The organism is Pseudomonas sp. AP42 (assembly GCF_001728935.1).
GTDB lineage: Bacteria > Pseudomonadota > Gammaproteobacteria > Pseudomonadales > Pseudomonadaceae > Aquipseudomonas > Aquipseudomonas lactis.
Genome location: NZ_LYSO01000022.1, coordinates 1 through 56,436 on the forward strand (window position 1 = coordinate 1; position 56,436 = coordinate 56,436).

General features: G+C 53.8%; 58 protein-coding genes, 4 tRNA genes and 1 pseudogene (1 of these 63 only partly in view). 39 read left to right on the forward strand and 24 right to left on the reverse strand.

What is annotated here, in order from left to right; genetic code table 11:
- The 3 genes from A7K61_RS11000 to A7K61_RS31210 form a co-directional block, all read right to left on the reverse strand.
- On the reverse strand, positions 1–1,284 hold a 1,284-nt coding region (locus A7K61_RS11000), incomplete at its 3' end, for an IS66 family transposase (protein WP_069557552.1).
- A 61-nt stretch (positions 1,285–1,345) separates the two neighbouring features.
- Positions 1,346–1,681: an IS66 family insertion sequence element accessory protein TnpB gene (gene tnpB / locus A7K61_RS11005; protein WP_024073357.1), complete on the reverse strand. Its 336-nt coding sequence runs from the start codon at positions 1,679–1,681 to the stop codon at positions 1,346–1,348.
- On the reverse strand, positions 1,678–1,983 hold the full coding sequence (locus tag A7K61_RS31210; protein WP_093235877.1) for a transposase: 306 nt from the start codon (positions 1,981–1,983) through the stop codon (positions 1,678–1,680). Before A7K61_RS31210 ends, tnpB begins: the two co-directional genes overlap by 4 nt.
- 191 nt (positions 1,984–2,174) lie before the next feature.
- Here A7K61_RS31210 and A7K61_RS34200 point away from each other — a divergent pair.
- From A7K61_RS34200 to A7K61_RS11100, 22 genes and pseudogenes are all read left to right on the forward strand, one after another.
- Positions 2,175–2,406, forward strand: a pseudogene (locus A7K61_RS34200) (DEAD/DEAH box helicase); the annotation flags it as partial.
- Between the two features lie 159 nt (positions 2,407–2,565).
- Entirely contained in the window at positions 2,566–3,282 is a 717-nt protein-coding gene (locus A7K61_RS31220; protein WP_024073356.1) for a hypothetical protein, read from the forward strand.
- Positions 3,283–3,322: 40 nt separating this feature from the next.
- Positions 3,323–4,075, forward strand: a complete 753-nt coding sequence (locus tag A7K61_RS31225; RefSeq protein ID WP_024073355.1) for a TIGR03759 family integrating conjugative element protein — start codon at positions 3,323–3,325, stop codon at positions 4,073–4,075.
- Complete coding sequence (locus A7K61_RS11020) at positions 4,060–4,617, forward strand: lytic transglycosylase (RefSeq protein ID WP_008437382.1); 558 nt, start codon at positions 4,060–4,062, stop codon at positions 4,615–4,617. Before A7K61_RS31225 ends, A7K61_RS11020 begins: the two co-directional genes overlap by 16 nt.
- Positions 4,614–5,117, forward strand: a complete 504-nt coding sequence (locus A7K61_RS11025; RefSeq protein ID WP_008437383.1) for an integrating conjugative element protein — start codon at positions 4,614–4,616, stop codon at positions 5,115–5,117. The genes A7K61_RS11020 and A7K61_RS11025 overlap by 4 nt, the downstream gene beginning before the upstream one ends.
- A 7-nt stretch (positions 5,118–5,124) precedes the next feature.
- The gene (locus A7K61_RS32370) at positions 5,125–5,409 is read left to right on the forward strand and encodes a hypothetical protein (protein WP_024073354.1); all 285 of its coding nucleotides are present in this window, start codon (positions 5,125–5,127) and stop codon (positions 5,407–5,409) included.
- Positions 5,369–5,779: a hypothetical protein gene (locus A7K61_RS11030; RefSeq protein WP_008437384.1), complete on the forward strand. Its 411-nt coding sequence runs from the start codon at positions 5,369–5,371 to the stop codon at positions 5,777–5,779. Before A7K61_RS32370 ends, A7K61_RS11030 begins: the two co-directional genes overlap by 41 nt.
- Before the next feature lie 3 nt (positions 5,780–5,782).
- On the forward strand, positions 5,783–7,999 hold the full coding sequence (gene traD, locus A7K61_RS11035; protein WP_024073353.1) for a type IV conjugative transfer system coupling protein TraD: 2,217 nt from the start codon (positions 5,783–5,785) through the stop codon (positions 7,997–7,999).
- 18 nt (positions 8,000–8,017) lie between these two features.
- Positions 8,018–8,773: a TIGR03747 family integrating conjugative element membrane protein gene (locus A7K61_RS11040; RefSeq protein ID WP_008437388.1), complete on the forward strand. Its 756-nt coding sequence runs from the start codon at positions 8,018–8,020 to the stop codon at positions 8,771–8,773.
- Positions 8,774–8,782: 9 nt separating this feature from the next.
- Positions 8,783–10,261, forward strand: a complete 1,479-nt coding sequence (locus A7K61_RS11045) for a UvrD-helicase domain-containing protein (RefSeq protein WP_008437391.1) — start codon at positions 8,783–8,785, stop codon at positions 10,259–10,261.
- 75 nt (positions 10,262–10,336) lie between these two features.
- Positions 10,337–10,648, forward strand: coding sequence for a hypothetical protein (locus A7K61_RS11050; RefSeq protein WP_008437393.1), 312 nt, complete (start codon positions 10,337–10,339; stop codon positions 10,646–10,648).
- Between the two features lie 157 nt (positions 10,649–10,805).
- A complete protein-coding gene (locus tag A7K61_RS31230) occupies positions 10,806–11,114 on the forward strand; it encodes an RAQPRD family integrative conjugative element protein (RefSeq protein WP_256557770.1) in 309 nt (102 codons plus the stop codon).
- Entirely contained in the window at positions 11,111–11,350 is a 240-nt protein-coding gene (locus tag A7K61_RS11055) for a TIGR03758 family integrating conjugative element protein (RefSeq protein WP_008437400.1), read from the forward strand. The genes A7K61_RS31230 and A7K61_RS11055 overlap by 4 nt, the downstream gene beginning before the upstream one ends.
- 18 nt (positions 11,351–11,368) lie before the next feature.
- Complete coding sequence (locus A7K61_RS11060) at positions 11,369–11,707, forward strand: TIGR03745 family integrating conjugative element membrane protein (protein WP_008437401.1); 339 nt, start codon at positions 11,369–11,371, stop codon at positions 11,705–11,707.
- A gap of 13 nt (positions 11,708–11,720) precedes the next feature.
- Positions 11,721–12,101 carry a TIGR03750 family conjugal transfer protein gene (locus tag A7K61_RS11065; protein WP_008437403.1) on the forward strand — a complete coding sequence of 127 codons (381 nt, stop codon included), beginning with the start codon at positions 11,721–11,723 and terminating at the stop codon, positions 12,099–12,101.
- The gene (locus A7K61_RS11070; protein ID WP_020302977.1) at positions 12,098–12,751 is read left to right on the forward strand and encodes a PFL_4703 family integrating conjugative element protein; all 654 of its coding nucleotides are present in this window, start codon (positions 12,098–12,100) and stop codon (positions 12,749–12,751) included. Before A7K61_RS11065 ends, A7K61_RS11070 begins: the two co-directional genes overlap by 4 nt.
- Entirely contained in the window at positions 12,751–13,653 is a 903-nt protein-coding gene (locus A7K61_RS11075) for a TIGR03749 family integrating conjugative element protein (protein WP_008437410.1), read from the forward strand. The genes A7K61_RS11070 and A7K61_RS11075 overlap by 1 nt, the downstream gene beginning before the upstream one ends.
- A complete protein-coding gene (locus A7K61_RS11080; RefSeq protein ID WP_024073352.1) occupies positions 13,643–15,133 on the forward strand; it encodes a TIGR03752 family integrating conjugative element protein in 1,491 nt (496 codons plus the stop codon). The genes A7K61_RS11075 and A7K61_RS11080 overlap by 11 nt, the downstream gene beginning before the upstream one ends.
- Positions 15,111–15,539, forward strand: a complete 429-nt coding sequence (locus tag A7K61_RS11085) for a TIGR03751 family conjugal transfer lipoprotein (protein ID WP_008437412.1) — start codon at positions 15,111–15,113, stop codon at positions 15,537–15,539. Before A7K61_RS11080 ends, A7K61_RS11085 begins: the two co-directional genes overlap by 23 nt.
- Positions 15,539–18,502 carry a conjugative transfer ATPase gene (locus A7K61_RS11090; RefSeq protein WP_024073351.1) on the forward strand — a complete coding sequence of 988 codons (2,964 nt, stop codon included), beginning with the start codon at positions 15,539–15,541 and terminating at the stop codon, positions 18,500–18,502. The genes A7K61_RS11085 and A7K61_RS11090 overlap by 1 nt, the downstream gene beginning before the upstream one ends.
- Positions 18,499–18,795 carry a hypothetical protein gene (locus A7K61_RS11095; RefSeq protein WP_008437414.1) on the forward strand — a complete coding sequence of 99 codons (297 nt, stop codon included), beginning with the start codon at positions 18,499–18,501 and terminating at the stop codon, positions 18,793–18,795. Before A7K61_RS11090 ends, A7K61_RS11095 begins: the two co-directional genes overlap by 4 nt.
- The gene (locus tag A7K61_RS11100; RefSeq protein ID WP_008437415.1) at positions 18,792–19,475 is read left to right on the forward strand and encodes a DsbA family protein; all 684 of its coding nucleotides are present in this window, start codon (positions 18,792–18,794) and stop codon (positions 19,473–19,475) included. The genes A7K61_RS11095 and A7K61_RS11100 overlap by 4 nt, the downstream gene beginning before the upstream one ends.
- A 105-nt stretch (positions 19,476–19,580) precedes the next feature.
- Here the strand turns inward: A7K61_RS11100 and A7K61_RS11105 are convergent, their stop codons facing one another.
- The 8 genes from A7K61_RS11105 to A7K61_RS11135 form a co-directional block, all read right to left on the reverse strand.
- Positions 19,581–22,739: an efflux RND transporter permease subunit gene (locus tag A7K61_RS11105; protein ID WP_008437418.1), complete on the reverse strand. Its 3,159-nt coding sequence runs from the start codon at positions 22,737–22,739 to the stop codon at positions 19,581–19,583.
- The gene (locus A7K61_RS11110; RefSeq protein WP_008437420.1) at positions 22,736–24,220 is read right to left on the reverse strand and encodes an efflux RND transporter periplasmic adaptor subunit; all 1,485 of its coding nucleotides are present in this window, start codon (positions 24,218–24,220) and stop codon (positions 22,736–22,738) included. The genes A7K61_RS11105 and A7K61_RS11110 overlap by 4 nt, the downstream gene beginning before the upstream one ends.
- Positions 24,217–25,473 (reverse strand): TolC family protein, encoded by a 1,257-nt coding sequence (locus A7K61_RS11115; protein WP_008437421.1) that lies wholly within the window; start codon positions 25,471–25,473, stop codon positions 24,217–24,219. The genes A7K61_RS11110 and A7K61_RS11115 overlap by 4 nt, the downstream gene beginning before the upstream one ends.
- Before the next feature lie 99 nt (positions 25,474–25,572).
- Entirely contained in the window at positions 25,573–25,914 is a 342-nt protein-coding gene (locus tag A7K61_RS33665) for a hypothetical protein (protein ID WP_073844967.1), read from the reverse strand.
- A gap of 74 nt (positions 25,915–25,988) precedes the next feature.
- Positions 25,989–26,927: a copper homeostasis membrane protein CopD gene (gene copD / locus A7K61_RS11120; protein WP_008437423.1), complete on the reverse strand. Its 939-nt coding sequence runs from the start codon at positions 26,925–26,927 to the stop codon at positions 25,989–25,991.
- Between the two features lie 3 nt (positions 26,928–26,930).
- Complete coding sequence (gene copC, locus A7K61_RS11125; RefSeq protein WP_008437424.1) at positions 26,931–27,314, reverse strand: copper homeostasis periplasmic binding protein CopC; 384 nt, start codon at positions 27,312–27,314, stop codon at positions 26,931–26,933.
- Between the two features lie 359 nt (positions 27,315–27,673).
- Positions 27,674–29,062: a copper resistance membrane spanning protein CopS gene (copS, locus tag A7K61_RS11130; protein ID WP_008437425.1), complete on the reverse strand. Its 1,389-nt coding sequence runs from the start codon at positions 29,060–29,062 to the stop codon at positions 27,674–27,676.
- A complete protein-coding gene (locus A7K61_RS11135; protein WP_008437429.1) occupies positions 29,059–29,754 on the reverse strand; it encodes a heavy metal response regulator transcription factor in 696 nt (231 codons plus the stop codon). The genes copS and A7K61_RS11135 overlap by 4 nt, the downstream gene beginning before the upstream one ends.
- 205 nt (positions 29,755–29,959) lie before the next feature.
- On the opposite strand from A7K61_RS11135, the gene A7K61_RS11140 reads away from it, so the two are divergent.
- The 5 genes from A7K61_RS11140 to A7K61_RS11155 all read left to right on the forward strand — a co-directional run bounded on the left by A7K61_RS11140 (position 29,960) and on the right by A7K61_RS11155 (position 34,027).
- Positions 29,960–30,313: a co-regulatory protein PtrA N-terminal domain-containing protein gene (locus A7K61_RS11140; RefSeq protein ID WP_008437430.1), complete on the forward strand. Its 354-nt coding sequence runs from the start codon at positions 29,960–29,962 to the stop codon at positions 30,311–30,313.
- A 165-nt stretch (positions 30,314–30,478) separates the two neighbouring features.
- Positions 30,479–31,015: a plastocyanin/azurin family copper-binding protein gene (locus tag A7K61_RS11145; protein ID WP_008437431.1), complete on the forward strand. Its 537-nt coding sequence runs from the start codon at positions 30,479–30,481 to the stop codon at positions 31,013–31,015.
- 94 nt (positions 31,016–31,109) lie between these two features.
- Entirely contained in the window at positions 31,110–31,355 is a 246-nt protein-coding gene (locus A7K61_RS31240; RefSeq protein ID WP_032899631.1) for a DUF2933 domain-containing protein, read from the forward strand.
- Between the two features lie 2 nt (positions 31,356–31,357).
- Entirely contained in the window at positions 31,358–33,715 is a 2,358-nt protein-coding gene (locus tag A7K61_RS11150) for a heavy metal translocating P-type ATPase (RefSeq protein WP_024073349.1), read from the forward strand.
- 111 nt (positions 33,716–33,826) lie between these two features.
- Positions 33,827–34,027 carry a heavy-metal-associated domain-containing protein gene (locus A7K61_RS11155; protein ID WP_008437435.1) on the forward strand — a complete coding sequence of 67 codons (201 nt, stop codon included), beginning with the start codon at positions 33,827–33,829 and terminating at the stop codon, positions 34,025–34,027.
- Positions 34,028–34,057: 30 nt separating this feature from the next.
- Here A7K61_RS11155 and flgB read toward each other — a convergent pair whose 3' ends face one another.
- Positions 34,058–34,471, reverse strand: a complete 414-nt coding sequence (gene flgB, locus A7K61_RS31245) for a flagellar basal body rod protein FlgB (protein ID WP_008437437.1) — start codon at positions 34,469–34,471, stop codon at positions 34,058–34,060.
- A gap of 386 nt (positions 34,472–34,857) precedes the next feature.
- On the opposite strand from flgB, the gene A7K61_RS11160 reads away from it, so the two are divergent.
- From A7K61_RS11160 to A7K61_RS11175, 5 genes are all read left to right on the forward strand, one after another.
- Complete coding sequence (locus A7K61_RS11160) at positions 34,858–35,064, forward strand: co-regulatory protein PtrA N-terminal domain-containing protein (protein WP_019821302.1); 207 nt, start codon at positions 34,858–34,860, stop codon at positions 35,062–35,064.
- A 177-nt stretch (positions 35,065–35,241) separates the two neighbouring features.
- Positions 35,242–37,146, forward strand: coding sequence for a copper resistance system multicopper oxidase (locus A7K61_RS11165; RefSeq protein WP_008437439.1), 1,905 nt, complete (start codon positions 35,242–35,244; stop codon positions 37,144–37,146).
- A gap of 12 nt (positions 37,147–37,158) precedes the next feature.
- Positions 37,159–37,404, forward strand: a complete 246-nt coding sequence (locus tag A7K61_RS32380) for a hypothetical protein (RefSeq protein ID WP_024073347.1) — start codon at positions 37,159–37,161, stop codon at positions 37,402–37,404.
- Entirely contained in the window at positions 37,376–38,428 is a 1,053-nt protein-coding gene (locus A7K61_RS11170; RefSeq protein ID WP_008437443.1) for a copper resistance protein B, read from the forward strand. The genes A7K61_RS32380 and A7K61_RS11170 overlap by 29 nt, the downstream gene beginning before the upstream one ends.
- 162 nt (positions 38,429–38,590) lie before the next feature.
- Positions 38,591–39,058 carry a DUF411 domain-containing protein gene (locus A7K61_RS11175; RefSeq protein WP_008437448.1) on the forward strand — a complete coding sequence of 156 codons (468 nt, stop codon included), beginning with the start codon at positions 38,591–38,593 and terminating at the stop codon, positions 39,056–39,058.
- Positions 39,059–39,361: 303 nt separating this feature from the next.
- Here the strand turns inward: A7K61_RS11175 and A7K61_RS11180 are convergent, their stop codons facing one another.
- The 5 genes from A7K61_RS11180 to A7K61_RS11200 form a co-directional block, all read right to left on the reverse strand.
- Positions 39,362–39,559 (reverse strand): DUF1289 domain-containing protein, encoded by a 198-nt coding sequence (locus A7K61_RS11180; RefSeq protein ID WP_008437450.1) that lies wholly within the window; start codon positions 39,557–39,559, stop codon positions 39,362–39,364.
- A 43-nt stretch (positions 39,560–39,602) separates the two neighbouring features.
- Complete coding sequence (dmeF, locus tag A7K61_RS11185; RefSeq protein WP_008437453.1) at positions 39,603–40,568, reverse strand: CDF family Co(II)/Ni(II) efflux transporter DmeF; 966 nt, start codon at positions 40,566–40,568, stop codon at positions 39,603–39,605.
- 11 nt (positions 40,569–40,579) lie between these two features.
- A complete protein-coding gene (locus A7K61_RS11190) occupies positions 40,580–40,855 on the reverse strand; it encodes a metal/formaldehyde-sensitive transcriptional repressor (protein WP_024073346.1) in 276 nt (91 codons plus the stop codon).
- Positions 40,856–41,074: 219 nt separating this feature from the next.
- A complete protein-coding gene (locus A7K61_RS11195; RefSeq protein WP_008432871.1) occupies positions 41,075–42,400 on the reverse strand; it encodes an OprD family porin in 1,326 nt (441 codons plus the stop codon).
- A gap of 217 nt (positions 42,401–42,617) precedes the next feature.
- Positions 42,618–42,950, reverse strand: coding sequence for a DUF2790 domain-containing protein (locus A7K61_RS11200; RefSeq protein WP_008432869.1), 333 nt, complete (start codon positions 42,948–42,950; stop codon positions 42,618–42,620).
- Positions 42,951–43,898: 948 nt separating this feature from the next.
- Between A7K61_RS11200 and A7K61_RS11210 the strand changes: the two genes are divergently transcribed.
- Genes A7K61_RS11210 through A7K61_RS11230 form a run of 5 tightly spaced genes read left to right on the forward strand, consistent with a single transcriptional unit; the run spans position 43,899 to position 48,547 of the window.
- Positions 43,899–44,327, forward strand: a complete 429-nt coding sequence (locus tag A7K61_RS11210) for a TIGR03757 family integrating conjugative element protein (RefSeq protein WP_008432865.1) — start codon at positions 43,899–43,901, stop codon at positions 44,325–44,327.
- Positions 44,324–45,265 carry a TIGR03756 family integrating conjugative element protein gene (locus tag A7K61_RS11215; protein ID WP_008432863.1) on the forward strand — a complete coding sequence of 314 codons (942 nt, stop codon included), beginning with the start codon at positions 44,324–44,326 and terminating at the stop codon, positions 45,263–45,265. Before A7K61_RS11210 ends, A7K61_RS11215 begins: the two co-directional genes overlap by 4 nt.
- Positions 45,266–45,285: 20 nt before the next feature.
- On the forward strand, positions 45,286–46,647 hold the full coding sequence (locus A7K61_RS11220) for an integrating conjugative element protein (protein ID WP_024073345.1): 1,362 nt from the start codon (positions 45,286–45,288) through the stop codon (positions 46,645–46,647).
- A gap of 8 nt (positions 46,648–46,655) precedes the next feature.
- Complete coding sequence (locus A7K61_RS11225; RefSeq protein WP_008432858.1) at positions 46,656–47,036, forward strand: hypothetical protein; 381 nt, start codon at positions 46,656–46,658, stop codon at positions 47,034–47,036.
- Positions 47,033–48,547 carry a conjugal transfer protein TraG N-terminal domain-containing protein gene (locus A7K61_RS11230; protein ID WP_008432856.1) on the forward strand — a complete coding sequence of 505 codons (1,515 nt, stop codon included), beginning with the start codon at positions 47,033–47,035 and terminating at the stop codon, positions 48,545–48,547. The genes A7K61_RS11225 and A7K61_RS11230 overlap by 4 nt, the downstream gene beginning before the upstream one ends.
- A gap of 32 nt (positions 48,548–48,579) precedes the next feature.
- On the opposite strand, the gene A7K61_RS11235 is transcribed toward A7K61_RS11230, so the two are convergent.
- Together A7K61_RS11235 and A7K61_RS11240 are read right to left on the reverse strand one after the other, a co-directional pair.
- Positions 48,580–48,903 carry a hypothetical protein gene (locus tag A7K61_RS11235; RefSeq protein WP_008432855.1) on the reverse strand — a complete coding sequence of 108 codons (324 nt, stop codon included), beginning with the start codon at positions 48,901–48,903 and terminating at the stop codon, positions 48,580–48,582.
- 235 nt (positions 48,904–49,138) lie between these two features.
- A complete protein-coding gene (locus A7K61_RS11240) occupies positions 49,139–49,627 on the reverse strand; it encodes a hypothetical protein (RefSeq protein ID WP_019821334.1) in 489 nt (162 codons plus the stop codon).
- 205 nt (positions 49,628–49,832) lie between these two features.
- Here A7K61_RS11240 and mobH point away from each other — a divergent pair, with 205 nt between their 5' ends.
- Positions 49,833–51,719 carry a MobH family relaxase gene (gene mobH, locus A7K61_RS11245; protein ID WP_008432854.1) on the forward strand — a complete coding sequence of 629 codons (1,887 nt, stop codon included), beginning with the start codon at positions 49,833–49,835 and terminating at the stop codon, positions 51,717–51,719.
- Positions 51,716–53,035, forward strand: coding sequence for a tyrosine recombinase XerC (gene xerC / locus A7K61_RS11250; RefSeq protein WP_008432853.1), 1,320 nt, complete (start codon positions 51,716–51,718; stop codon positions 53,033–53,035). Before mobH ends, xerC begins: the two co-directional genes overlap by 4 nt.
- 169 nt (positions 53,036–53,204) lie before the next feature.
- On the opposite strand, the gene A7K61_RS11255 is transcribed toward xerC, so the two are convergent.
- The 5 genes from A7K61_RS11255 to clpB all read right to left on the reverse strand — a co-directional run.
- Positions 53,205–53,281 (reverse strand) — tRNA-Pro (locus tag A7K61_RS11255).
- A 188-nt stretch (positions 53,282–53,469) separates the two neighbouring features.
- Positions 53,470–53,545, reverse strand: a tRNA-Lys gene (locus A7K61_RS11260).
- Between the two features lie 5 nt (positions 53,546–53,550).
- A tRNA-Pro gene (locus tag A7K61_RS11265) sits at positions 53,551–53,627 on the reverse strand.
- A 9-nt stretch (positions 53,628–53,636) separates the two neighbouring features.
- Positions 53,637–53,712, reverse strand: a tRNA-Asn gene (locus tag A7K61_RS11270).
- 295 nt (positions 53,713–54,007) lie between these two features.
- Positions 54,008–56,436, reverse strand: the 3' portion of a protein-coding gene (gene clpB / locus A7K61_RS11275; protein WP_003188426.1) for an ATP-dependent chaperone ClpB. Its footprint extends 136 nt past the window's final position; the window shows 2,429 of its 2,565 coding nt (coding positions 137–2,565); the start codon falls outside the window, past its right edge — the gene reads right to left on this strand; the stop codon is at positions 54,008–54,010.

Below are 56,436 nucleotides of genomic sequence, written 5' to 3' on the forward strand. Positions count from 1 at the left end.
AACCGCCCCGTCATCGAGGTAGCGCGACAGCGCTGCCCAGCGTTTGAGGCTGTAATCAAATGCTCTGCTGATGGCTGAACCTTCGGGCACAAGATCACGCTGGGCGATCATCCAGGCATGCAGCCTATCCATCACTGGCGCGGCTTTTTCTTGCCGTATTCGGCGCCGTAATTCCGACTCCAGGTCACGCACTTCGCTCTCGATTTCGTACAACAACTGGATGTAACGCAGGGCCTGCTCGGCGAGCTGGCTCTTGTTGGTGGCATGCAATTCGAAAAACTTGCGCCGGGCGTGGGCCATGCAGCCGATCTCGGTCACGCCGAGTTCGAAGCTGGCCTTGTAACCGCCAAAATCATCGCAGACCAACTTGCCTTTCCAGCCTTGCAGGAAGTTGCGAGCATGCTCACCGGCGCGGCTGGGGCTGAAGTCGTAGACGACAGCGGCTGTTTCGCAGAACTGGCTGGTGGCGTAAGCCCAAACATAAGAGCGGTGGGTTTTCTTCGTGCCCGGAGCGAGCATCTGTACGGGTGTTTCATCCGCGTGCACGACCTGCTGCCCGATCACTACGTCACGCAGGGCATCGACCAGTGGCTGCAACTGCACGCCCGTAACGCCGACCCATTGAGCCAAAGTGGAGCGTGGAATCGACAAGCCAGCTCGACCAAAAATCGATTCCTGACGGTAAAGCGGAAGATGATCAGCGAACTTCGCGATCATGACGTGGGCAAGTAATCCGGCAGTCGGGATGCCCTTGTCGATAACTTGCGCAGGTACCGGCGCCTGGATCAGCGTTTCACAGTCATCACAAATCCACTTGCCACGAACATGGCGCTCAACGGTAAACACGCCCGGCGTGTAGTCCAGCTTTTCGCTGACATCTTCACCGATGCGTTTAAGCGCACAGCCGCATGGGCAGTGAGTGTTGTCCGGTTCGTGATGGATCAACGTTCGCGGAAATTCTGCCGGCAATGCCGTGCGCTTGGGCCTTAGCTTTTCCTCGGTCGCCTCTGGTGCTATTTGCAACGCCTGAAGCTCGGCCTCAATCGCCGCGATATCAGTATCGATCAGGTCATCTAGCAGGCTGGCCTGTTCAGGATTCATCTGCTCGCTGCGCTTGGCAAACTTCAAACGCTTGAGCTGGGCGATCTCGTGGGTCTGTTTCTCAATGACTGTTTGATCACGGTTGATTTTCTTGCCCATAGTGTCGACTTGCGAGAGCAACTGCGCTGCGAGGACGCGCAGTTGATTGGGAGACAGTTGGTCGAGATTGGGCGAAGAAGTCATACGCCGGACTTTGCCAGAGCGGGCGTTTCGCGACGATAGACCGATAGGCTAATGGCTGCCGTTAAAGCAGTGTGATCGAGCCTCCAGAACCTGCGCGTTGCCATGGCAGCCCCAGCAACAACGTTTGAAGTTGCTCGGCATCCAGTTCCATCTCAGGACCATGGCGGATGCCAGGCCAGTGGAACTTGCCTTGGTTTAACCGGCGCGCCGCCAGCCATATTCCGAAGCCGTCATGCACCAGCACTTTCATGCGATTGGCGCGGCGGTTGGCGAACAGATAAGCGCAGTGCGGCTGCGCCGCACCGAACACCGCGATCACCTTGGCTAGCGCCGTTTCGGTGCCTGCGCGCATGGCCATCGGTTCGGTGGCGAGCCAGATGGAGTCGATGTGAATCATCGCAGAATATCTCGAAGAAAAGTCGCGCAGGCGGCAGCACTTTCAGTGGGCCAGTCCACTTTGATGATGGCGCGCGGGTGCTGTATTTCAACGCAGATATTCGATGATGCTGGATGGGAGTTCGCCCCCGCAGGTGGGTGTGCCGGAATTTTCTGCGTTTGCAGCCGAATCCATTTGTGGACGAGGTTTGCGTTGAGGCTATGGCCGAGCGCGACGCTGGCAATCGAAGCGCCTGGTTGGGCGCACTCTTGAATGATCTGGGCTTTGAAGGATTTGGAATAGGAACGGCGTGTTGGCTGCATGAAATACCCGCTTGAAAGGCTAGAATTGGTGTCCACTTAATTTAAATGCACACCATGTCTTCGCTTTGCAGAGCTGGGTAGATGACCTGGCCGGACGGTTACCCACTTTATTCTGACTCCGCAGATCATTATCACGGGTTTTTAAGACTTTACTCCGCGCAGTGGGGCTACGGTATATGGCTTTACCCAACACCTTGCAACAGGCATTTCGACGGTGATGGCGGATTGGGCAAAAGCAGCCAGTGAGGGTGTTTTTTTGGCTATGCCGGCAGCTCTCAGATTACTTGCCTGCAGTTGATGGCCAAGAAAATCGCCGTGATTCAAAGCACGTCGGGAGATGTGCCAGATTCTGGTCTCGACTCGCTGAACCAAGATGGTGATTCAGTTGAAATGACACTTGCAAGGCAGCTCATTGCTTCATAGTTTGACGGCCACCTTCGGGTGGCCATTTTTTTATAACGATCCCAATTTACCAGCGGCCAACTCGACACTTCAAAAACCATGCGTCCTGGAAAACCTATTTCCTGATGCACCTAAGAGACTGGTTTGAGAGGGTGTATTCGCTTTTGCGCGAGGACGCCCATGAACCTACCACGCCCTACTCGAACCACAGCGATACTCAGTCTGTGCCTTGCATTATTGGCAGGCATTCTGTGTTATGAGCATCATCAACTCTCCCAACTCCGCACCAGCTTGGCTGCGACTGCAGACAAAGAGTCGCTCGATGCGTTGTTGACGCGGCTTGGCAAAGTCGATGAGCGACTGGGCACGGTAGCCGGCAACCACCTGGTGACCAACGAGGACTTCCGAGCCGGGCAGCAGGCTTTATCGAATCGAATTGATGCCGCACAAGCGTATGCAAAGCAAGCGACGGAGTCAGCGCAAGAAATCTCTCAAAATGCTGCGTCTGCTGGTGAATTGCTAGTCCTCAAAGCCAGCGTCGAAACACTCGATAGCCGTCTTCAAGAACTCAGTCAGTCACGCATCAAACAAACCACTGCTGTGCCCCTCAAGCCCAAGCCTAAGCCCGTTGCCCGCCAACCAAAGCGGCCAAAACCGCCCGCTACCGCCACTGTCACACCGCAAACACCCCCTTTTACCGTTGTCGGTATCGAGTATCGCGGCGGTGAACGCTTTTTGTCCGTAGCACCGCCTGGCAGCACGCAGTTGAATCAAATTTACCTTATCCGACCTGGTGACGCTGTGGCGGGCACCGCCTGGCGACTCAACGCGCTGGACGGAAGATCCGCACGCTTTGACGTGGCCGGAACACCTCAAACCGTAACCGTCGCGCAATAGGACCTCCTTTATGCACTCCCCTACCACTTCCTCGAAAACAATGAAGCCCAGGAACATTTTGGGTTTCATTGCAGGCTTGGCCACCTTCGCGTTTGCATACGGCTGTCATGCGGCTTCGGGGCAATCAACGTCGATCTCGAACACTCAGAACAGTGAAGTTCACAACTCTTCTCAAGGAGCAAGTCAGACAGAACTCGCCCGCGAGTGGGGATTGACCCCCCAAGAATGGTCCCGTTTTCAAACTGTGATGGAGGGTCCTCGCGGAATCTATTCGCCAGGCCTGGATCCTCTGACAGCACTTGGCATCGAAGCGAAGTCGGAGGAGGAGCGGCGACGCTATGCAGAGCTGCAGGTGCGAGCCGAGCGACAGCGTATCGATAAGGAACTGGCGTACCAAAGGGCCTATGACCAAGCCTTCGCACGTCTTTACCCCAATGAAAAAGTCATCCAACTATCGTCCAACCCTGCATCTGCTCCTGGCTCGGGAGCGTTAACTGCTGTGAAAGGCACTGGACGACTAGCCGTTTTTGTTCAAGACAGTTGCAACGCATGTATTGACCGCGTCAAAGACTTACAAAACCAGAAACAGTCCTTTGATCTGTACTTCGTTGGTAGTCAAGGTGATGACGAAATAATTCGCCGCTGGGCCATCTTGGCTGGAGTCGAACCGGCCAGCGTGAGAAGCCGACAGATCACATTGAATCACGATGCCGGTCGATGGCTTGGCCTTGGACTCGGCGGTGAGCTGCCGGCCGTGGTACGCGAGGTGAATGGACAATGGCAGCGTCTGTAATTCGCGCGGCTTTAACGGGGGGGCTACTGCTCACCGCGGCATTTGCTAACGGTGCCGAGGTTCCGCCACCGGCCTATCAGTTGATTGCCCTGCCTGCCGGCGTTCCGTCCGAGGTGCTGTACTCCGTTGCACTGCAAGAGAGTGGCACCCGACTTCGCGGCCAGATCGTCCCCTGGCCCTGGACGTTGAATGTCGCCGGCGCCGGATATCGCTTTGCGACACGCAGCGATGCTTGCAGAGCGTTGATGATCGCCCTTCAGACCGCAGGCCCAAATAGAGTCGACGTCGGGCTTGGACAAACCAACATCGGTGCCAACGGCCACCGTTATAGCTATCCCTGCGAAGGGCTGGATCCGTACAAAAACCTCTCGGTTACGGCCCAGATCCTGGCTGAGCAAAAAGCCAAAGGAGGCGACTGGATCACCGCTGCTGGTCGGTACCACCGCCCTGCCGGAGGCGAACCCGCTGCCCGATACCGACGAGCTTTTGCCAAACACCTCAGCCGGGTCACCGGTATCAACCTGATGGCGAATAATCCATGAATAGATTGCTGCATCTGCCTGTTTTGCTGTCTTTGGCCTCCCCCATGGCAGTGCATGCCACCTCGCTGATTGTTGTTGAAGACCGAGGGGGTGTTTCCGCTCTGCCCTACTACCAGTACTTGGCTCCAGAACCTACTGAGCAGTCAGCACAGTCAGAGAATATTGGTGTGCGTGGGCAAGGCTCGTTTCCAGTGCGCTCTGACCAACTGACACCCGGGCAGGTACAGGGCCGGGTAATCAATGCACCTGGCCTGCAACCATTGTTTCTTGTAGGCGACGATGAAAGCTCCAGAAAGTGGTTATCACAGCGCCGCGATCAGTTACAGCAACTGCAGGCAGTGGGCCTTGTGGTTAACGTGGCCAGCGCCGAGCGGTTTGCCGAAATCCAACGATGGGCAGGAAATCTACAGTTGGTCCCGGCTCCATCAAATGATCTGGCACAGCGCTTGGGAGTCCAGCATTACCCGCTGTTGATCACTGCCACAACGATCCAGCAGTAACCAGGGTATGGCCTCTCTTACGCACATCACCTTGGTCATCAAGCAACCAGATGACCCACGAGCAGGCCAACTGCTTTTTGAACAGGTCACCTATGTCGCCAAGCTCTATGGCGGCACCGTCATCGCCCGCGTACCTGGTGACGAGGTGGAGCTATGTCAGCGGCTAAAAGAACGACTGCCCGAGGCAGTTGAGCAAGCGAGGCAAGAGTTGGCCAATTCATCATCACGCATGAAAGGAGGATCCCGGCCCCATGAAGCTGACCAAGAAGCAACGCTGCGAGCTTCACGCTAAATTCGCGGGCCATTGCGCATACTGCGGTGTGCTGTTGGGTGACCGGTGGCATGCGGACCACATGGAAGCAGTATGGCGAGAACCAGAGAGGGTGGACGGCAAGTACTCCGGTGCCATCATTTTGGGGCGGCCAGAGAACCACGCCATCAGCAACATGATGCCCGCGTGCGTGCCGTGTAATTTGAGCAAGGCAGCGATGCCACTAGAAGTCTGGCGAGAGCGCATTGCTGGACACGTCAACTCCCTTAACAGCTACCACCCCATATACCGCCTGGCCAAGTCCTATGGGCTGATCGCTGAGACAGGCAAGCCAGTCGTTTTCCATTTCGAAACAGTGGGGCCATTGTCCCCTTTCACTCATAGGAAGTGATCCATGACCACCTCCTACACCATTGAGTCGTTACTACGCCCTGCTGTTGAGCTGTACACAGTTTGCGTATGTGCCGCTGCGGCGTTGCTCTGTATTTTCGCGCCCTGGGCGGTTGCTCTGACGCCTTTATTCGGCATGGTTGCCGGTACAGGCTTTCTGGGTCTAGGGTTCGTCCGCCTCAAACAAGCGTTGGTAGTGCTGCGTTACCGGCGCAATATTCGGCGCCTACCCCACTACACCATGACCAGCAAAGACATGCCGGTCAGCAATGAGCGGCTATTCATCGGTAAAGGCTTTCGCTGGACCCAAAAACATACTCAGCGGTTGATGGAGACTTACCTCCCAAAGTACGCCGAGTATGTCGAGCCCACGTCTATCTATACCTTTGCTCGCAGAATTGAGGAGCGTCTGGAGTTCGCACCCTTTCCACTCAAATTGCTGTCAAAGGCTACCTCGTGGGATGTGCCATTTAACCCGGCGCGTCCACTTCCTCCAGTCGGGGGGCTACCGCGCTTACACGGTATAGAGCCGAACGAAGCGGATGTCAGCCTGCCACTGGGTGAGCGGGTTGGACACTCCCTTGTATTGGGGACTACTCGTGTTGGAAAAACCCGCTTGGCAGAGTTGTTTATCACCCAAGACATCAGGCGTACCCGCCGTAGCCCCCGGCGCCGCGTTCATATGGGGCGCCGCGTGCAACCCGTTCATCGAAGCCAGCGCAATGTAGAAATGGACCTGGACCGCGAAGTGGTGATTGTCTTCGATCCTAAAGGCGACGCAGACCTCCTGAAGCGCATGTACATCGAATGCAAGCGCGCAAACCGACTGGAGGAATTCTACGTGTTCCACCTAGGCTGGCCCGATCACTCCGCTCGCTACAACGCCGTCGGCCGGTTTGGTCGGATCTCGGAGGTTGCCACCCGCATTGCCGGCCAACTTTCGGGGGAAGGCAATTCCGCGGCATTCCGGGAATTCGCCTGGCGTTTCGTCAACATCATCGCGCGCGCCCTCGTGGCACTGGGACGTCGGCCGGACTATGAACAGATCCTCAAGCATGTGACAAACATTGACGCGCTGTTTATTGAGTATGCGCAGAAGCACTTTGCTGAAAATGATCCCAAAGCCTGGCAAACCATCGTTGAGCTGGAAGGAAAGATCGATCGTAAGAACCTCAGTTTCGCCATGAAGGATCGACCGCTACGCGTGGTGGCCCTGGACATGTACCTCACTCAGCAACGCATCTCCGACCCAGTGATGGAGGGTCTGCGATCAGCCGTACGCTATGACAAAACCTATTTCGACAAGATCGTGGCCAGCCTTCTGCCATTGCTGGAAAAACTGACCACAGGCCGGATTGCAGAGCTGCTATCTCCCGACTACATGGATCTTGAGGACCCACGACCAATCTTTGACTGGATGCAGATCATCCGCAAACGGGCAGTGGTCTATGTCGGCCTGGACGCTTTATCTGATACAGAGGTAGCTGCAGCGGTGGGCAACTCGATGTTCAGCGACCTGGTGTCAGTTGCGGGTCACATCTATAAGTTTGGCATCGATGATGGCTTGCCCGGGGCCACCGGCGGCAAGGTAGCAATTAACGTACATGCGGACGAATTCAACGAACTGATGGGCGATGAATTCATACCGATGATCAACAAAGGCGGTGGTGCCGGCATGCAGGTCACGGCCTATACCCAAACCATGAGCGATATTGAGGCAAAAATCGGTAACCGGGCTAAAGCTGGCCAAGTCATCGGTAACTTCAACAACCTGTTCATGTTACGTGTACGTGAGACTGCAACCGCCGAGCTGCTGACCAACCAGTTGCCAAAGGTCCAGGTGTTTACCAGTACACCAGCAAGCAGTGCAAACGACGCTATTAACGGCAACACCGCTTTCACCTCTAACACTCACGATCAGATCCAAAGTGTCAGCGTACCGATGATCGAACCGGCGCATGTGGTTGCCCTACCCAAGGGGCAATGCTTTGCCCTGATAGAGGGCGGGAATTTGTGGAAGATTCGTATGCCGTTGCCGGCAAGCGATCCCGATGAAGTGATGCCCAAGGATCTTCAGGCCTTGGTTGAGGGCATGCGTAAAGGATCCGGAACCAGCAGCGACTGGTGGCAAGCACCGGGATATGACGCACTAAGTGAGTCGCTTCCTGATGACTTGGTAGACGACTTCCGCCAGATGGCCAATAACGGAAAAGCCGCATAGGCTTGAAGGAACAGAGCCATGGCCGATATCGCGGAAAAAGCCCAGCAACAGCAGGAAGGTCAAAAAAACTTCCTGGGCATGCTGTTCTCTACCCCTTTTCATTTCTTGGGGGTGATGTTCGGCTCCTTGCTCGGCGCCATCGTCGTTGAATGGCTTTGCATGTACACGTTCTGGCCGGATGCCGGCTGGAAACATGCTCAGCAGATGTTCCAACATGAACTGGGCTGGCTGTCCCAGGATCTGCTGCACAGCGTTGTCATCAAAGAACCGGGGCGTACGGCAACCTGGCTGGCACAAACGGTCTATGACTGGCTGATGGTGAAAACCGGCATGCAGGACAATATAAATGCACTGACACAGTACGCTCGCTCAACATCACCACAACAAACGGGAACCTTGAACCTTCGCTACGAACTCGGTCGGGCGATGATCAAATTCCAGGACTATGGCTTAGCCGCGTTATACACAGTCCTGACCTTCTGTGTGCGAATGGTCATTCTGACGTTGACGATTCCGCTGTTCGCACTGGCGGCGTTCACTGGCTTGGTCGATGGCCTGGTGCGGCGTGATCTACGAAAATTCGGCTCCGGCCGCGAGTCAAGTTACCTGTATCACAAAGCCCGGGGGACGATCATTCCGCTGACCATCGTGCCCTGGACGGTCTACCTGGCCATCCCCATCAGCATCAGCCCCCTTTTGATTCTGTTGCCCTGCGCCGTGCTGTTGGGTGTGTCCGTTTACATCACCGTTTCAAGCTTCAAAAAATACCTTTAGGAGCTGCCCATGCAGTGGACACAAGAACAGCAGCCCATCATCCATTCCACGGCTGACAAGCTACTGGTTCAGGCTTTTGCCGGTACCGGCAAAACCACCACACTGGTGGGCTACGCCACACAACACGCCTCGGTGAAAATGCTCTACCTCTGCTACAACAAATCCGTCGAGCTCGCTGCCAGGGGCCGCTTTCCACGCAGAAACGTGGTGTGTAAGACGGCGCATGGCCTCGCATATGCAGTCTATGGCAGTCAGTACGCCACCAAGCAGACCAATAACTTACGCCTGACGGACATCGCAAGGGCCATCAACACCCAGGACTGGGAGCTCGTGCGGGATGTCCTCAGCACGCTTAACAACTTCATGGCCAGCGCCGATGACGAGTTGGGCCGTGTGCATTTTCCCAGATTCCAGGGGCAACGAATGCTCACAAGTGCCCAGGAACGTTTCCTGAACAATGCTTTAAACGTGGCTAAAACCATCTGGAACCGGATGATCGATCTGCAGGACACAGCAATGTCGATCACCCATGACGCTTACTTGAAGCTGTATCAGCTAAGCAAGCCCGACCTGAGCGAACGATTTAACGCCATTCTGCTCGACGAAGGTCAAGACGTGAACCCAGTTATTGCCGACATAGTAAAAATACAACGGGTCCGCAAGGTGGCAGTCGGCGATCCCCACCAGCAGATCTATCGCTTCCGCGGCGCAGAAGATGCGCTCAACAGCGACTGGATGGCCGACGCCGAACGTCACTACCTGACCCAAAGCTTTCGCTTCGGCCCTGCCGTCGCGCATGTGGCCAACATCATTCTTTTTTACAAGGGTGAGACACGAAAGCTGCAGGGGTTAGGTTGCAATACCCTGGTTAAACGGGCTCTGCCTGAAGAGCTACCGCATCGCACGTTTATCCATCGTACCGTGACCGGCGTCATCGAGAACGCCCTGCAGCTGGTCGCAAGCAACCCCAAGATTTTCTGGGTCGGCGGTATCGACAGCTACTCGCTACGCGATCTGGAAGATTTATACCTATTCAGCCGCAACCGTAACCATGAGGTGCAGAACCGCAGGCTGTTGAGAGATTACCGGGACTTTTCACAGTACGTGGAAATAGCCGAGGTAAGCCAGGATACGGAGATGTTGCGATCGATCAAGATCATTACAGCCTATCCGGACCTGCCCCAGCGGATCCAAACCCTACGTTCCCGCTCTGTAGATAACGAGCTCGACGCCACCGTGACACTCACGACTGGGCACAAGGCCAAGGGGCTGGAGTGGGACTTTGTCAGCCTGTATGACGACTTTAGCGCTGATCCGCTTTCACCCGATATCGATCAAGGTCGTAAAGATGACGAGTTGAATTTGCTGTACGTGGCGGTGACGCGAGGGATGAAGATCCTAGCGTTGAACTCAATGGTGCTTTCTATCATGCAGCGCTATGTCGATGCTCGGACCTCTGCACTCCAACCTCAGAAATCACGCGCTTAGCAACAAACTATTTCAGATTGCTGGCACGCGCTTATTATTGAAACCCTGGTAGCTCTGCACATTGAGGACGTCGCCATGGGCCGTCAGAAATTTGAATACCACACTGAGTTCTCTCCCTTTCAGTACGTTGTCAGAACCAAAAAGCTCTTCATGTTCAAGTCCGAAGAGCCCACCACTGAACCCGACACCCAGGGTTTTCTGGAAGATTCTGAACGTCAAAACCGCCTTGCTCAATTAGGCAGCGAAGGCTGGGAGCTGGTCAGCGTGCAGCCCGTGGTCAAAGGAGAAGTCAAGGTTGGCAATCAAAACGCCCAAGGCTGGGCTTACGGATTCGCCTTGCCCATCGGGTATCTGCTGTTCTTCAAACGCCCTATCCACTGTGATTGATGGTGTCAGTACCGTCAGAAGAAATCCTTACAGTCCTGAATATGGTTTTCTTGCGGCGACCATAGCTTGATCACGGCAAGCTGACGGCATCAGGAATGACTAGAGCCCAGCCGTGATCCAGTACCCGCGTCTCACTGCACTCACTTGCCGACTTGCCTTGCCAGGCCTCATCGCACTTTTTGGATGCGGCCTGCCTGTCTCTCATGCGACCGCTGCTTCAGCCTCCGAACAGGCCAACCTGGACGTGATGATCCGCCAGTTGAATGCCTTAGAGGACACCGCACGTCGTAGCGCTCAAGTGGCCTACGAACCTGGCAAGCGTTACTTCTTCGATTACCAGCGTCTAGCAGGTGATATCGCTCGAATTCGTCATGGGTTGGAGGGCTATCTAACCCCAACCCGAGCCCAGCCTCGTGATCCTGTTGAGCTGTCAGGCCAATACACGACCGAAGGACGCAAGCCATGAGCATGAGCGGCGCTCAGGCTGCTGCGTTTCAAGCGGCAGGAGGATTTCCTGCCTCGACGAGCTACCTGTTTTTCGTCGGCGTCGCTGTAGCCATCATCTTTATGTGGGGCGCCTGGGCTATCTGGAGCTGCTACCGAGGATGGGCCACTGGCAACCTTGATCGAACGATTGCCTCGACCTCGCTCGTCCGCATCCTACTGCTTTGCATGATCCTCACCACATTTGTTCTTAGTTGACCCTATGGGAGATACACCATGACTTCATTCTTAAAACCGGGCCGCATGCTGATCGGGTTGCTTGCTCTCCCCCAACTGGCCATGGCGGCTCTTCCGCAGTCTCAGCCTCCTACCCGGGGGGAAGGCTCTAACCTGATGCAAACCATGCAGAACTACGCCTTTGACGGTTTTACTTTGCTTGGCCTCATCATCTGCGCAGTCATTTTCAGTGGCGTTGCTTGGCATGCCTTCGGCACCTACCACGAAATTCAACTTGGCAAGAAAAAATGGGGAGATCTGGGGGCGACAGCCGCCGTTGGCGTCGCCATCCTCGGTGTCGCCATTTTTCTGGTCACCAAGGCTTCAAATATTCTTTAAAAGAGCCGTGGCCATGACAGAACTCTCAGACGATGGGACCCTGATTTTCCTCCCTGTGCGATTGAACAATCAGCCAGTCATCATGGGCGGCCTTACCGCTGACGAAATGTGGGCCACCTTGGCGTTGAGCACCGGCGCAGGGCTGGTTATCGGTATTCCGGCCGCGATATTGACCCAGATTTGGGCACTTATCATCGGCGCCGCCATGCTCTGTGCTGTCCTAGGGCTGTTTCTTGCCAGTCGTTTCTTGCGTCGGTGGAAACGCGGCCGACCTGATACATGGCTATACCGCCAGATGCAATTGAACATCGCGCGGTTCTTTCCTACCTGGAATAAAGCCCTGCTGATTACTCGTACAGGTGCGTGGACCTGTCATCGAACGGAGGTTCAATGACTTACCGTAAAAAAGTAGACGCCCAACTGGCCCACATTAACAGCCTGCGCATGGTCATTGGTTTTCTCATTGCCCTGGGTCTGTACATGGCTTATGGCTGGCAGAGCGCACCGCGTGACCTAACTGTTCATGTACCTCCAGATCTACGTTCAGGTAGCACCCGTAAGTGGTGGGATATTCCACCGGAGTCGGTATACGCCTTCGGTCTGTACATTTTTCAGCAGATGAACCGTTGGCCCGTTGACGGTGAAACCGACTACGAGGACAACATTACCCGCTTGGAAAGCTACCTGACTCCCAGCTGCAAAGCCTACTTGCAGAAAGATTTCGAGCTACGCCGCAATAGCGGGGAACTGCGCAAACGTGAGCGGGGTGTATTTGAAATTCCAGGCAGAGGCATCGACGATAAGTCTGAGCAACATATTGAACAGCACAGCATCAATGACTGGACCGTCAACCTGGACATCACCGCTGACGAGCACTACGGCGGGGAGCGCGTAAAGCGGGCATTTGCTCGCTATCCGTTAAGAATTATCCGATTCGACGTCGATCCCGAAAAAAACCCATTCGGCTTGGCCTGGGACTGTTATAGCAGTAATCCACAACGCATCGAAGTCTCCGCAGAAACGACCAGAGCAGGAGGCAAATGATGACACGCCGCCTACTGATCATCGGGCTCGTAGCCCTTCACTTCTGCGGGTTGGCCAACGCCGTCGAAATCCTGCGCTGGGATCGTATCCCTATAGCACTGCCCTTGATCGTGGGTCAGGAGCGTATTGTCTTTGTGGACCAAAACGTACGGGTGGGTCTGCCTCGTAACCTCGTCGACAAACTGCGCGTGCAGAGCACCGGTGGTGCCCTCTACCTGTTGGCGAAAGAGCCGATTGAACCGACTCGCTTACAGCTGCAGAACATGAACTCCGGTGAGATCATGCTCGTGGATATCATCGCAACGGTAGGGAAACCAAATCAGGTCGCATCCGAGCCGGCTAAAATTGTAGCCGGGGACAGTCCCGCCCCGCGTTACGGCCAAGTCAACGCCAAACCTACAAGCAACCATTCAACTTCTTCCACGGCCCAAGCCAGCGCTCAAGCCGAGGAGGATGAGGACGCGCCGAAACCGCGTCGTGAGACCCCTCTTCCGGTGGTCATGACGCGCTATGCCGCACAGATGCTTTACGCGCCCCTACGCACCGTTGAGCCCGTGGAGGGGATTGCTCAGATCAATCTGAAGCGCGGTTTGGACCTCACCACCCTAATGCCGATATTGCCGGTCGAAGCCTCTGCGTTGGGGTCGTGGCGGTTAGACGAGTATTGGGTCACGGCGGTGAAGCTACGTAACACAAGCGCCCAAAACCTCACATTGGATCCGCGTGACCTGATGGGTGACTTTGTCACCGCGACTTTTCAGCATCCCTACCTTGGCGCCAAAGGTGATTCCAGCGACACCTCGACGGTCTACTTGGTGACCCGTGGTCATGGTCTAGCCGAATCGTTATTGCCGGCCGCCATCAGCCAGATCGATCCGAAGGGAGGCCGTCGTGAAGAGTAATCCACTTGTTAAATACCTGGTCATACCGTTCGCGATCCTGGCGATATACGTAGTGGTCAAATTATTCAATCGCGAAAGTGCCGACCAACAGGTTCATGCGCCGGAAACGGTTGTACTTAGTACGAAGGAGGCTAAAAAGCTTGGGGTTGACGGAGATACACCCAGCGACACATTGCGCACCATTGTCGTGGAAAGCAGACAACTCAAGGACCAAGTCTCCAATGCTTTGAAGAACAATGACGAACTAAAGCAACAGAACATCGAGCTGCAAAAACGCCTGCAGAACATCGACCTCAACGTCGATAACAAACTGCAGAACGTTCAGCAAACGATGAAGCAGGAGGCGCAACAACAGAGCCAAACCCTCTTGGACACACTGCAGCAGCAGTACAATACCCTGAGCAGCAAATCGGGCAGTGGCAATGAGTCTGGATCTGATTTGCCGATCGGCTTCGGCGTTCAGCCAGGTGACGGTCAAGGCTTCAAAGGCGGACCTGGCGCGGACGTTGTTTGGATAGAGCCGCAGGACGCAACGCCGGTCGATGTCAACGGCAAGCCCATCGCTGCAGGGACAAATCAAACGGCAAGCGGCTTCAACTTCCCGACCTCTTTTGGCGAGTCCGTGGACCGAGGACAAAATGCACTGCGCACGGGCGCTCAAAGTGTTGCGAATGAAATCTCGCCACAGGAGGCCCGCAAACAGGTGCGCAAGGTCTACACCTTGCCGCAGAACTCGACATTGATGGGTTCGGTGGCCATGTCCGCGCTGATCGGCCGGGTGCCCATTGACGGCACTGTCAACGACCCCTACCCGTTCAAGGTATTGATCGGGCCGGACAATCTCACGGCCAACGGCATCGACTTGCCCGACGTCGCCGGCGCGGTGGCCAGCGGAACGGCTTCCGGCGATTGGACCCTGTCTTGCGTACGCGGTCAGATCAAAAGCCTGACGTTCGTCTTCAATGACGGCACTGTGCGCACGCTGCCACAACCTCAGGAAGAAACGAATAGCAGTCAAAATAGTAACAATCAGAACAATGGCAACCAAACCACCATTCAGGGTGGCCTGGGCTGGATAAGCGATGCCTATGGCATTCCTTGTATCAGTGGCGACCGCAAAAGCAACGCCTCGCAATACATTGGCTCGCAGGTACTGATTACCGCCGCCGGCGCAGGTGCTGCCTCCCTCATCAAGTCAGATGGAAACAGCGGCTCTTTTATAAACCCTCAGTCCGGGACCATCGGTTCTGTCGGCGGCTCGGGCAGTGAAGCCATGGGCAAAATTATTGGCCAGGGCGTCAATGACGTCTCCAGCTGGGTCAACAAACTCTACGGGCAAGCCTTCGCAGCGGTGTATGTACAACCCGGGGCAAAGATAGCTGTGCACCTGGACCAGCAACTGACCATCGATTACGAACTCAATGGCCGCAAGGTCAACTATCGCTCAGGAGCCCGTCATGTTTCGACTGCGCTTGACTAATCATGGCTTAAAACTAGGTGCATACCTGGCCATCGCCCTACTCGCCTCGGCCTGTTCCACCAACAAAGACGAATTGCTCCCCCATGGGGACCGCACAATGATGGACGTTTGGGATCAAGGCTCCAGCGGCTCAAGCAGCTCGAGCAGCCGCCAATTGCTCGATGCACGCCAAGATCTTCGTCGGCCTCTGGAGACGAGGGAAACAGACAACACCATGTTCACACGTACCGCACAAAACGAGATCTACAGCCAATTTAAACGCCTACCCAATCCCGACCTGGTGATGTACGTCTTTCCTCATTTAGCGGGTTCAGACCCGGCACCGATCCCAGGCTACACCACGGTGTTTCCGCTGTATCAGCGGGTGCAATACGCCATGCCTGGCGAACGCACGGAGGCATATTGATGGGTTTTTTTGAACGATTCAAAACGCGACGGGCGACAGAGCGTGTGGAACCTGGCGTAACACCAGGTTCGCCGTTATCTGACGATGTGCAGGGACCAGCAACCGAGACGTTTGAGGCTGCTACAGAGCGTTACTACGAACGCCTTGCTGCCATGGGTATTCCCTCGCCGAGCGATTGGCGTAACCCAAAGAAAAAGCCAGCCACAACCGCTGATGCTGACCGTCTATACCACGTCAACCCCTCCTTCGTAGACCTACTGCCGTGGGTAGATTACCTGCCTGCAGAAAAAGCCATGCTATTGGAAGACGGCGTGTCTCGTGCTGCCTTTTTTGAGCTGACACCGATTGGTACTGAAGGTCGGGATCCCGAATGGTTACGCAAGGCCCGCGACGCCCTGGAAAACGCCCTCCAGGACTCCTTCGACGAGCTTGAAACCTCACCCTGGGTGGTTCAGCTCTATGCCCAGGACGAAACCAGCTGGGACGATTACCTTCAGCAACTGCATGACTACGTTCAACCACGCGCACAAGGCAGTGCATTCACCGAGCTTTATTTGAAGCTGATGAAGCAACACCTGGAATCCATCTCCAAACCAGGCGGGCTGTTTGAAGACACCAAGGTCAGCCAACTGCCCTGGAGGGGCCAACAGCGCCGCGTCCGTGTTGTTGTCTACCGCCGTACCCAAGGCGCGCAAGCGGATGTGCGAGGCCAGGCACCAGGTCCTTACCTGAAAATCATCTGCGATCGCTTGGTGGGCGGCTTGGCGAACGCCGGCATTAAAACCCATCGCATGGATGGCCACGCCATTCGCCATTGGCTGATTCATTGGTTCAATCCACGTCCCGATCATCTTGGCCCTGCCGATGCAGATATTCGCCGCTTCTACGAATTGGTGTGCAAGCAAGCACCTGGTGCTGCAGAGGGCGAGCTGCCGCTCGCCAGCGGCACTGACTTCTCGCAAAACCTGTTTTATCGCGAACCACTGTCAGATATAGAGAAAGGTCTGTGGTATTTCGACGGCCTTCCCCATCAGGTGGTGATGCTTGACCGCTTGAGGGATGCTCCCAAGACCGGGCACTTAACCGGTGAAACCCGAAAGGGCGGTGATGCGCTCAACGCACTGTTCGACAAAATGCCAGAGGACACCATTCTCTGTATCACTCTCGTGATCACCCCGCAGGACATTCTCGAAGGGCATCTGGAACAGCTTTCACGCAAGGCAGTTGGAGACACTCAGGCCTCGATCCTGACACGCGAAGACGTCGCCACCGCCCGTCAGTTGCTCGGGCGCAAGCACAAGCTGTACAGAGGTAGCGTAGCGTTTTACCTGCGGGGTAAAGATGATGCCCAGCTGCACGAACGCAGTTTGCAACTCAGCAGCGCATTGCTGGGTGCGGGCATGGAGCCGGTGGAACCTCGGGATGAAGTGGCACCGCTGAACTCCTACCTTAGATGGCTACCCGGCAACTTCGACCCCAATGCGCGCAAAGCACTGGAGTGGTACGCACAACTGATGTTCGCCCAACACATTGCGAACCTGGCCCCCGTCTGGGGTAGGTCGACCGGAACCGGGCACCCGGGTATTACCCTGTTTAACCGTGGGGGAGCGCCGATAACCTTCGACCCGCTGAACAAGCTGGACCGGCAGATGAACGCGCATTTGTTCATTTTCGGGCCTACGGGTTCAGGTAAATCGGCCAGCGCGACAAACATCCTTAGCCAAATCATCGCCATCTATCGGCCACGTCTATTCATTGTGGAGGCTGGCAACAGCTTCGGCTTACTCGGTGATTTCGCCAAAAAGTTGGGTTTGACGGTAAACCGGGTTCGACTTGCACCTGGATCGGGTGTCAGCCTCGCGCCATTCGCTGATGCCGTGAAGCTCATCGAACCCAGCCAAAACGTGAAGATTATCCAAGCTGATGATCTTGAGGCGTCGGACGAACATCTGACTAGCCAGACCGAGGATGAACAACGCGACATCCTGGGCGAGATGGAAATTGCGGCCAGGCTGATGATCACCGGTGGTGAAGAAAAAGAGGATGCCCGTCTTACTCGTGCCGACCGTAGCGCCATCCGCCAATGCATACTGAATGCAGCGAAAAAATGCGTGACGGAGCAACGTATCGTTCTGCCGGAAGATATCCGTGAAGCGCTGCGAGAAATGGGACTCGAGCCCGGTATTCCAGACGCCCGAAGCTCACGATTCTTGGAGATGGCGGAAGCCTTGTCCATGTTCTGTATGGGCACCGAAGGCGACATGTTCAACCGTCCTGGCACCCCATGGCCAGAAGCGGACATTACCATTGTCGACCTTGCCACCTATGCGCGAGAAGGCTATAGCGCACAGATGGCCATCGCTTATATTTCCCTGCTCAACACGGTCAACAACATTGCCGAGCGTGACCAGTTTAAAGGCCGTCCGCTGATCTGCTTCACCGACGAAGGCCACATCCAGTTGAAGGTCCCACTCCTATCCCCCTACTCCGTCAAGATTACCAAAATGTGGCGAAAGCTCGGCGCCTGGTTCTGGATGGCCACCCAGAACGTTGACGACGTGCCGCCAGAGGCCTCAGCCCTGCTCAACATGATCGAGTGGTGGATGTGCTTAAACATGCCGCCTGATGAGGTGGAGAAGATCGCGCGGTTTCGTGAACTGACTCCTGCACAGAAGTCGATGATGCTGTCAGCGCGTAAAGAAAGCGGCAAATTCACCGAGGGCGTCGTGTTGTCCAAAAGCATGGAAATGTTATTCCGGGCGGTACCACCGAGTTTGTATCTGGCCCTGGCCATGACCGAGCCGGAAGAGAAAAAGCAACGCTTCGACATCATGCAAGCCAAAGGCTGCAGCGAGCTGGATGCGGCCATTGAAGTTGCTGCAACGCTTGACCGCTATCGCGGTATCGAACCTCACATCATTACTTTCCCCGAGCAAGTCACGGCCTTGGAGCGCCAAGCATGAGAGCATTGAATTCCCTGACCCAGAACCTTATAGAAAGTCTGACCCAGCTGCTTGAACAACCGGGTGAAGACGCCCTTCAAACCCTTGAGGTGTGTGCCCCCGTTTTGATAGAGCAACTGCAACAGGTTTTGGTTCGTGCGGTGGATCGTCGTGACATCGAGTCCCAACTTCACGCGGTGTTAGCCAATTGGCTGCTACAGCACCCACAACCCGAGAATGCTGAGAACGCTCTTCTTGAGGCCCTTCGTAAACAAGCGCTGCTTTCATCGAAGCCAGCAGAGGCTCGGGCATGATAGGCCTTCGCAAATATTGGTTGATGCTGGGGTGCGTTTTGGCAGGCACATCGATGGCCTGCTTAGCCCTCACTCGAAGTGAGATACCATCCCCGCACAACACAGGCCCGTGGTTGTTTGGTCCTTCCAAAGCACGCTGGACTGTGACTGAGTTCGCGGATCTGGAGTGCCCCTACTGCAAGACGTACACACCTGCGTTGAAAACCTGGATACAGCAGCAGAAGGATGTAAACCTGCAGTGGCATCATCTGCCACTGGATGTGCACGGTCCGACCGCATTACACGAAGCCAAGCTCGCTGAATGTGCGGGGGCGCTTGGTGGCGCACCTGCCTTCTGGCAAGCCATTGACCAGATTTTTGACCGGACCCGTAGCAACGGTGAGGGTTTCAATGGGCATCTGAACGTCGTTGATGTTACTTACCAGGACTTATTGTCCTGTGCAGCTACCGACAAAGTGATCGCCCGGCATGTTGGCCAACAGGTCGAGGAGGCCCTCAAAGCGGGCATTACGGCAACTCCTACTGTGATAATTAAAGACAACACGACTGGCAGCTCCGTAAAGCTTGAGGGACCAGCTGACGGGGTATTGTTATTATCAGCTCGTGATTGGCTGGCTCAAAAAAAGAGCTGCGACGCTCTGCAAAAGTCGAACGTTAAATCACTTAGCCATTGTCATTAAATGAGCTTGCATTCCATTCATACATTTTCATGCCCGGCATGTCCTACGCGTGGGCCGAAAGAGACAGCGCAAATACGGTGTTTGCAACTGCAATCAGGGTCAGTTTCATACGACTTTTTCTTGAGGATTGATGGGCTCAACTGAGAGGTGCCGGCGACGCATCAGTCGATAGGCTGCCGGAATGACAAACAGCGACAGCAAGGGCGCGGTAATCATGCCTCCAACCATGGGTGCCGCAATTCGGCTCATCACCTCGCTGCCGGTCCCGCTGCCCAGCAAAATGGGTAACAAGCCAGCAATGATGACAGCCACAGTCATGGCTTTGGGCCGAACGCGCTGGACAGCGCCTTCACGAATCGCGGCCATCAGCCCGTGCTCGGTCCTATCGCCGAGGTCTTCACGCTCAGCCCAGGCGTTCTTCAGATAAAGCAGCATAATTACGCCAAATTCGGCAGAAACACCGGCCAAAGCGATAAAGCCGACACCAGTGGCGACCGACAGGTTGAATCCCAATAGATAGAGAAACCATACCCCACCAGTCAGTGCGAATGGCAGAGTGGCCATGATCAGCAAGGCCTCATCGAAGCGAGCAAAGGTTAAATAAAGCAGCACGAAGATGATCAACAGCGTGGCAGGCACCACCAGCTTGAGTCGTGCGTTGGCCCTTTCGAGAAATTCGAACTGTCCTGCGTAGCTCAGGCTCATACCAGGCTGCAACTTAACCTGCTCGCTGACGACCCGTCGTAGATCGGCGACTACCGAAGCAATATCCCGTCCCCGCACGTCGATATACACCCAGCCTGAAGGTCGGGCGTTCTCACTCTTAAGCATCGGCGGACCATCGCTGACCTTGATCTTCGCAACGGTGCCAAGAGTGATCTGGCTGCCTAGAGGGGTATAGATAGGTAACTGCTCCAGAGCGCCGAGTGAATCCCGCCACTCACGAGGGTAACGTACGTTAATTGGGAAACGAGCCAACCCTTCAATCGTCTCCCCGACGTTTTCACCGCCGATTGCGCCGGCCACGATCGATTGCACATCGGCAATATTTAACCCATAGCGGGCCGCAGCTTTACGATCGATATCCACATCAATATAGCGGCCACCGGTCAGTCGTTCGGCCAACGCTGAACTCACACCTGAGACATCCTTGGCAACACGTTCGATGGCTTGGGTGACGGCATCGATCTCCGTCAGGTTGGTACCGGCAACCTTCACACCAATAGGGCTTTTTATGCCAGTGGCCAGCATGTCGATGCGGTTACGAATCGGCGGTATCCAGATGTTGGTCAATCCTGGGACACGCACCGCTTGGTCTAGCTCCTCAACGAGCTTTTCCTGGGTCATGCCTGGGCGCCACTGTTCGTGTGGTTTGAATTGGATGGTGGTTTCGAACATTTCCAAAGGTGCTGGGTCAGTCGCGGTTTCAGCGCGGCCGGCTTTGCCGAAAACGTGTTCGACCTCTGGAACTGTCTTTATCAGACGGTCAGTCTGTTGAAGCAGTTGCGCGGCCTTCTGCGCCGATAATCCAGGCAGAGCTGATGGCATATAGAGCAGGTCCCCTTCGTCCAGCGGGGGAAGAAACTCACCACCCAGACGAGAGATCGGCCACAACGCGCTGACAAAGACTAGCAACGCAACCAGCAGCGTTATTTTAGGTCGATGTAATACGGCGTCCAGAGCGGGTTCGTAGATCCGGATCAACCAGCGATTTAGCGGATTCTGCTGCTCATTGGGAATTCGTCCACGAATCCAATACCCCATCAACACCGGTACGAGAGTTACCGACAGTCCAGCCGCTGCGGCCATAGCGTAGGTTTTGGTGAACGCCAATGGACCGAATAGACGTCCTTCCTGAGCCTCCAGCGTGAACACCGGAATGAACGACAGGGTGATGATCAGCAGACAGAAGAACAATGCAGGTCCTACCTCGGCAGCCGCTTCAGTCATCACGTGCCAATGACGTTCACCTTTCAGTTCCTCCCCAGGATTGGCCACGTGCCAAGCCTCGACCTTCTTGTGGGCATTTTCAATCATCACCACGGCAGCGTCGACCATAGCGCCGATGGCGATGGCAATCCCGCCAAGGGACATGATGTTGGCGTTGATACCCTGATAGCGCATCACGATGAAGGCGATCAGCACCCCAACCGGCAGGGAAATGATTGCCACCAGAGATGAACGCAGGTGCCAGAGAAAGATTCCGCAGACCAACGCGACGACGATGAACTCTTCGATCAGCTTGTGGCTGAGGTTTTCCACGGCACGATCAATCAACTTGCTGCGGTCGTAGGTGGTGACGATTTCAACCCCCGCCGGCAGACTGCTTTTCAGCTCGTCGAGTTTGGTTTTGACCGCCGCAATGGTTTCACGAGCATTCTTCCCGCTGCGCAGAATCACCACGCCGCCGACGGTCTCACCTTCACCGTCGAGTTCGGTAATGCCTCGACGCATCTCAGGCCCTAACTGAATCGTGGCAACATCGCCCAACGTGACCGGCACACTGCCCGCGCCCAGTTTGAGCGGGATGGCGCGAAAGTCATTGAGCGTCTTTAGGTAGCCGGAAGCTCGTACGATGAACTCTGTCTCCGCCATTTCCAGCACGGCTCCACCGGTTTCCTGATTGGCTTTGCCGATCGCCTCGGTCACCTCAGACTGCGTGATACCCAAGTTCGCCAACTTTAGCGGATCGAGCTGGACCTGATACTGTTTGACCATGCCACCTACGGTGGCAACTTCCGCAACGTTCGGCAGCGTCTTGAGCTCGAATTTGAGAAACCAGTCCTGTAGGGCTCGCAGTTGCGCCAGATCGTGCCCACCGCTGCGATCAACCAACGCGTACTGGAAAATCCAGCCAACGCCAGTGGCATCAGGTCCTAAGGCTGGCTTAGCACTGGCTGGTAGGCGGCTTTGTATCTGGCTCAGGTATTCCAACACCCGCGAGCGGGCCCAGTACAAGTCAGTTCCGTCTTCGAACAGCACATAAACGAAGCTGTCGCCAAAGAAGGAGTAACCGCGCACAGTCTTGGCCCCAGGTACCGAGAGCATGGTGGTTGCCAGTGGATAGGTCACCTGGTTTTCGACGATCTGTGGGGCTTGGCCTGGGTAAGGTGTACGGATAATTACCTGAACATCCGACAGGTCTGGCAATGCATCGATGGGCGTACTTTGAACCGCCCAGATCCCCCATGCCGTGACGAACAGCGTCGCCAGCAACACAAGAAAGCGGTTGGCCACCGACCAGCGAATAAGGGCCGCAATCATGGCTGGCCCCCAGAGCGTTCCAGACGTTCAACACGCAGACCATCGTCCGTCTGGCTAACAGCGATCCGAACCTTGTCGCCCGTTTTTAGGCCCTTCATCAGAGCAGGAGTGGCGAGAGGGAAAGTCATCGTCATGCCTGGCATACCCAATGTCTTGAAGGGACCGTGGGCGAGCGTGACTTCTTTGTCGTTGATCTCAACGATCTGACCATCGGCCTCATGCAAAGCGCCAACGGGCATAGTAGATGGCGAAACGTCCAATGAGCTTGCGACAACGCCCTTGAGACTGGCCTCCGAGTCGAGCAGGAACTGGCCAGAGGTCACCACTTTCTGCCCCTCTTCCAAGCCTTTCAATATCGCCGTCTTGCCATCGTTATCCTGGCCTAGCTGCACCTCCACCGGGCGATATCGACCAGCGTCTTCAGAGAGCATGACCAACGCACGTCGACCGGTACGAATGACGGCCTCGCTCGGCACCCACAGAACACTTTGCTCCGTTGAACGATTGAGGCTTACCTGTGCGGTCAAACCTGGTCTGAGTCGGCCATCTGGATTGGGTAACTCAACTCGAACGCGAAGTGTGCGACTGTCCGAACTGGTTTCCGGAAGAATCGCACTGACGACGCCCTTGAGCACAACTCCAGGGAATGCGGATAAACGCGCTTCAGCTGCTTGCCCTACTACGATTGACCCAGCTTCCGCCTCTGGTACAGCCACGGCCAGCCAGACACTGCTCAAACCATTAACACGAGCCAACGTCTCGCCTGCGGCCACCGTCATACCTTCACGCACACTCAGCTCTTGAAGCACACCACCAATAGGGCTGGTCAGCGTCAGGTTCGATTGAACTTTGCCAGTGCGCTCAACTTGAGCAATTAACGTAAGTGGCATTCCGGTTAGCCGCAGTCGCTGCCGGGCCGCTGTCAGCAAGCCAGCATCGCCACTACGCTTGAGGGCGAGAAATTCCTCCTGAGCAGCTGCCCACTCCGGCACCAAGATATCTGCCAAGGCGGCATTCGCTTTCAGCACATCACCAGGTGCGTGGGCATACACACGCTCGACAAAACCCGCTGTACGGGCCTGAATGACTGCAACGTCCCGTTCGTTGAAGGCCAGCACACCTACCACGTTCAGTGTCGAGGCAAATACGCCTCGACTGACACTAGCCAGTCGCACACCAAGGTTCTGAGTCAGGCTTGGATCAATTCGAATGGCAGCGCTGTCCCCCTTGGTATCTGCGTATTGAGGGATCATCTGCATGTCCATGAAGGGTGACTTACCCGGTTTATCGAATTTCTGTTGTGGGTACATGGGATCATACCAATACAGAACTTTTCGATCGGCAGAGGCTTTGGGTTCATGATCCGGTACGACACCAGCTACTCCGCTCATTCGCGGTTGGGCTAACCAGTAACCCCCGGCAACACCCAAGGCAATCGAGATGCCGATGATTAAAGTCCCTTTCCATAATTTAAAAATCATTGAGCGGACTCCCCGTAAGAGAAATACAGGCGAGCGCTGGTCAGGGCACGTTGCTCTTCAACGTCAACCTGCTTGAGACGGGCTTCGATGAGTTCGCGTCGGGCGGCAACAACCGAGTTCAAATCACCCTTGCCGGAGCGGTAGCTGGCCATCGTGAGTTCGACCTTTTCTTTAGCCAACGGCAACAAGCTTTCCTGATTACGGCTGACTGCACGATTGAGGCGCTCGTAGTCAGCCAACTCATCCTCCAGTTGCTGGGTATGCTCGCGTGACAGGGCTTCGCGCTCAGCCTCAAGCTGGTTTAGTTCGGCGTGCTTGGCCGCAATCTTGGGGTTTTGCCGAGAGTTAGGGAACAGCGGGAGATCCCATGAAAACTGCACGCTGACCATGTCACCGAATTGTTGGCCTCGGTGCTGATAATCGAATTCCCAGCTCCAGTCAGACTGCTTTTCCGCCTCAGCTTCACGGATCTTGGCTTGTGCTTCACGGGTCATCGGCACAAAAGCCGCTAATTCGGGGTGATGTTGCAGCTTATGGGAGTAACCTGAGGTCTCAATAGGCCAATCAGGCAAACCGCCTACCGGTTTGTCATCGGCGGCAGGGCCAATCCAGCGCTTGAGGGCGGCCCGGGCCTGTGCACGTTGACGAACTAAATCATCCTGCTGCTCAGCCAGTTGAGCAGCTTCCTGTTTAGGTGTCACCGCATCGGCGGGTTGGGCTCGGCCACCCGCAATCTGAGCTCTGACGGTATCGGTCAGAAGACGGTTTTCTTTGTAGAAGTCCTGGAACAACGCATCTTTACGCTCAACCGAGTAGCTTCTGATCCAGGCTAATGCCGTGGACTGTCGGACGTTCAGACGCGCCACTCGACGCTCGGCTGACGCTCGATCAACAGCCGCATCCGCGACCTCGATACGTGCTTTGCGCTTGTCGCTGTTGGGCATCTCCTGCCTAATCCCGACCACTTGCATGGTCATGAAGTCCTGGTCGATGCTCCATCTGTCGGGTCCACCAATGGGGTAGTTCTGCACGCCCAGCAGTAGCTTGGGATCGGGTAGTTCGCCGGCGGGAATGGCCGCGCTAGTGGCTGCTTGAATTTTGGCGTCTTGTGCGGTCAACGATGGTGCATTGTTTTCGGCCAGACGCAGCGCTTCATCGAATGTCAATGCGCTAGCGAAGCTCGGCAATGCAAGTACGCTTGCCGCCAGGCCGGCCAGGAAGGACCAACCTGTGCAACAGCACTTGGAGTTCATGTTCACGATTCCTGTGATGATCCACCGCGCGCTTCATAAGACATGCGCGCAGATATGCCATCCCGCTAACGCGGAATGAGGCTCAGTGTGGTACAGGAATCAAGTACGTGGGGGTCGCCATACCCCTGAAGAGGTTTGTACGAGCGGGAAATGGCTGGAGAATGATAGAATGAGAGGACTGGACAGGGTGATAGGAGGCTTGATGATCGATACTTGCAACATGCCGCCAGTTTTGCATTCCTGACCGGGCTTACAAGGTTTGCCATGCTCGGTGGGACTTTTCATGTCGTGGCAGCAGTCTTGCCCCATACCATCCATCATCGCCATGCCCATGGTTTTCATCGGGCATGGTTCAATCGATGTCTGAACACCCGCCATCCCGCTGAGGGGAAGCGCCAAGCTAATCAGGAAAATTAGGCAAAACCGCAGGTAGCGTTTCATGAGCTGGAGTGTAGACGGTGCAAATGGCCCTTACAATTCACCCTTGAGACTCCTTAGTCGGCCATCACCAACCGCTATGCCGCGCTCATTTCCATGACCGGGCTTAAAGTACCTAACCATGCGACTAGACAAATAATGATGACTGCCATTGAAAATTCGAGCTTCATGCTACGGCGCAAGGCATTGACCGCGACAGCATAGTCTCCATTTCGAACAGAACGTTCCAAGAGCGGGCTTAGGTGAAAACGGTTGAGCGTCGCTAATACGATCATCCCGGCAAAGAGCAGGACCTTCAAAAATAGCAACTCGCCATAAGTGCTGAGCATCACCTCATCGAGATTTGGCCCAACGATAAATAGGTAGTTCGCCACTCCCGTAATGCTGATGATCACTACAATCACCGCGCCGGCCGATTCAAACCCTGTCAGTACCCGAGCAAGAATTCGTGCTTCTCGCTCACCTTTCAGTGATTTCAAACGCAGCAGCAGGGCAAATGCCGCTAGCGCACCCAACCAACCGCCTGCGGCCAAAAGATGGAAGATATCGCTAATAAAGTGCCAGTAGCGACGGCTCCCCTCGTCCATTGCTCCGTGCCCTGTCCATGCCAGCGTCGCTAGCGCAATCGCGCCACAGACAGTGACAATCCAAAGACTCAGTGTTGGAAAGCGCTTGTTCAGGGAAACGCCAATAATGGCCGTCACCAACGCCCCTATTCGGACCATCCAGGTCAAACCGACGTCAGTCCCCATGAGAACCATTTGAAAGATATGGTGATGTAGCTCCATGAAACCCGACACGCCACTCATTGCTTTCGCAAGTAACAACATGGCGGCAAGGGACAGAGCTACACCTACAGCAGAAGTACTGTAAAGAAGCGACTCAAAATTCAAAACTGTTCCCGATATTCTTTCTTTTCCCCTGAGGCTATAAAGACCAAAAATTGCCAGTCCAAATAACAGCATCAGGTCGAAATAAAGAGCAAAGCGAACAACGATATTTAATGAGTCGCTCATGAATCATTTCACTTTGAAAGAAAAGTTGCCGGTAATCGGGTGAGTGTCCGAGGAAACGGCACGCCATTCGACTTTGTAAGTACCCGTGGTCAATGGCGATGCGGGTGTAATAACCATCGTCTTCGGATCACCGCCACCTGCCACGTTAGCTTTTACGCCCATAGGTGAATTCGGCATACCAGGCATATCGGTCATAATCAGCTTTGCACCAGAGAACTGAGTCGTTAGATTCTCAGAAAAGTGCAGTTCGATTTTAGACGGAGCCGCCGCATCCGATCCTTCAGCGGGAGTAGAAGAAACCAGCTTTGGATGCGCCTGAGCAACTGCACTCAGAAGCAAACCCGCAGTCAGCGCAACAGCTACGGTGGTAGTTTTAAGGAATGACATGCAAGACTCCTGACAGCAAAAGCTGTTGGTTCTAGGTTTTTAGGGAATATCTAGTTTTTTACTTTTTGACGCTCGTTAAAACCACTGACGAATACCTAGCAAATTCCGTGTTCTAGGGCCGGCTGGACAGGGAGGAATCACAAGATTTCCAACGTCACAGTGCGAGTACACGATGCCACATGAACGCAAACTGTTCGATTACATTTCAGTCAGCTTGGGGCGGGTTTTTGGCACTGATCTGCCCGGATACGGCGCCAAATACGCGACTTTCTTTGGAACGCTCCAAGAGTTTTCTCTCATCCAAAAACGATCCTATTGAGCTAACCACATGTTGCCTGCATACATATGAACAAGGTGTCTTAGACCTTTCTTGCATCAGCACATGGGAGTTCAATATGAAAGGCTGTTATTCCGTTTAACGACGTACACCATATTTTTCCGTCATGCGCTTCAATGATAGATCGAGTAATCGATAAACCTAGCCCTGCATTACTTGGACTTCCTTCTCTGCGAGCTGGGTCCACGCGATAAAATCGATCAAACAGCTTTTCAAGATGCTCGGACGCAATGGGCTCTCCCGGGTTCTCCACAGAGACTGATATTGAAGTTCCTTTCTGCCGAATATCGACAGTAATACACTTTCCTTCGGGGGTGTACCGGAGCGCATTTGAGAGCAGATTAGAGATGGCCCTGTCGAGCATGAGTACGTCACCTCGGACGCTACCCCTGCCTGTGACCTTCAGGTCGATCCCTCGCTCATCAGCCAGCAAACGGTAGTACTCGAGTAATTTCTCTACTACTGCTACCAGGTCAATCGGTTTGTTTTCATGTGTAATTAGACCGTTATCTGATTTCGCTAGAAAAAGCATGTCATCAATCATACGTCCCATACGTTTCAAGTCATCAAGATTTGAGTACAGATTGTCCTCGTAGTCCTCAATATTTCTTTTTCTAGATAAAATCACTTCAGTGTGAGTCATCAAATTGCTAACGGGTGTCCGTAATTCGTGAGCAATGTCCGCAGAGAAGTTCGATAAACGAACAAACGCATCGTCCAGTCTAGATAACATTGCGTTGAACGAGAGCACCATCTGCTGGAGCTCTTGGGGAACGGGACCTAATGGAATACGCTCTTTGAGCGATTTAGCTGACATCGAAGCTGCTACCTGAGTGACTAGGCGAATAGGTCGTAGTCCACTACGCGCTACCATCCAGCCCAGTGCAGCACTGACCAGCGCGCTTATCACCAGTCCTATCCAAAACCATCGTTCAAGCGTCTCGAAGAAGGCCATATGTTGAGTAACATCAAAGATCAACATCACTGTCAATGGCTTGTCCTGCCCCGTCACTATGGCTTGCGCCGTCACGCCTCGAAATATCTGCTCCTGGTCTCGCCACTCCCAGACATTGCTGTTTGTGACCGTTCGGAAGTCTTCAGGAACTACGATCGGACCTGGGTCAGCAAACAGGAGCTTACCGTCACCATCGATGATAAGAGCTGTCAAATCACGATGAGCACCAAGCAGTGCCTCCAGCTCAGGCTTAACATCACTGAATTGATCAATGCTGTTCAACCCAGTCAAAATTCTTTGCGTCGAGTGAAGCTTTTCGTTCAGCGCCTGCTGATCCAGCATCTTGAAATGATGCCGGCTGAGGTTGTTAAAACTGAGTCCAGCGACGGTGAGCACAGCCGTTACAGCTAGCATGAACATCAGGCTCATGCGCGTAGTCAGGGACATTCGCTTCATTCCGACCCCGTCCCCGAATCCGGCGCATCCAGCATGTACCCCATGCCTCGAGAGGTGTGGATAAGCTTGACCTCAAAATCATCATCAATCTTTGCTCTGAGCCTCCTGACAGCAACCTCGATGACGTTAGTATCGCTGTCAAAGTTCATGTCCCAGACCTGGGAAGCAATAAGCGACTTGGGCAGAACCTCACCTCGACGACGGAGCAGCAATTCGAGCAACGCAAACTCTTTGGCCGTTAGATCTATACGTTTGCCTGCGCGGATAACCCTGCGTTTGAGGAGGTCCACCTCCAAATCAGCCAATTTCATATGGGTTTGGGAGGGGGCAGTGGTACCTCTACGCAGCAGCGTTCTGACGCGAGCCAGCAATTCAGAAAATGCGAAGGGTTTGATCAGGTAATCGTCAGCCCCCAGCTCAAGTCCTTTTACCCGATCCTCAACTCGGTCTCGCGCCGTGAGGAAAAGCACAGGGACATTTTTTCCGGATGCTCTCACTTTCTGAAGTACTTCCCAGCCATCCAGCCCAGGCATCATCACATCGAGAATCAGCAGGTCATACGCCTCGCTCAAGGCGTGCTGAAGCGCGTCTTTGCCATTGGTAAAACGATCAACATTGAACCCCGCCTCGGTGAGTCCTTGCTGCAAATAAATACCTATTTTGGGTTCGTCTTCCGCAACCAGAAGTCTCATGGGGATGGCTCTCGAATAATTGTGAGGCTGAGTCTGCAATGAAATGCCTCTGCCAACCAGCAACTGACAGAAAAGTAATATTGGCTTCAGGTAGATGTCAGCGAGTGCTGTCTAGGGTTCGAGCATGAGTACTTTCTGGTGCTCGACCGACTCTTAACCATGAAAGCTAGAGGAGCCGGAAAACAAATCAAAAAGGAGCTTCCTCATGAACCGTTTAAAAGTCCTATTCTTTGCTAGTTCGATACTCATCTCAGCATCTGCGTTGGCTGAAGGTGGTGCAGATCGGATTATGGAGCGCATGGAAAGCCTGCGCGATAAAGCCGAAGCGACCTTGGTACAAGCTGAAAAAGCTCCTGAAGGGCAGCGCCATGTTCACATGGCCGAGCATATGAAAATACTGGGCGAGATCATGGGCCAGCTTCATCTAGATCATCCAAAAGCATCAATGTCACCTCAGGAACATCTCGCCTGGATGGAAAAACACGACGCCATGGTTGATGACGTTTTGAACCAAATGCAGCGCGAGCACAAACTGATGCTTTCTGAGAACCATCAGTAACCGAATAACTCCTACGGGGCTCTCTGAACCGCCCACTAGACACGGCGTCATCTGGGCGCCGTGTTTTCTCAGGAAAACTGACAGAAATGTAGTGTTCAAGTCAGTTAACGCTCAGCTCTATCCCTTTAGCATAGCTAGTATTTTCCACTGGCTCTCGAGGTCACCATGAAAACTAAGCTCATTACTCCAGTTATTGCGGCAATCACCCTACTCCTCGGCGCTACGGCGATGGCCAGCGTAGGTCATGGGAAAGAGGATATCGGTCAGCCTGGAGTCGCCTCAGAGGTCACTCGCACGGTTGATGTAGAGATGGGTGATATTTTCTTCAAAACTAAAAGCATCGACGTAAAGCCCGGTGAAACGGTTCGCTTTGTACTTCACAACAAAGGGGCGTTGCTGCACGAGTTCAATATCGGCCAAGCCGCTGCTCACGCGGCGCACCAAAAAGAAATGGCGAGCATGTTCCAGAATGGAACGCTTACACCCACCGGAACTGGAAAAATGTGGGGCAACATGGGCCATAGCATGGGAGGCATGAAGATGGTTGGAATGGAACACAACGACCCGAATAGCGTGCTGATCGAGCCAGGGGCAACCAAGGAGTTGATCTGGACCTTCAACAACACAACTGGACTTCAATTTGCCTGCAACGTGCCAGGTCATTACCAGTCGGGGATGGTCGGTCAATTTGACTTGAAGTAAGCCTGAACCGACCGCTAAAACCGCGTCGACGCAAGAGTTCGCTATGCTCTGAGGCAGAGATCAGAGCAACACGCTCACACACGGGGTCTAGATCATGGATAAGCATCAGCATCCGGCTGGAAGCACCTCCCCACCATTTTGGAGGCGCAAAACAGGCGTTGTACTGATCATGCTCATTGCGATCGGTGCCTTTTACGGGGTGCGGGAACATTTCACCCACGTTTATCCGTATTTGCCCTACCTCATCCTGTTGATCTGTCCATTGATGCATTTTTTTGGACATGGACATGGCGGACATGACCATGGCGATCAGGCAGGAACCAACAAGGAAGAGAAATAGCTATGCCCACTCCACCGAGCCACCACGATCACGGTCCCGCCCACGCTGCCTCACCCAATGACGGTGGTCTACGCGACCCGGTGTGCGGTATGGCGGTTATACCTCCAAGTAAATTTGGCGAGTCTTACCAAGGACAGACGTATCAATTTTGTAGCCAGAAATGCCAAGAGAAATTTCGGGCAGATCCAGAACGCTACATTGGTAATCATCCCAGCGCTGAACCCAGCAGCGCCGCTATAGAGCCCACGCTACAGGTAGCCACTGAGTTTACCTGTCCTATGCACCCGGAAATAAGACAGCCAGGGCCCGGCAATTGCCCTAAATGTGGCATGACATTAGAGCCCGTCATGCCCGCGCTTGATGACGATGACAAACCCGAGCTCCTGGATTTCACCCGCCGCTTTTGGTGGTCGCTGCCTTTAACCGTAATGGTGGCCCTTCTAGCCATGGCGGGTCACTCATTACAAATCTTCCATGGTTCGGTTCAAAACTGGATCGAGTTCGCTCTTGCCACTCCGGTCACCTTATGGGCAGGTTGGCCCTTTTTTGTAAGAGGCATAGCATCCGTTAGAAATCGCAGTCCAAACATGTGGACTCTGATTGGTTTAGGTACTGCCGCAGCCTATCTTTACAGCGTCGCGGCAACCCTATTTCCCCAAAGTTTTCCCACCACCTTCATGCAAGATGGACGCATCGGCGTCTACTTCGAAGCCGCTGCGGTCATCATCTCGCTCACCTTGCTTGGGCAGATTCTTGAGCTCAAAGCACGGTCACAAACCTCCGCCGCCATTAAGTCCCTTCTTGGCCTATCTCCCAAGACTGCACGCAGGATCAACGCCGATGGTCAGGAGGAAGACATTCCTCTTACCCATGTTCACTTGGGAGACCATTTGCGGGTCAGACCTGGTGAAAAAGTGCCAGTTGATGGCTCTGTACTCGAGGGAGAAAGTGCGGTGGATGAATCCATGCTCACTGGTGAACCTGTGCCGGTCATGAAAAGAGCAGGGGATAGTCTGATCGGTGCCACGCTTAATACTCATGGAAGCTTGGTGATGGAGGCGCGAAAGGTCGGCGCTGACACCATGCTGTCGCAGATAGTACAAATGGTCGCACTAGCCCAACGCTCCAAAGCGCCCATGCAACGAATGGCCGACTCGATCGCCGGCTACTTTGTGATGGCGGTTATCGCGATTGCGTTGCTGACCCTCATAGGTTGGGGACTGTTCGGCCCGGAACCCAGCTGGGTCTTCGGCCTGATCAACGCTGTCGCCGTGCTTATCATCGCTTGTCCCTGTGCTCTGGGTCTGGCAACGCCCATGTCGATCATGGTTTCGACGGGTAAAGCCGCCAGTATGGGTGTGCTGTTCAGAGATGCCAGTGCCATCGAAAACCTTTGCAAGATCGACACACTGATTGTCGATAAAACGGGAACCCTGACAGAGGGACGGCCGGTATTTCACAGTGTGGAGGCCACACCAGATTTCAACCCACGCGATGTGCTTCAACTGGCCGCTAGCCTTGATCAAGGCAGCGAACATCCTTTGGCACACGCCATCGTCGATCACGCCCGAACTGAAAATATTGCGCTCACCAAGCCTGAATCGTTTGAGTCCGGCTCAGGGATTGGGGTGAGTGGTCTCGTTGATGGCAAGAAAGTACAGCTGGGCAACACTGCACTGATGGAAGCTGCCGGCGTGAGCACAAAGGTCTTACAAGAACGTGCAGAGTTGTTGCGCCTTGAAGGCATCAGCATCATCTATCTAGCAGTTGACGGGGTCTTGGCAGGATTACTAGCGGTCTCAGACCCGATAAAACCGACCTCTAAAGAAGCAGTCACCAAGCTTAAGGCTGATAACGTAAAAATCATCATGGCCACGGGAGACGGGCTCACCACCGCACGTGCTGTCGCCAAGGAGATGGGTATTGAAGAGGTTCATGGTGAAGTGAAACCTCAGGACAAGGAGCGCCTGGTGGCGGACCTCCAGCAATCCGGTCGAAAGGTTGCCATGGCCGGCGACGGTATCAACGACGCACCGGCCTTGGCGCGAGCAGATGTGGGCATTGCCATGGGTACAGGGACTGACGTCGCGATGAATAGCGCGCAGCTCACGCTGGTAAAAGGCGACCTGATGGGGATTTTACGGGCACGGGCACTTTCGGTTGCAACGGTAAAAAACATGCGGCAAAACTTGGGGTTCGCCTTCCTTTACAACTCAATGGGTATTCCCCTCGCCGCAGGCCTGCTCTATCCACTGACGGGGCACCTTCTGTCTCCAATGATTGCTGCGTTAGCCATGAGCGTCAGTTCTGCGTCTGTAGTTTTCAATGCTTTGAGGCTGAGGAATACCCGAATTGAATGAGCGTAACCGATGCTCACAGCCCGCTATACATAACTCTTGACCTTACCGTGGTGTCAACGTTGATCTTGTTGTTGCGGTGAAAATAGACTGCTCAGCACAAGAGGAATAACCATGTTCGTCTTAAACGTATCAGGCATTGGTTGCGGTAGCTGCGTCAGCAAAATCACCAAAGCAATTCAGTCACTGGACAGCGAGGCTATGATTTCCGTGGATCGCGCAGCAGGTAAGGTAAGCGTTGAAAGCAGTGAAAACCCAGAGCAAGTCCGTAAAACTGTCGAAGCACTCGGTTTCCCTTCCCAAATCAGCGCCTGAGGCGCTGATTCCCTCGCTGGGTAAAGTTTATTATTCACCTCGCAGAGCTTTAAGTAGCCCCTTAAATGCTCCATTTAATCTAGTAAAGGCGGTTTCGAAATGAATTTCATTTTCCGTATACTTTGCGACCTCGACCTGTTGATCCACAGTATTTTGATCAATGGAAGGTTGGTTCGGCGTACTGTAAAGCAAAGCACCGCCGTGAATATCACTTACTAATTCGTTTACGGCAATATGTTTTGGGTTTGTTGTTTTTAAAGAGAACGGAGTAGCCAAACCTCCTTTTGTTTGGCTAGCCAGTACAGCAGAAAAGTCCAAGTCCCTGGCCTTAAAGTTAGGAGTGTCGGCATTAGCGATATTATTGCTAAGTACCTCAGCTCGTTGGCTGCGAAAACGTAATGCTCTTTCTGCGGAGCCAAGCGCTTTGTCAAAATTAATACTCACCGGTGGCCACCTTTAGTTACGCTGCCATTTAATTCCCACCTATCGAACACTCAAGTGCTTAACGTAGTGCGTCCGAGCCGATGTATGATTTCAGCGAAAAACTCAAAAAACGCCACGCCATCGTGCAGTGACCGGAAACTTACAACGCCGCACAGGTAAATTTTAGATGGTGGATGGAGGTTATGTGTCGTTGGATAGCTTAGACCTTACGGACTAATCACTCTGCATCTCAAGAGAAATATCGCAACCTGACACAACTGTAATATTGGCCTAAGCTTCCTGACAGGGGATGAGTCTTATAGTCCTATTGAGCCTCAAGCTCACCCCCTAGAGTCAACGACTGATGTGGATTCAGGGGTCACCAATAATCATCCGAGGCCCCCCAAATGAACCCTATCAAAACCTTGTTCGTCATCGCGGCTCTGACCGTCTCTTCTTTGGCTATGGCTGAAGGGGGTGGTGACCGGACTTTCGCACGCATGGAAGTGGCCAGGAATAATTCGATGGAATCGTACCGAGTAGCTCAAACGCAAAATGCCCAACATCCCGTCGCTGAAAGCAAAGCCAAGGCGATGGATCACAAGAATTGCTAAATAGCTAGCCCTCCAAGCTGACAGAAATGTAATCACTGCGGTGGTTTAAATGTGGCAATTTCTGAGCTCGCTTGCCGTAAGAGTTTGTCTTTTGTGACGGTGGGCAAAGCTGATCCGGGCAACTCATGATCGGTTGTTTCGCACGGCTTCCCTTTTGACTGATTGGAAATAAACGGCATGCATTCCAAAACCTCTAGACGGACATTCGTAAAAGGCTTGGCCGCTGGTGGCATTCTCGGCGGCTTTGGCCTTTGGCGCACTCCAGTATGGGCGGTGACAAGTCCAGGTCTGCCGAGCGTACTCACCGGCAATGAATTTGATCTGTTTATTGGTGAAACACCTGTAAACATTACCGGCTCGCCGCGAACAGCCATGACCATCAATGGATCATTGCCAGGACCTTTGCTGCGTTGGCGCGAAGGAGAGACAGTCACCCTGCGTGTAAAAAACCGCCTGGACCAAGACACCTCAATCCATTGGCACGGGATCATTCTGCCGGCCAATATGGACGGTGTACCTGGCTTGAGTTTCCATGGCATCGCACCCGACGGCATGTACGAGTACAAGTTCAAGGTTCATCAGAATGGTACGTACTGGTACCACAGCCACTCGGGCTTACAGGAGCAGGCAGGGGTTTACGGGCCAATCGTTATCGACTCGAAAGAGCCTGAACCTTTTCAATACAACCGCGACTATGTGGTGATGTTGACTGATTGGACCGATGAAGATCCTAGTCGCGTCATGGCCAAGCTTAAGAAACAGTCGGGCTACTACAACCACCATAAACGCACCGTTGGTGATTTTATCGACGATGTCAGTAAGCAAGGTTGGTCAGCTACAGTAGCTGACAGGAAGATGTGGGCTGAAATGAACATGAGCCCAACCGACCTTGGAGACGTCAGCGCAGATACTTACACCTATCTCATGAATGGCCAGGCGCCAAACGGTAACTGGACCGGTATTTTCAAGCCGGGTGAGAAGCTACGACTACGCTTTATCAACGGCTCGGCGATGAGCTATTTCGACGTCCGCATTCCTGGTTTGAAAATGACCGTTGTGGCCGCCGACGGCCAACACGTCAACCCAGTGAGTGTTGACGAATTCCGCATCGCCGTAGCTGAAACGTATGACGTGATCGTAGAGCCTGCCAGTGAAGAGGCTTACACCATCTTCGCCCAGTCTATGGATCGGACGGGTTATGCACGCGGAACCCTCGCTCTTCGTGAAGGGCTAGTTGCTCAGGTACCTGCTATAGATCCACGTCCAATCGTCACTATGGATGACATGGGGATGGGCGGTATGGCTGGTATGGACCATGGCAGCATGGCTGGTATGGGCGGCGCAGAGAAGACACCAGGTGACATGTCCGGCATGGCGGGCATGGCGGGCATGGACCACAGCAAGATGACCGGTATGGACCAAAGTGACATGACCGGGATGACCGGCATGGACAGCGGTGACATGACTAACATGGCGGGCATGGATCACAGCAAGATGGCTGGGATGGGCAATGGTGATATGTCAGGGATGGCTGGCATGGGTGGTATGGGTGGAGAAATGCAGACACACCCTGCCTCTGAAACCAACAATCCCCTGGTTGATATGCAAGCCATGAATCCAACGCCAAAGCTAAGTGATCCGGGCATAGGCTTGCGGAACAATGGTCGTCGAGTGCTCACTTACTCCGACTTGAAAAGCACTTTCCAAGACCCTGACGGCCGCGAGCCAAATCGTACCATCGAGCTTCATTTGACCGGTCACATGGAGAAGTTTTCGTGGTCGTTCAACGGCATCAAATTCTCTGACGCCGAACCGCTGCGCCTGAAGTATGGCGAGCGTCTGCGCATCACCTTGGTGAACGACACCATGATGACACACCCCATCCACCTTCACGGCATGTGGAGTGACCTTGAGGACGAGAACGGCAAGTTCATGGTGCGCAAGCACACGATCGATATGCCACCAGGTACCAAACGCAGCTATCGAGTCACCGCTGATGCCTTAGGCCGTTGGGCATATCACTGTCACCTGCTTTTCCATATGGAAATGGGCATGTTCCGTGAAGTACGGGTTGATGAGTAAAGGAGACGATCTGTGAGCACATACCGAAATCGTAATTCCCTCGTGGGTTGCCTCTTTGCCGCTGTCCTGCTGGGTGGACTCTCGTCCACGGTGCTGGCAGAGGAAAATGGCAGCGACCATTCAACCACTGTTCCTGTTACAGCAACGGACAAGCCAGCAACGGCAAACGATTCGAAGCTAGATCACGGGGCGATGGACCATAGCCAGATGAGCCATGAGTCGATGGATCATGACCAAAAAACCAAAAAGGCAGATTGAGATCATGACCAGTAAGTTTTTACGCCCAACGCTGATGGCACTTGCAGTCTCTACCGGTCCAGCATTCTTTTTCATGGCTCAAGCCGCTGAAGAGATGGATCCGTCGATGGCGATGCCATCAAGTGCGGACGCAAAGTCTTCAACTGCACAAAAATCCAAACCCGCCAAACCGAAAGATGCCGCGATGGATCACTCCAAGATGGACCACGGCTCAATGGGAGCCATGGACCATAGCAAGATGGGGGCTATGGATCACAGCGATAACGGGCAAATGGACGGTATGGAAAGCATGGATGGAGGGGCGACTACCACAAGCCGAACCCCAATCCCCGTACTTACCGACGCTGACCGGGCCGCCGCTTTTCCAGACTTACCAGGCCATGGTGTGCACGATAAAAAAATTAACTCGTTCATCCTCCTGGATAAATTTGAGTACCAAGACGCTGACAACGGTAGTGCGCTGGCTTGGGATGCAAAAGGGTGGATCGGCGGTGACGTCGATCGCCTATGGTTGCGTTCGGAAGGCGAACGTACCAATGGCGTAACCGAGAACGCTGAACTTCAGGCTCTGTGGGGACACGCCATCGGTCCTTGGTGGGATGTCGTCACCGGCATTCGACAAGACTTCAAACCTGGGTCACCTCAAACATGGGGAGCGCTCGGTATTCAGGGCATGGCCCTCTATAACTTTGAAGCTGAAGCGACTGCTTATATTGGTGAGAACGGTCAAACCGCAGCTCGGTTTGAAGGCGATTACGACATCCTGTTGACCAATCGCCTGATCTTGCAGCCGACCGCCGAAGTAAACTTGTACGGGAAAAATGATCCTCAGCGCGGCATAGGATCTGGATTGGCCAACACCGAACTAGGCCTGCGGTTGCGCTACGAAATTACTCGTCAATTCGCACCCTACATTGGTGTTAGCTGGAATCGCTCATATGGTAAGACGGCTGACCTAGCCAGCGATGAAGGGGAAAAGACAAACGAGGCCCGGTTTGTAGCTGGTATTCGGATGTGGTTCTGAGCGATTTGAGCACTAGCCCTACGAATTCAAATGATCGGGGAGTTGGCTCCCCGACTCTAAAGTAGATCCTTCAATGTAACCTTTGCAGCGGCATGAACGCTTGAGTGGGGTTCTATTGCTTCGTAGAACATCTCGCCGTCTCCAAGGGAAAAGGAAATATTCATGACAGGTAGCTTCCGACTTTCAAGTCGATTTCTGCGTATTGCAACATTCGCTGCGCTGTTCATCGGCTCAACGGCTCAAGCGGCGCAGGCCCTGACCATCGATGTGCATCGAGATGCAAACTGCGGATGCTGCAAAAAATGGATTCAGCATCTTGAGGCCAATGGCTTCACCGTCATTGATCATGTAGAAACCAACATGAGTGCTGTCAAACAAGATCTAGGTGTCGCTCCACGACTCTCGTCTTGTCACACTGCGATGATCAACGGGAAGTTTGTTGAAGGTCATGTGCCAGTTGAGCAAATAATTGCGATGAGTAAGCGTGACGACCTTCTCGGGATCGCTGCTCCTGGAATGCCAGCAGGTTCTCCAGGAATGGAAGTCGACGGAGTACATGAGACCTACCAAATAATCGGCCTGACCAAAGCCGGCGTAGATCAGGTCATTGCTGAATACCCCGCAAACTAATCCCACCTCATCCATTCGGCCACAGCATGGTCCCAGCTCATGGCCATGCAGCGGGACATGCTATGTTGATTTCATTCTCAAGCAATACGCAAAGGACGATCAGCAACAAGCTGTAAAGGCGCGCCTGCGCCGAATCGGATAACCCCGTACCGCTGTCCTCAATAACAATTTGAGATGACGCCATGCTCCGTCTGCTGACAAGCACTGCGCATCTGACCACGATAGTGCTAAGTTCGGGTGGCGTTGCCACTCAGCTTGCCTTTCCGAATCTGGACATCTGTCTCGGCTGAAAGCGTAGAAAAGTTAAATTACAGTGGTTTGAGAGTTCTTTTTTTGCAGGCTTTTCAGACGCAGGGTCGCGCGTTGTACAGCGGCCATTTTTTCTGGACGCTTCATTCGTTTCCATTTTCTGATGTCTTCCTTGGTGCGACCGCAGCTGACGCACAGTTCGCTGTTCAACTGGCAGACAGAAGTACACGGATTCTCGATGTCCTTGGCCATTGGTCAATTCCTCGGCGAACTTATGCGAACTACGGGCTCATTGCTAAGCCTGAACGGCGACCTGATCGGGTGAAACAGCGCCCGGCTTCGTGCGGTACTCAACTGTCAGATGAGTGATCTCATGAACTGTCGCAAGCCGTTCTCGTATGTTTTGTGCATTCACTGCTGGGCTGCCTAGAACACTCACAATAGCGGCGCGGGCTTGCGGCCCTACCTGCCAGACATGAAGATCTATGATCGAAGCATCTCCCTGTCGCTCAACCAGTTCACGAATCTCTTCAGCGACATGATCATCTGTCTGGTCTAGCAATACACTCGCAGTCACCCGCATCAACGACCAAGCCCAGCGTGCGATGACAACTGCACCCACAATCCCCATTGCAGGGTCGAGCCAGACCCAACCAAGGTAACGACCAGCAAGCAGTGCTGCGATGGCCAGAACCGAAGTCAGTGCATCTGCAATGACGTGAATATAAGCAGAGCGCAGATTATTGTCATGACCATGTGCATGGTGAGATTCATCTTGGCCGTGGTCATGCCCATGGTGATGATTATGACCGCCAGACAGCAAAAGCGCGCTCACCACATTCACTGCTAATCCGACAATTGCGATAAGAGTCGCTGTCCCGAATTGCACTTGAGTCGGTTGAAAGAGACGAAATAGCGACTCTCCGGCAATTCCCAAAGAGACCAGTCCCAAAATCAGAGCAGATGCGAAGCCACCCAAGTCTCCAACCTTGCCAGTTCCAAAACTGTAGCGAGCATTTGAGGCATGTCTTTTTGCGTAACCGTAAGCAGCTGCGGCTATGCCAAGTGCTCCAGCGTGTGTTGCCATGTGAAATCCATCAGCAAGCAACGCCATTGAGCCAGTGAGATAACCTGCGGTGATTTCAGCAACCATCATTACGACGGTCAGAGCCACTACCCACAAGGTTCGCTTGGCGTTTTCTTCATGTGATTTCCCCAGGAACATATGGTCGTGGGAATAGTCGGTGTACGAATTACTCATCTGGGCAAATCCTATTTGGAATAGCGGCGAATGGCTTCGAGAAGCTCATCGACGCCTTTCGCTCTTTCTTCGTTGCTGAGTGTCGGATTCGCAACGTGTTCACGAGCGTGGTCTTCGATAATTTCATCCATCAGCCCATTGATAGCGCCACGGGCAGAAGCGACCAAAAGCAGGGTTTTCGAGCAGTCATCATCAGAGTCGAGTGCTCGCTCAATCGCCTGGACTTGCCCAGCGATTCGCTTTACACGCTTAAGAAGATTGTCTTTGCTTGATCTCATATGACCCATACCATACCCCCCCTACCTATATTGAGAGTATGTTCACACGTTCCAATCAGCCATACAACCCCAGGGACGCTCGCCGCCGGGATGGATATACCAACAGTTTCTTCAATCCACAAAAAAAGGCGCCACTAGGGCGCCTAAGCCGTCTCCAAACCAAAGGAGAAACAAGGAGACGGGGTGTATCGGGGATACCGGACAGTTGATGCCGATGGCTAATGCCCGTTAAAGGAGTTGCAGTGGATATTCAACAATCAGTCTGACCTCGTCCAAATCAGATTCGAAATCGGTAGCTCGTGTCGTTGCTTGGCGGACACGTAAAGACATGTCCTTCAGTGAGCCTGACTGGATGACATACTTAGCCTCGATGTCTCGCTCCCAACGCTTTTGGTCCTGCAATGGGGCACCGTCCGCTCCGCGACGCATGTACACGCTGTTTGCGTTGGAATAGTCCGCATCCCAACCCTTAGCGTAGCGGGTCATGAAGCTCAGACCGGGGATGCCGAAAGCCTGCATATCTAGATCGTAGCGCAGCTGCAAGGATTGCTCTTTCGGTGAGTTGAAATCGCTGTACTGAATGGAGTTATCCAAAAAAATTGAGTCGGACTGGCGAAGGTAGTCAAAGTCGTCGTTACCATTATTGCGCTGGTAACCAACGGTCACGGCGTGCGCTCCGAATTTGACCCCGGTCTTGCCGCTCCAGATCTTGTTATCGAAGCTTCCCAGAAGTTTTTCACCCTCATCAACCGCTCGGTAGTAATTAAAGCCGCCAATTAGCGATACGCTTTCTGAGAGTGGATAGCTCAATGTGGTGCCCGCGTAGTATTGGTTCCACACATCCTTGAATTGGCTGGTGTAAAGACTCACACCTACGTGTTCATTGACCGTGTAATCGCCCCCTAGATAAGCGATCCATGGAGCATCTACTACACCGGCGTAAAAAGTTGAAAAGCCGTCACGCATGCTACTGGAATTGGGTTGGCTCATCGCATGCAGCCGGCCCCCCTGAAGGGTCAGGCCTTTGATGCTGGTATTAGTGAACGTTGCACCCCGGAAACTCTCCGGGAGAAGTCGGGAATCCCCATAGGCAACGACAGGCGTCGATGGAAATACGTCGCCTACCTTGACGACTGTATCCAGGAAACGCACTTTTGCGGCCCCGCCTACTTTTGAGTAGGAGTCTTCAGGTTGGCCTTTGCTATTGTGCGGCAAGACATCGACTGAGCTACGGGCTCCCGAGCGACCATCACCTGAATCGAGCTTGAGGCCTTCCATTGCAAACGCATCAATGCCGAAGCCTACGGTACCTTGAGTAAAGCCTGATTCGAATCGGCCAATGATGCCATGAGCCCATTCGGCTGAGTAACCATTGCCCGTGGGGCTTGATTGACCCTTTCGATAATCACGATTGAGATAGAGATTCCGATTGAGAATACTAAAGGTGCTCCCCTCAATGAACCCTTCAGGCTTTTGCTCCACAGCTACTGCAACTTGCCCCATGCTCATGCCAAGGGAAATGAGAGAAAGACCATAAATGCTTTTATTGTTCATTTAACACTCCAGGCTTTAGCTTGGCAGAGTTTCTTTATGAAATATTTTTTATAATTATAAAAGCCACCAGCACGTGAGGATTTCTCCTACGTGCCGGCAGACATAATTTCATACAATAGATAACTCCAGCGTGACCTGAAAATTACTTCTGTGTCAGCGAACAGCAAGCAGGCTCAAAACATACCGAACAACCTTGCGCAGTCAGGGCTAACGCTAATTAACTTCCGTGAGGGCAGTTAGTACCCATAACCTTGTATTCCAAGGTGTTGAGCTTGCCCGCCGAATCTTCATAGGTCATGCGCGAAGGGGCTACGCCACAGGTTTTATTGGCTTGAGTGGTACTGATTACCTTCTGGACATCGAGGTTCATTCCGTATTCATAATGAACAACTTCAGGTGTCGCCTTTCCGTTTTCTAAGGCGTACTGCTCCATCGCCTTCTGGTTCTCTTGCATCATTCGACCATAAACACGGTCACCACCTCCTTCAGCCATGGCCAAAGAAGACATGGTCAAGATGGAAGCGGCAAAAACAACTTTTAATAATTTCATGATTTTCTCCTAGTGCTCACTTACTTCTGACTAGAGGATAACCAGTGATGCCTTTCAGGAAGCTGCCGCGAATATTACATATCTGTAAGGCCTCTCGTAGAGCTCGTGAGTTCAACTATTTAAAGTTTAGCTTTATTGGCAGAGCACGCTGAATGCATCATACGACCATCAGAAATCAACTCGTATCCCACCTGGAGCATCTAGAGATTTTTTATAAAAATGCATATCTTCCTATTATGAAAAGCGGCTTTGACCGCTACAGGCGGATGAATCGTTTGGGCGTAGCTAAATGAGACTACGAACGTGTCACAAAAGCCTCATGGGCTGCGGAAATTAGGCACTACGTAGAGCACCGAAAACGCAATCGGCAGGATGGTCTTTAACAGCAATACGGTCTCGGAGGATAGGTTTTTATCTTATCCTTAACGTCATCGAAGATGACATTGAAGCTGTGCAGCAGGCGCTCCGTTTGCAACATTTGATCGTGAAGGATCTCAAGCAGGACAGCACAAACTACTGCCTGCCCAAGGATAAAGATAAAGCCTTCGAATCTTGAGGTTGTTTTCTCCAGCACGACCAAACCCGCTGACGATATCGGCAGGGCGAGCATTTTGCCGTTGATGTCGCCCGAAGCTTCAATAGAAGTGATTTTTCGTTATGTCGTGGGGCGGTGGCGAGACTCGTCCGACTGGCGTACTGTGGACCATCGGCGGCGATGGGGCCAAGAAGGGTCGCCTCATAAACTTGGCTTGAACTCTTGCTGTGTGGATAGCCAGTTAACTGCGTACTCACTGCGTCGTCAATTTGAGCCGACCAAGTGCCATCTCTAATCCAACCCACACGAATTCGTCGCTCTCAAATACCCAAAGCTTCCAAATTCCTATTTCTTACTGCGCTCAAGACAGCCATCCGGTCTTCTGTACCTGAATCCATATCAGGTACGGTGCCATGCTCCAGATCCTTACCCACATTAGCGAAACGCGGCGCTGGCTGTTTTCACTGCTACTGTTCTTGTCAACTGCGTCCCACGCGGAGACGTGGGTCATTACAAACCGAGCACATCCAGTATCCGCACCTTCTGGCGCTCGCGTCATCTTCCTGGATGATCAGCAGCGCCTTGAAGAACAACTTTCCAACCAACTACCCGCCGATCCACGCCAGGCAGAAGCGGCCATTCAACGCTACCTTGTCAGCCCTGCAGGGAAGCATCTGCAAAACGAGTTGGCCCAAGCCCAGCAGGGCGTCATAGACGCCTGGAGCCTGCGAGTCGAAAAACTCCCAGCCGTGGTCGTAGATCGTCGCTACGTCGTGTACGGCGAGCCTGACGCAGCTAAAGCCGTCGCGTTGATTGAACGAGCACGGAGCCTGTCACGATGAGACGCTCACGTTTTGCGATCCGGCCTTTGTCGCTGGCTATCACTTTCAGCCTGTCATTCAGTGCATCGGCTGCGATCAACTCGGCAGCGATTATTGCCTCGACCCTGTCACCAACCTGCCTGGAGTACAAAGTGGTCGGCATCTGCTATTGGCTGCTCTGCACGCCATTCGGATGCAAAGTCAAAACCTCGACCAAGGTTCGTCACTACGTACCGGACGCTGTGGTGTCTGCATATGCGAATACCGGGATGAACCCTTGGATAGAGATGTCACCTCTTGGCACCCCGAATCCGATGGCCCAAGCGGGCAACGACGGCACTACCAATCACGTTGCAGAGAACAACATCATCAAATTTAAGGAAGCCGATGTCATCGGCCATCCAGGTGGTGCGGCGTTGAGTCAGTTTGCCAGCGCCTCGGGCTATGTATGCAAAGGCGCAACCTTACCGCTTGTGCCTTACTTTCTGAGCACCCTTGACCCCATTGCTTGGCGATACGGCGTCCCGGAATCCGTATACCCCGAAGCACTCATTCCGGGCATGCGCGAAGTCGGTAGCCTGCTCTCAGCAAGCAGCTGGGGGAACGTCTACCCGCGTAGCGGCTTCCTTAACCAGACTGACGACTACAAAACGGGCGCAGTTATTGCGCAGCGTGCCGGCGACGTGGTTACCCGCCCAGGCCAGGTCCATGTCTACTTGCCGATGCTCGCCCTTCCCTACCCCGGTTACTGGCCCGCAGGGCCGCTACGCGAAGGTGACGCCTCCACTGGTAAGTGGCAAGAGCTCACCCCAGTCCTCAACCCGACTTGCGCAACCTTTCCCACCATCGATCCGAACATCGATGCGCAGGATGGCGGCTACGCCTGGGCACTCTGGCGCCCTTATTCGTGTTGCCAGCGTCGAGGACAGACCTTCCTCGGCAGTACGGACTTCCAATGAAACAGCGATCGGAGCAAAGCATGAAACTCACTACCTTGGCGATAGGGCTCGCCTGCAGCCTCAGCAGTGCAATAGCGCTCTCTGCTGATCCAATCAACGTCTCCTCCTCCGGAAGCGTCATTGGGGACAACGTGCTGTATAGCATTGGCGGCGGCAACGCAGTCACCATGGGGAGCGCAGGCAACATGGATAGTATTTCTGTGGGAGGCGGTTGGAATACCAATCTAATCTGCGGAAACATGAGCCTGAGCACAACCCTTGAAAACCAATTGAATGGTGCCACTTCCGGCTTCAAAAACATCATGAGCTCGGTGGTACAGAGCGCCACCAGCGCCGTGGCTTCGCTGCCGGCACTGATTCTTCAACGTGCGAACCCGGCGCTATACAACCTCATCACCAACGGCATTTTGCAGGCCCGCCTGGACTTCGACCGCTCCAAAGGCACCTGCCGCGCCATTGGCGAAAAGATGGCGGATATCGCCGGTAACCAAATGGGCTGGGGCAAGCTTGCTGAAGGTCAGGCTATGAGTCAGGCGCTAACATCCAACACAGACGCAGTGTCGGCGGTGGAACAAGTCGAAAAGAAAGGTGGAAACGATGGCGTCACTTGGGTTGGTGGTGATAGAGCAGGTGGTTCCGGTCAGAAGCCAATTCGTATCGTAGGCGACGTCACCAAGGCGGGCTACAACCTTCTGAACAAGCGCGCGGCCGGCGACACCGCATCCATCAGTAAAGCGAACTGCAACAACGGCATGGTGTGCAATGTCTGGTCATCGCCCCAGGAAGCCACCACCTTTGCCAATCGTGTCCTGGGTGAACAACAACAGCAGACCTGTGACAGTTGCCCTAAAACGGTGACAGCCGCAGGCGTCGGCCTCACGCCGCTGATCCAGGAAACGTACGACACCAAGCTGAAGGCCCTGCAGGAACTGCTGAGCGGAAGCAAAACGCTGTCGCTAGAAAACCTGGAAGCAGCGAGCAGCAACTCGTTACCCATCACCCGAGGCGTTGTAGCAGCACTCAAGGATGAGCGCGACCAGGACGTACTCGCTCGCCGGCTTGCCTCCGAAGTCGCGTTGTCCGATGTGTTGGAGAAAGCTCTGACCCTACAGCGCACCTTGATGGCAGGCAGTCGGGAACCGAACGTCGCGGCTAATGACCTCGCCGTCCAGGCAGTCGGCCAGCAGAGCTCCTCGCTGCAACAGGAGATCGGCAACCTCAAAATGGAACTGGACATGCGTCAGCAGCTCGCGAAGAACTCGCCTCTGACCATCATTGAACGCAGCAAAGCACGGGCAGAAGACTCTCGTGGCGTGTCCCCGGGAGCCCCAGAAACGAATCGATTGGACCAGTTGCAGTCACCCGCCCAGAACAAACAGTGAGAAAGGCCATGACCGAAATACAGGAGCCTGTCGCCGCTCCCAACCGTTCGCTGGTTCGACGAACCGGGAGGAGCATTCTGCTTGTTCTGGGTGTTTTGCTCGCGACTGCCGCCCTCGTAGTCCTACTCAGCGCTGTCCTGATGAACATGTTCGACAGCGCCGAGCAATGGCAAGCCTGGCGCACCGACCACTATTGGCCGCTCTTTACCTGGCGCCTAATGCTTTATATCGCACTGACCGTTGCCTGGTTCAAATTCAAGGTACGGTTATCGAACTCAGAACGCTCGAAACGGCGCAAAGGCCTGTTGAAGATCGAGATAATGGTGATCTTATTATTTCTGATGGTTGAACTGAGCAAGGTGCTGTATCAGGCAGGGGGTGTTCTGTGACGCTCTACACCAATGACTATTTAGAGTACTACCTGACGTTGGTCGGTTGGATCATCAACAATGGTATCTGGGCGATGATTTCAGATACCGGTCTATTCGCCCTCCCCTTCTGCATCATCGTTATTCGAGAGTGGCTGAAAGTCCGTGGTGAGGGGGCCGATGAGGGCAACAAAGGCGTTCTCTCACTGGCACGTATCGAAACCAATATCTACGTTGGCTACATCGTAGTCGCATTCTTCGCTGTACCAGCCGTCAATGTGAGTTTTGATACCTTGGCATTTGACCAGAGTAGAGCTCAGCAATGTCAATACAACTTACCTAAACCCACAGACACAGGCTGGAACACAACATTCAGCTCACTGGCAGGAAAGAGTGCCCAGATGCCCATGTGGTGGGCATTAATGCATGCATTATCAAAGGGATTAACCAATGGCGCTGTAGCAGCAATTCCCTGCGGGACTGATTTACGGCAAGTACGCATGGAAGTTAGCAACACCAAGATCAACAACCCGCTATTGGCTCAGGAAATTGGCGACTTTACGCACGATTGCTATGGACCCTCCCGTGCCAGATTATTCATGCGCCAACCCGAATTGGGAGCGCAAGGGAATGACCCTCGTTTTGCGCAGGAACTCAGCTGGATTGGTTCGCACTATTTATTGAACACCTCGGGTTATTACGACACGGACTACTCCAAAACTCCAAGGGCATCATGGCCCTATAACGCATCTCGTGATGTGGGTTTACCACAAGTGGGTGGAGGTGGGGGCTATCCAACTTGCAAACAATGGTGGTCAGATAGCGGAGTGGGACTGCGGGACCGTATCAAGGCTCAAGTGTCGCCGGACCTCATGACCAAAATGCTCGGCTGGGCAAAGTGGTTGTCCCCGGACGAAGTCACTGACTCGCTTGTCCGGCAACTGGTCTCGCCGTCGAACCAGGTGAAAGGGGATGTTTATACGGACTACGGGGGACAAATCGACGGAACTGTGTGGAATGGTGCAGCCCGGGCAGCGGGGACTCTCGGGGTTGCATTAGGATCTATGGCCTATTTTCCAGCGATGGACATGGTTCGCCAGGCGCTACCGATGGTCATGGCGTTCTTGAAAATGGCGATGGTGATTTGCATTCCCTTGGTGCTAATCGTCGGGGCTTACCAACTAAAAGTGGCCATGACTATGTCCGTTGTTTTTTTCGCTCTGATATTCGTGGACTTTTGGTTTCAACTGGCTAGATGGGTCGATACCACGATATTGGACGCTTTATATGGAGCCGGTTCTCCGCATTTATCATTTGATCCTGTGATGGGTTTGAACACTGCCACCCAGGACGCAATCTTAAACTTCGTGATGGGCTCGATGTTCATCATCCTGCCAGTGTTTTGGATGGGCGCGCTGGGATGGGCAGGGGTGAGCGCAGGAAAAGCATTGGAAGGCCTTACCAGCGGAACAAAAGATGTTCAAAAGGCAGGTCAGGAAGGGGTGAATACTGTCAAACGTAGCGTTATGTAACGTAAGGGTCTCATATCATTGATATGAGACCCTTAATCATCGTCGTCTACACGTTGACCAGCAACATAGTACCCATAGCCATCGGGGCCATAGCATTGACCATACTCTATCTGGTTTCTGCGAGGCGTAGGTCTGTGATTCAACGCCCAGAGCCCTCCACCCAAAACCAAGGTAAATACTGCAACGCTGATAATCCCGCTGAAAATGTCTGCAGAAAAATATAGGAGTACGGCAGCCACAACCAGACGCTTGACCCAACGCAGGGTACGGTTCTGACTGCACCAAACGAGGCGCGCAGCCTGACCCAGGCCATAGCCTAAGCGACTTGCTACTCCCTGAGAGGTCTGTGCGGTCATGGTGCGTCTCCTTCTTACCCGGTCTAGGGGCGATTTGACATTACTTATAATACCGATTTTTCTATGCTGCAAGATCATGAGACAAACGGCCTTTGCCTTCAGCACCAGATGCCCCCCTTTCACAACAAAAATGGCCCAAAAGGTAAAAGGTTTTGTAGAAGCGAATGGAATGGTTCACAAGGGTAAAAGCCTTACCCGAAAGGGCCGCTTTCAGCGGGAAAAAGGTCCAATCTCATCAACGCATCTCGCGAGTCGAATAAACTTCAACTAACTCGTCTTCTGTAAAATTACTAAGCAAAGAAAAGTATTCAGCTCTGGACTCAACCGTCAACGGTTGGATAGAACCTAAATTAATAAGAGTTGAAACAGCCTCGTCAGGAGTCATTTCGCTAGTAAGTGGGGCTCTCTGCCCAGAGTAATAAACCTTGTCAGACGCAATAGCTACATCCAGCAGTTCACGTACTTCACCATAACGAGCGGAACGCGCAGCGGTTAGAAACACTCCATCAAAAATGACCAAGACGCTATCAACGTGAGGAATAATATATTTAGCTAAGGCGACAACCAGAGGAAGGTTGTTGTCCCACCTTGCTTCCTCATCATCAAGATCATTCCCTACACTAGCAAAAAGAATGATCTCATCACACTTATTGTCACGTATCAAATCACAAAGTGCCCAAACATTATCTGAGGTTGATTTCGTAGCGTAGCGAAGTGAAACCATCATTTTTTCCTCACATAGTCGATCTGCGGCCCCGTGCCCTTAGACCGAAACGACGATAATTCTGCATTCCTTTCTCCGTCACCACCATAGAAAGATGGCTCTTCGCCAAAAGAAATACCCGAGGCAACCAGTGATCCTTTCCCCTTGCTCGCCCCCCCTTTGATAGGAGAAAAGCCTGCCCCATGAATCATTTACGGAGCAGGCGATGTTCTCTATTTTCCGCCGCAATAAAGCGCTACCCGCCCAAAGCCCCTCCCCTAACGGTTTTATACAGCCGGCCTCTAGCCAAGCACTACTGGCATCGCCGCGCCGTCAGAAACTACTGGAGAACATTTGGCAGCGCGCATCGTTATCTCGCTCACAGTTTGTCGAGCTCTATAGGCGTCCACTTGAGCGCTACGCGGAGTTGGTCCAGCAGCTCCCTGCTTCGCAAAACCACCATCATGCACACCCTGGCGGCATGCTGGATCACGGGCTTGAAATCGTCGCCTATGCCTTGAAAATTCGACAGAGCTACCTGCTTCCTATAGGCGCACCGCCGGAGTCTCAATCAGCACAGGCTGAGGCCTGGACTGCCGCCGCGGCTTACGGCGCTCTGATACACGACCTCGGCAAGATCGCCGTCGACGTGCACGTCGAGCTGGCAGGAGGTAAAACCTGGCACCCGTGGCACGGCCCAATCGATCGTCCCTATCGATTCCGTTACGTGAAAGGACGCAACTACCAACTTCACGGAGCCGCTGCCGCACTGATCTACGCGCAGATCCTCTCCTCAGAAATCTTAGATTGGCTCAGTAATTTCCCCGAAGTGTGGTCGCAGTTAATCTTCATTTTGGCTGGTCAGTACGAACATGCCGGCATTTTGGGAGAGATCGTGGTCAAGGCCGATCAGGCGTCCGTCGCACAGGAGCTCGGTGGAAATCCAGCCCGCGCGCTGTCCGCGCCCAAACAGTCTTTGCAGCGTCAATTAGCAGATGGGTTGCGTCACCTGGTCCGAGATACATTCAAACTGAATCAACCCGATGGACCGTCAGATGGATGGCTGACACAGGATGCTCTTTGGCTGGTTAGCAAGCCTATTGCTGATCAATTGCGAGCCTATTTGCTGACCAAAGGCGTTGAAGGTGTACCCAGTACGAATGCGCCTTTCTTCAACATGCTGCAAGATCAGGGGGTAATCCAAACCAATGCCCAAGACAAGGCAATCTGGAAAGCCACGATAGACAATGGTCGTGGTTGGCGAAACACCTTCACCCTGCTGAAGCTCTCACCGGCACTGATCTGGAATGATCCAAGTGATCGGCCCACAGCTTACGCTGGGACTCTTGAGGTAGAAGCTGGCAACCCGGTAGAAGACTCTGCAGCTGAAAATACCGTCGCCACACCGGCCAAAAAGTTGCCTTCGGAAATTCAATCCAGCCCTGTGCCGGCGCCTTTAGCACCGGCACAGCCATCACCGTTCGAACTACCTCAGCATTCCTCGAGCAGTACAGATGAATTTGACGAGCTACTGGCGCTCCTTGGTAACATCAATGAGCCATCAGAAGACACCAAAAACAAAGCGGTCTCAGCGGCACATACCGCGCCTCCGAAACTGGATGAAATCCAGCCTTCCCAAACCTCCAATCAAGGAGGTGCGCCTTTAGCAATAATCGAAGAAGTCACTCCGATGCCTAGCAATAACACCGAGATCGGTCAGGGATTTGTTGAATGGCTTAAGAAAGGCATCGCATCCCGGACCATCATTATCAACGATACCAAAGCGCTGGTTCATACCGTAGCAGGGACCGCTATGCTGGTAACGCCTGGAATTTTCAAACGCTACGTCCTTGAATTCCCCCATATCGAACAGCAAGCCAAAGTACAGCAAGTCAGCGCCTGGCAGCTGGTTCAACGTAGTTTCGAGAAACAGAAACTTCATCGAAAAACGCATAAGAGTTTGAATATTTGGACCTGTGACGTTGTTGGACCTCGAAAATCCAAGCAGCTCAAGGGGTACTTACTACTAGACCCGCGAACAATCTTCTCTGAGGTCCCTTTCGACAATATCAGCCTGTCCTTGAAGTCAGAAGCAACGGAGCCGCCACAATGACGACGCCCTCGAATCTGACGGAGGAATACATCTTTGCCCATGATCTGCGGCCTGCCAGTGCAAAGATCTATCGCGCCTCGACCAAAGCACTACTCAAGCATTTCCGAACGGCCTCAGTTGAGGAGATCGATCATCGTGCGGTTCTGACATGGCGAAAAAAAGTCCTTGAGAACGGATTATCCAAACGCAGCTGGAACACCTATTCAAATCACCTTCGAACTGTTTGGGGCTACGCCATAGAACACGGCCTGATGACCCATACCACGATCAACCCATTCAAGAAAACCAGCGTTATCCCACCAAAGCGAGCCAGCAAGACAATCAATGGAGACGCCATCCAACGAGCACGCAACTGGCTCATATCCCTTGTAGGCCAAGAACGTTGTACGCATGAACGTAGCCAGATCACACCTGCCTGGTTCTGGCTCAGCGTCTTCGAGATGTTTTATTACACAGGCATACGTCTGAATGCCCTGCTGTGCCTGCGTTACAAAGATATCGACTGGGACAGCCAGATGATCTTGGTCCGCGGTGAAACAGAGAAGACCCATCGGGAGTTTTTCCTCCCCATTATGGAAGGACTCGCTCCACACTTATCCAGGATCTTGGGGGAGGCCGAGAAAATCGGTTTTTCACCAGACGATCAGCTGTTCAACGTCAACAGATTCTCTCGTCACTTCCATGGCAAGGAAATGAACATCGACCAGGTGGAGTCAATGTACGGCAAGCTCACCGATAAGATCGGCGTGCGCATGACCCCTCACCGCTTCAGGCACACATTAGCAACAGACTTGATGAAGCAGCCTGAGCGAAACATTCATCTCACGAAAAGCCTGCTGAATCATTCGAATCTAGCGACAACGATGAATTACATAGAGGCGGACTACGACCATATGCGTGCTGTTCTACATGAGCGGAGTCGGGCTCAGGGCGCTCTGAGCCGAGTGACACGGGTTGATCCAAGTGGCAAACCCTCTGCCCCCTTACCCGCCAAAATAGGTGTGCATTCACAGGAAACCGCTCAACCAGAGCCCAAGAAGCTGCCAGCTCCACAACAATCTAGCAGCACAGAGGTCAGTATTGATCGGCGGACCAAGTCGACTGGCCGAAGCGCGCTACAGAAGGCTCTCGAGCTCGCATCTGCGCAACTGCATCGCGAGTCAATGACATGCTCTATGGACCCACCAGTAGATCAAGTAGAGCAGAGTCTACTATTGACGCTAATGGCGAGCGGGCTTGGTGTCGGCACATTCAGGAAACGCACCTCAACTGAGCATTCAATGCGAAGCTCATCATTTTCCAGAGCATCGCCCTAGTACGCTCATAATCAAAGCGCACTGGCTATAGGGAATTCTGGTTGGCCAGAGGCTTTCGCATGCCCGGAATAAAGAACCAGGTCGAAATCCGGATTTTTTCCAGACGAACGGTACGACTTTGCTCAAGGCACAAAAAAAGGCGTCATAAAGACGCCTTTTTCATTAAATATGGTCGGGGTAGGGGGATTCGAACTCCCGACATCCTGCTCCCAAAGCAGGCGCGCTACCGGACTGCGCTATACCCCGGAATGCGCATCGCAAAGCCTATGCACATTGACATCATGACGAACCGAAACTACTGTTCGCCTCAGACGGCTGCATGTCTACGGCGATATCTAAGTGCTGTAACACTTTCCAAAACCGTAAAACCGCCTCTATCAGAGCTAGAACCTCTGATTCTAAGATTTGATTCCAGCGTCAACTGGTCTCAAAAATGGTGGGTCGTGTGGGATTCGAACCTACGACCAATTGGTTAAAAGCCAACTGCTCTACCAACTGAGCTAACGACCCAAATATGGTCGGGGTAGGGGGATTCGAACTCCCGACATCCTGCTCCCAAAGCAGGCGCGCTACCGGACTGCGCTATACCCCGGTTTGAAATTGGCTCCGTGACCAGGACTCGAACCTGGGACCCAATGATTAACAGTCATTTGCTCTACCGACTGAGCTATCACGGAACTACATATTTCAAAGTTACTGCTGTGTTGCTTCCTCTTCGACCCTGTCCGTATCGCTACGTTAGCGTCTCTGAGGCGCGCTATTCTACAATCTTAAAAACCCCTGTCAACCCTTTAAATTGCTTTTAAGACAATGATTTGCGCTTCTTTCTGATTTCTTCTTGGGGAGAAGAAACCCGTGGGCTGACGTTGCTGCGGGGCGCACTTTACAAGCCTTTGCCTTACAGTTCAACGCCCTATCGAAAAAAAAGGCCCCGCGATGCGGGGCCTTCTCTGTTTACGCCAAGCGCTGGGCTTAATGGAAGACGATTTCGTCGTCTTTCACCGTCGCCGTAACGCGAGTGCCAGGCATAAAGCTGCCCGACAGGATCAACTGCGCCAGTGGGTTCTCGATCCAGCGCTGGATCGCACGTTTAAGTGGCCGTGCGCCATACACTGGGTCGTAACCGACCGCGATCAGCTTATCCAACGCTTCGCCGCTCAGCTCCAGGTCCAGCTCGCGCTCAGCCAGGCGGCTACGCAGGCGGCCCAACTGGATCTCGGTGATGCCCGCGATCTGATCCCGCGCCAGAGGCTCGAAGATCACCACTTCGTCGACCCGGTTGATGAATTCCGGACGGAAGTGCGTGGTCAACGCGTCCATCACCGCCGCACGCTGGGCTTCACGATCACCCACCAATTCCTGGATCTGCGCAGAGCCCAGGTTGGAGGTCATCACGATCACCGTATTGCGGAAGTCCACCGTGCGCCCGTGGCTGTCCGTCAAGCGACCATCTTCGAGCACCTGCAGCAAGATGTTGAACACATCCGGGTGCGCCTTCTCGACCTCATCCAGCAGGATCACCGAGTAAGGCTTGCGCCGCACGGCTTCGGTCAGATAACCGCCCTCTTCATAGCCCACATAGCCTGGTGGAGCACCGATCAGGCGAGCCACCGAGTGTTTCTCCATGAATTCGGACATATCGATCCGCACCATGGCCTCTTCCGTATCAAAGAGGAACTCGGCCAACGCCTTGCACAACTCGGTCTTACCCACACCGGTCGGGCCCAGGAACATGAACGAGCCGCTTGGACGGTTCGGGTCGGACAAACCTGCCCGGGAACGCCGTACCGCGTTGGACACCGCCACCACCGCCTCTTCCTGGCCGATGACGCGCTGATGCAACAGGCTTTCCATCTTCAGCAGCTTGTCGCGCTCGCCTTCGAGCATCTTCGACACCGGAATACCGGTCCACTTGGAGACCACTTCGGCAATTTCTTCCTCGGTCACCTTGCTGCGCAGCAACTGGTTTTCAGGCTTACCGTGCTGGTCGACCATCTGCAGGCTGCGCTCCAGGTCCGGGATCACCCCGTACTGCAACTCGGCCATGCGGTTCAGGTCGCCTTTACGGCGCGCGGCTTCCAGTTCCTGGCGGGACTGCTCGATCTTTTGCTGGATCTGCGCCGAGCCCTGTACTTCGGCTTTTTCCGAGGTCCAGATTTCTTCGAGGTCCGAATACTCACGTTCCAGGCGGACAATTTCTTCCTGGAGTTTTTCCAGGCGCTTCTTGGCCGCTTCGTCCTCTTCTTTCTTCAGCGCCTGGGATTCGACTTTCAGTTGAATCAGGCGTCGATCCAAACGATCCAGCACTTCCGGCTTGGAGTCGATCTCCATGCGGATGCGGCTGGCCGCTTCGTCGATCAGGTCGATAGCCTTGTCCGGCAACTGACGATCAGTGATATAGCGGTGGCTCAACTTGGCCGCCGCAATGATCGCACCGTCGGTGATCGCCACCTTATGGTGGACCTCATAGCGCTCTTTCAGGCCACGCAGGATCGCGATGGTGTCTTCCTCGCTCGGCTCTTCCACCAGGACTTTCTGGAAGCGACGCTCAAGGGCTGCGTCCTTTTCGATGTACTGACGGTATTCGTTGAGCGTGGTCGCACCGACGCAGTGCAATTCCCCCCGCGCCAAGGCGGGTTTGAGCATATTGCCGGCATCCATGGAGCCTTCGCCTTTACCGGCGCCGACCATGGTGTGCAGTTCGTCGATAAACAGAATGATCTGCCCTTCCTGCTTCGACAATTCGTTAAGCAGGGATTTGAGGCGCTCTTCGAACTCACCCCGGAACTTGGCACCGGCAATCAGCGAGCCCATGTCCAGAGACAGCAGGCGCTTGCCTTTTAGGCCGTCTGGTACCTCGCCATTAATGATGCGCTGGGCCAAGCCCTCGGCAATCGCGGTTTTACCCACGCCAGGTTCACCGATCAGCACCGGGTTGTTCTTGGTGCGACGTTGCAACACCTGGATGGTGCGACGAATTTCATCGTCACGACCGATCACCGGGTCCAGCTTGCCTTCTTCGGCACGCTTGGTCAGGTCGACGGTGTATTTGTCCAGGGCCTGGCGCGACTCCTCGTGGTTGGGGTCGTTGACCGCTTCGCCGCCACGCAGGTTGTTGATGGCGTTTTCCAGGGCTTTCTTGCTCACGCCCTGCCCCAGCAACAATTTGCCGAGTTTGCTGTTGTCGTCCATGGCGGCGAGCAGCACCAGTTCGCTGGAGATGAACTGGTCACCTTTCTGCTGGGCCAGGCGGTCGGCCTGGTTGAGCAGGCGCGCCAGATCCTGGGACATATTCACGTCGCCGGTGGGGTTCTGGATTTTCGGCAGTTGGTCGAGCTCTTTGCTCAGCTCCTTGCGCAGGCTGTTAACGTCAAAGCCCACCTGCATCAGCAAGGGTTTGA

Coding starts and splice junctions, on each gene's coding strand:
- tnpB (WP_024073357.1), bottom strand. CDS start 1,681: ATGATTCACATCGACTCCATCTGGCTCGCCACCGAACCGATGGCCATG.
- A7K61_RS31210 (WP_093235877.1), bottom strand. CDS start 1,983: ATGCAGCCAACACGCCGTTCCTATTCCAAATCCTTCAAAGCCCAGATC.
- A7K61_RS31220 (WP_024073356.1), top strand. CDS start 2,566: ATGAACCTACCACGCCCTACTCGAACCACAGCGATACTCAGTCTGTGC.
- A7K61_RS31225 (WP_024073355.1), top strand. CDS start 3,323: ATGAAGCCCAGGAACATTTTGGGTTTCATTGCAGGCTTGGCCACCTTC.
- A7K61_RS11020 (WP_008437382.1), top strand. CDS start 4,060: ATGGCAGCGTCTGTAATTCGCGCGGCTTTAACGGGGGGGCTACTGCTC.
- A7K61_RS11025 (WP_008437383.1), top strand. CDS start 4,614: ATGAATAGATTGCTGCATCTGCCTGTTTTGCTGTCTTTGGCCTCCCCC.
- A7K61_RS32370 (WP_024073354.1), top strand. CDS start 5,125: ATGGCCTCTCTTACGCACATCACCTTGGTCATCAAGCAACCAGATGAC.
- A7K61_RS11030 (WP_008437384.1), top strand. CDS start 5,369: ATGAAGCTGACCAAGAAGCAACGCTGCGAGCTTCACGCTAAATTCGCG.
- traD (WP_024073353.1), top strand. CDS start 5,783: ATGACCACCTCCTACACCATTGAGTCGTTACTACGCCCTGCTGTTGAG.
- A7K61_RS11040 (WP_008437388.1), top strand. CDS start 8,018: ATGGCCGATATCGCGGAAAAAGCCCAGCAACAGCAGGAAGGTCAAAAA.
- A7K61_RS11045 (WP_008437391.1), top strand. CDS start 8,783: ATGCAGTGGACACAAGAACAGCAGCCCATCATCCATTCCACGGCTGAC.
- A7K61_RS11050 (WP_008437393.1), top strand. CDS start 10,337: ATGGGCCGTCAGAAATTTGAATACCACACTGAGTTCTCTCCCTTTCAG.
- A7K61_RS11055 (WP_008437400.1), top strand. CDS start 11,111: ATGAGCATGAGCGGCGCTCAGGCTGCTGCGTTTCAAGCGGCAGGAGGA.
- A7K61_RS11060 (WP_008437401.1), top strand. CDS start 11,369: ATGACTTCATTCTTAAAACCGGGCCGCATGCTGATCGGGTTGCTTGCT.
- A7K61_RS11065 (WP_008437403.1), top strand. CDS start 11,721: ATGACAGAACTCTCAGACGATGGGACCCTGATTTTCCTCCCTGTGCGA.
- A7K61_RS11070 (WP_020302977.1), top strand. CDS start 12,098: ATGACTTACCGTAAAAAAGTAGACGCCCAACTGGCCCACATTAACAGC.
- A7K61_RS11075 (WP_008437410.1), top strand. CDS start 12,751: ATGACACGCCGCCTACTGATCATCGGGCTCGTAGCCCTTCACTTCTGC.
- A7K61_RS11085 (WP_008437412.1), top strand. CDS start 15,111: ATGTTTCGACTGCGCTTGACTAATCATGGCTTAAAACTAGGTGCATAC.
- A7K61_RS11090 (WP_024073351.1), top strand. CDS start 15,539: ATGGGTTTTTTTGAACGATTCAAAACGCGACGGGCGACAGAGCGTGTG.
- A7K61_RS11095 (WP_008437414.1), top strand. CDS start 18,499: ATGAGAGCATTGAATTCCCTGACCCAGAACCTTATAGAAAGTCTGACC.
- A7K61_RS11100 (WP_008437415.1), top strand. CDS start 18,792: ATGATAGGCCTTCGCAAATATTGGTTGATGCTGGGGTGCGTTTTGGCA.
- A7K61_RS11105 (WP_008437418.1), bottom strand. CDS start 22,739: ATGATTGCGGCCCTTATTCGCTGGTCGGTGGCCAACCGCTTTCTTGTG.
- A7K61_RS11110 (WP_008437420.1), bottom strand. CDS start 24,220: ATGATTTTTAAATTATGGAAAGGGACTTTAATCATCGGCATCTCGATT.
- A7K61_RS11115 (WP_008437421.1), bottom strand. CDS start 25,473: ATGAACTCCAAGTGCTGTTGCACAGGTTGGTCCTTCCTGGCCGGCCTG.
- A7K61_RS33665 (WP_073844967.1), bottom strand. CDS start 25,914: ATGAAACGCTACCTGCGGTTTTGCCTAATTTTCCTGATTAGCTTGGCG.
- copD (WP_008437423.1), bottom strand. CDS start 26,927: ATGAGCGACTCATTAAATATCGTTGTTCGCTTTGCTCTTTATTTCGAC.
- copC (WP_008437424.1), bottom strand. CDS start 27,314: ATGTCATTCCTTAAAACTACCACCGTAGCTGTTGCGCTGACTGCGGGT.
- copS (WP_008437425.1), bottom strand. CDS start 29,062: ATGAAGCGAATGTCCCTGACTACGCGCATGAGCCTGATGTTCATGCTA.
- A7K61_RS11135 (WP_008437429.1), bottom strand. CDS start 29,754: ATGAGACTTCTGGTTGCGGAAGACGAACCCAAAATAGGTATTTATTTG.
- A7K61_RS11140 (WP_008437430.1), top strand. CDS start 29,960: ATGAACCGTTTAAAAGTCCTATTCTTTGCTAGTTCGATACTCATCTCA.
- A7K61_RS11145 (WP_008437431.1), top strand. CDS start 30,479: ATGAAAACTAAGCTCATTACTCCAGTTATTGCGGCAATCACCCTACTC.
- A7K61_RS31240 (WP_032899631.1), top strand. CDS start 31,110: ATGGATAAGCATCAGCATCCGGCTGGAAGCACCTCCCCACCATTTTGG.
- A7K61_RS11150 (WP_024073349.1), top strand. CDS start 31,358: ATGCCCACTCCACCGAGCCACCACGATCACGGTCCCGCCCACGCTGCC.
- A7K61_RS11155 (WP_008437435.1), top strand. CDS start 33,827: ATGTTCGTCTTAAACGTATCAGGCATTGGTTGCGGTAGCTGCGTCAGC.
- A7K61_RS11160 (WP_019821302.1), top strand. CDS start 34,858: ATGAACCCTATCAAAACCTTGTTCGTCATCGCGGCTCTGACCGTCTCT.
- A7K61_RS11165 (WP_008437439.1), top strand. CDS start 35,242: ATGCATTCCAAAACCTCTAGACGGACATTCGTAAAAGGCTTGGCCGCT.
- A7K61_RS11170 (WP_008437443.1), top strand. CDS start 37,376: ATGACCAAAAAACCAAAAAGGCAGATTGAGATCATGACCAGTAAGTTT.
- A7K61_RS11175 (WP_008437448.1), top strand. CDS start 38,591: ATGACAGGTAGCTTCCGACTTTCAAGTCGATTTCTGCGTATTGCAACA.
- A7K61_RS11180 (WP_008437450.1), bottom strand. CDS start 39,559: ATGGCCAAGGACATCGAGAATCCGTGTACTTCTGTCTGCCAGTTGAAC.
- dmeF (WP_008437453.1), bottom strand. CDS start 40,568: ATGAGTAATTCGTACACCGACTATTCCCACGACCATATGTTCCTGGGG.
- A7K61_RS11190 (WP_024073346.1), bottom strand. CDS start 40,855: ATGGGTCATATGAGATCAAGCAAAGACAATCTTCTTAAGCGTGTAAAG.
- A7K61_RS11195 (WP_008432871.1), bottom strand. CDS start 42,400: ATGAACAATAAAAGCATTTATGGTCTTTCTCTCATTTCCCTTGGCATG.
- A7K61_RS11200 (WP_008432869.1), bottom strand. CDS start 42,950: ATGAAATTATTAAAAGTTGTTTTTGCCGCTTCCATCTTGACCATGTCT.
- A7K61_RS11210 (WP_008432865.1), top strand. CDS start 43,899: ATGCTCCAGATCCTTACCCACATTAGCGAAACGCGGCGCTGGCTGTTT.
- A7K61_RS11215 (WP_008432863.1), top strand. CDS start 44,324: ATGAGACGCTCACGTTTTGCGATCCGGCCTTTGTCGCTGGCTATCACT.
- A7K61_RS11220 (WP_024073345.1), top strand. CDS start 45,286: ATGAAACTCACTACCTTGGCGATAGGGCTCGCCTGCAGCCTCAGCAGT.
- A7K61_RS11225 (WP_008432858.1), top strand. CDS start 46,656: ATGACCGAAATACAGGAGCCTGTCGCCGCTCCCAACCGTTCGCTGGTT.
- A7K61_RS11235 (WP_008432855.1), bottom strand. CDS start 48,903: ATGACCGCACAGACCTCTCAGGGAGTAGCAAGTCGCTTAGGCTATGGC.
- A7K61_RS11240 (WP_019821334.1), bottom strand. CDS start 49,627: ATGGTTTCACTTCGCTACGCTACGAAATCAACCTCAGATAATGTTTGG.
- mobH (WP_008432854.1), top strand. CDS start 49,833: ATGTTCTCTATTTTCCGCCGCAATAAAGCGCTACCCGCCCAAAGCCCC.
- xerC (WP_008432853.1), top strand. CDS start 51,716: ATGACGACGCCCTCGAATCTGACGGAGGAATACATCTTTGCCCATGAT.